The organism is Xanthomonas sp. 10-10, assembly GCF_040182365.1.
GTDB lineage: Bacteria > Pseudomonadota > Gammaproteobacteria > Xanthomonadales > Xanthomonadaceae > Xanthomonas > Xanthomonas arboricola_F.
Genome location: NZ_CP144460.1, coordinates 4,959,946 through 5,017,616, shown reverse-complemented (window position 1 = coordinate 5,017,616; position 57,671 = coordinate 4,959,946). Strand labels below are relative to the sequence as shown.

The window sequence follows — 57,671 nt, the reverse complement described above, 5'->3', positions numbered from 1 at the left end:
ACCTCGATGGGCCGCCCGGACCTGGCCGCGATGGGCATCGACCGCGAACCGGTGGACGTAGTGGTGGAGCGCGCGCTGGCCGCCCAGGCTGCCGGCATCGACGGGGTGATCGCCTCCGGCCAGGAAGCCGGCCCTATCCGCCGCGCCACCGGCCCGGGGTTTTCGATCGTCTGCCCCGGCATCCGCCCCGGCGGCCCGGTTGGCGACGACCAGCAACGCACCGTGGGCGTGGCGCAGGCGTTCACCGATGGCGCCAACGCGATTGTGGTCGGCCGGCCGATCCGCCTGGCTGCCGACCCGGCCGCCGCTGCCGCCGCCATCCAGGACGAGATCCGCGCGGTTGTGCCACAGCACCGAGACTGATGGGCCCTGGGCAACACATTGCTGCATCCGATTTCTTTTAAATCAATGAGTTAAGCTAAAATAATTAAAGTGTTGCTTTAACGTTAAAGTCTGGTTAGCATGCCGCGTCCGATGTCAGTCGGAAGCTGTGCCACTCATTGTCCACCGGGCTGGTCCCGGTTTTCGAAGGGATCGGGCCTTGTGCCCGATCCTTTTTTTTTGCCCGCCGATCAGTGCATGTGGCGATTGCGCCGGACGTGCCGTCGCTCAGCGCGGCGCAGCCGCCTTGCAGTAGCGATCGATGAACTGCTGATGGGTCGGCATGACATCCACGCAGTGGCCGATGGTCTGCGCCACGCTGGCCAGAAAGCCTTCGGCATCGCGGTCGGGTACCTGATCCACCAACGGGTGGTAACCCTGCGGCAGGATGCCCTGGCCCACCATCACCTGCACCCAGCTGATCTCGGCGAACATCTCTTCGGCATTGCGGTAGAAGCGCCCGCTGTCGCGGAACAGGTCCAGCGTTGCCTGCAGTTCGGGGGTGATCGGCATGGTGCGGCAGTGCCGCCAGAACGCGCTGTCGTCGCGTTCGGTGGCGTGGTAGTGCAGCAGCAGGAAATCGCGGATGCGGTCGAACTCGAACGCCAGCCGGTCGTTGTAGCGCTGCACCAGCACCGGGCTGATGCCTTCGCGCGGGAACAGCTCCAGCAACTTGGAAATGCCGGACTGGATCAGATGGATGCTGGTCGATTCCAGTGGCTCCAGAAAGCCGCTGGCGAGCCCCAGCGCAACCACGTTGCGGTTCCAGAACTGCTTGCGCCGGCCGGTGGTGAAGCGCAGCGGACGCGGGTCGCCCAAGGGCTTGCCATCCAGGTTGGCGAGCAGGCTGGCGGCGGCTTCGTCGTCGCTGATGTGCACGCTGGAATACACATAGCCGTTGCCGGTGCGGTGCTGCAGCGGGATGCGCCACTGCCAGCCGGCCGCGCACGCAGTGGAGCGCGTGTACGGCGTGGGCGGGCCGACGTTTTCGCTAGGCACCGCCAGGGCGCGGTCGCACGGCAGCCAGTGGGTGAAGTCGTGGTAGCCGGTGTGCAGCGCGTCTTCGATCAACAGGCCGCGAAAGCCCGAGCAATCGATAAACAGATCGCCAGCGATGAGCTGGCCGGACGCCAGCTGCAGCGACACCACATGGCCCGACTCGGGATGCAGGTGCACACGGTCCACCATGCCTTCGATGCGGCGCACGCCGCGCGCTTCGGCAAAGCCGCGCAAGAAGCGCGCGTACAGCGAGGCATCGAAGTGATACGCGTAGGCGATGTTGGCCAACGGTGAATTGGCCGGCACATCGCCGGCCGAGGTCATGAACTTGCCGCGCACCGCGGCTACGGTGTTGAGCGTATAGGCGCCCAACTGCTGCGCCTTGCCGCGCAAGTGTTGCTTGATCCAGTACTGATGGAACGGCAGCAGCCCGAGCGGGTGCCCGATCTGGGTGCCGAAGCCATGGATGTAGGAGGTGCCGGGGCGCTGCCAGTCGACGAACGCGATACCGAGCTTGAAGCTGCCCTGGGTCTGGCGCACGAACTCGGCTTCGTCGATGCCGAGCAGATTATTGAAGGCCTTGATGTGCGGCACGGTGGCTTCGCCCACACCGACGGTGCCCAGCTGTTCGGACTCGATCAGCTGCACATTGAAGGTGGGGCCAAGCACGCGCGCAAAGGCGGCGGCCGCCATCCAGCCAGCGGTACCGCCGCCGACGATGACGATGTTGCGAAGTGGAGCGGGGATCATGCCTGCACGTTCCTGATCAAGGGAAGACGGACAAACGAACGGGGCCAGCTGGCCCCGTTCGAACCACCAAACGCCCATGTCGGCGCGCGTGGCGATGGAGGCCAACTAGAACTTGGCGCCGATTTCCAGCACGACGCTGCGCGGCACGTAGTTGATCTCGCCGCTGGTGTTGATGGCGATGTCCGGATCGAACTGCCCGTTGCTGCCGAAGCCGTTATAGGCGTACGCGCTGTAGTTCTTGAAGTTGAACGCGTTGAGCAGGTTCACGCGCGCGTTGAGCTTGAAGTCCCCGACCACGGTGAACTCCTTGGTGGCCTGGAAGTCCACCGTGCGATAGCCCCAGATGTCGCCTCCGACCAGGAACTTGCCGCTGCCCGGCGGGGTAACGCCGACCTGCTGGCAGGTCGCACCATCGGGATCGGTGAAGCCGAAGCAGGCGATCGTGTTGATCGGCTCGGGCGTTGCCAGCACCAGCTTGGCACCGAAGGTCACGCCCCACGGGCCGTCGATCGAACCGGATGCGACAAAGCGATGTGCGGCCACGGCGTCGGATTTGACGAACGGATAGCCGCGGATGGTGGCTTTGTCGAAGCCGTAAGGCTCGTCGATGTTGCGGTTCTGGCGCGCGCTGGTATGGGTGTAGGACAAGGTCAGGCCCCACCCGGATTCCTTGGTGTACGGCTTGTCGGCCGACAGCAGCACCTGGCTGTTGCGCTGTTCCAGGCCGTTGCTGCCCAGGATGGTGTTCTGGTAGCCCGGCACCGGCTCGCCCCACGGCACGTTGCCGTTCTGGAAGTAGGAACCATCCGGGTAACGGTTGATCAGGCCCATTGCAAACCCGTCGTAGCTCAGGATGCGTTGGAAGGTCACATCGGTCAGCCAGTCGCCCACCTGATTGGTGATGCCGATGCTGTACTGATCGCTGTAAGGCGTCTTGAGCTTGTTGTTGAACATGAAAAGCTCGGCGCTGCCGGCCACACCGGGAATGGTGTTGAGCTGATCGATGCCGTTGAGATAACGCGGGTCGAACGCCACGCACGTACGGTCAGCGCGATAGCACTGTTGGGTTGCCGGATTTTCGAAATACACCGCCACTGGCGACAACGCCGCCTTGCTGGTTTCCAGAGCCAGCTGCTCGAACAGGTTGCGGTCGTACGAACGCGCCGCACCGCCATGCACGATGGCAGCTTCGTCGCCGAAGATGTCATACGAGAAGCCGAAGCGCGGCGCCCAGGCATCCTTGAAGTTCTTGCGGTTGTTGCCGGTGCTGATGTAGTTCGCCACGTTGATGCCGCTCGGCAGCAGGCGGTTGGCCCACGGTTGGCCGGGGTTTTCCGCGTCGTTGGCGTACAGCGCGTCGACGAAGGCTTGCGAGGTCACGAAGTCGGTGTAGGCCGGTGTGTCTTCGTAATCCCAGCGCACGCCGATGTTGATCATCAGCTTGTCGGTGGCGGCCCAGTCGTCCTGCAGGTAGATGCCGTACTGCTTGGACGGCGAGACCACCGTGGCGCGCTGGCCGGGCGTGGTGTAGGGCGCAATGAAGTCCACGCGATATGGCGTGGATTCCACGCTGCCGCCGTTGACGCGGTAGCTGAACTGCGGATTCAACGCCGCCGAATCCTGCGAGGTGAGTTCGATGTCCTTGTAGTTCACACCCATCTTGATGGTGTGTTCGCCATGCCACTGGAAGCTGGTGAAGGTCAGGTCGTTCTGCAGGAACCAGCCCTTCTGGCTCTTGCGCTGCGCATTCGCGCCACCGGCCGAGCCGGTGGTCAAAAATGTGCGCTCATCGATATCTGTGGAGCCGGCACGTGGCTGGAAATAGGTGTAGATGATGCCGTTGCCCAGCGTGCGCGGAGTCGGGTTGTTCTCCGAATTCTCGGTACCGACGATGACCTCGTTGAACCAGTTGTCGGCACTGTGCTGCCAGCGCAGGTTGGTGCGCTTGTCCTTGTTGATCTTGTCGGTGGCCTGCGCCAGCGTATTGGTGCCGCCGACGTTGGCGGTTTGCGTTTCGTCGCGGTAGATCGTGCTCAGCTCGATACGATCGCGATCGGTGGGTTCGAAATCGATCTTGCCGAAGAACAGGTCTTCCTCGAACGGCATGTTGGCCGGGCCGTACTGGCTGGCCAGATCCGCAGGCAGTTGGTTGACGAACGCGGCGGCCTCTGCGCTGGGTTGCACGCTCTTGGGCGCGACGTTCTCCTTGCCCTCGTAGGCAACGAAGAAATGCATGCGGTCCTGGATGATCGGCCCCCCCAAGGCAAAGCCATATTCCTTGGTCTGTGAATCGATCTTGCCGTTTTCTTCCTCGTCCGGCCGCTTGTCGCGCAGGTCCTGATCGGTATAACGGTAGAACGCTTCGCCGTGGAACTCGTTGGTGCCGGACTTGGTGGCCGCCGTGATCGCCGCGCCACTGATCTGGCCGTACTCGGCCTTGTAGTTGGAGGTGATCACCTTGTACTCGCCGATGGCGAGTTGCGGGAACGGATTGCCTTGCGTGTCGCTCTGGCCGGCGACCCCGCCGCTGCGCACGTAGCTCTTCTGGCCCACGCCATCGATGTACAGATTGCCGGCGCTGGCGTTGGATGCACCGCCGCGCAGCTTGGTGTTGCCGTTGCCGTCCACCTGAAACACCATGCCAGGCACGGTGTCTGCAAACTCCAGGAAGTTACGCGTGGCCTGCGGCAACTGCTGGATCTGCCGCGCGGAAATGGTGTTGCCCACCTCCGACGTCTTGACGTCGCGAATCATCGGCGCGCTGACCGTCACCGTGTCCAGCGTGGTCGCATCGCCAGCCGGGGCGGTTGCCGTCTCGGTGCCGAGATCGACGGTGGCGCTGGAGGCCACCGACAAGGTGACCGTGCGGCTGACGCCGTTGGACTCGACCTTGTAGGTGCCCGGCTGCAGACCGACGATGGTGTAGTTGCCGTTCGCATTGACCGGCGCGCGACGCACCGAGCCGGTGGCGAGGTTGGTGACGACGACTTCGCTGCCGCTCTGTGCGGAGGCGACCTGGCCGCGCAACGTGGCGTTGCTGGACTGGGCCATGGCCGGAGTGGTGGCGAACAACGAGGCGGCCAGGGCGCAGCACAACAGGCTGCGCGCCGGTAGGGTGGAGACGGTACGGTGGGTCTTCATGACTTTCCCCCTCCCAGGGGTAAAGCGCGAACCAGTGGAGTGACTGGCGCGTCGAGGTTGGTACTTTGATGTGAGTGATACGGGGACAGCAGGCAACGCAACAAACGACAGCAACTGCAAACAAGAACCACAAACCAGAAAGCGTTGCAGCACGCGCAGCGCGTCATTGCTCGCGCTGCACGGCATGCACCGCAACGGACCAGTAAGCGTTACCAGTCCAGCGCGGCGCGATCTTCGTGCGGGGGAAGAAGGAAGTGTGCGAAACCTGCGGTCTGCAACAGTCGTTGCAGACCGCAGGGCCGGCTTACCAGATGATGCGGGCGCTCAAAAACAGGGTGCGCGGCGGGGTGGAGATCGCGCCGTACTGGTTGATGCTCACGCGCGGGTTGTACACGCCGGCATCGCCCCAGTCGATGGAGTACTGATCGTAGTTGCGGAAGTTCAGCGCATTGATCAGATCGCCGCGCACCTGCACGGTGAGTGCGTCGGTGACATGCATGTCCTTGGACAAGGACAGATCCAGCTGGCGCGTGCCGAAGATGTCGCCACCGGCGATGAACTTGCCGCCCGGCGCATCCACCGAGACGATGCGGATGTTGTCCGATGGCGGGCCGCCATAGAGATCGTAGGACACCGCCTCGTTGCGCGGCGCCACCGTGGCCAGGGTCAGCTTGGCCGAGGCGCTGATGCCCCAGAACAGGTCGTAGATCCCGGTCAGCACCAGCCGGTGGCGCGGCACCGAGTTCAGATCCAGGAACGGGTAATTGGCGATGGTCGCGGCATCGAAGCCGTACTGATCGTCGTTGCCGCGATTGCCGCGTGCGCGCGAGAACGTGTACGCCGCGGTCAGGCCCCAGCCGCTTTCCTTGGTGTAGGCCTTGTCGGTGGACAACAGCAACTGCGCGGTCTTGGTTTCGACACCGTTGTTGCCGATGATCAGGTTGCCGAAGCCCGCCGGTGACTGGGTCCACGGCTGCGCACCGGCCTGGAAGAAATCGCCGTTGGGATAGCGATTACCCAGCGTGAGGATCAAACCATCCTTGCTGTGGATGTAGGACACCGTGGCCGAATTGCTCCACTCGCCCACACGGGTACGCAGGCCAAGCGAATACTGGTCCGAATACGGCGTCTTCAGATCGTTGTTGAGCAGGTCGATCTCGCCGTTGCGCACACGTGCATCGACCAGGCCGCCCAGGCTGTCCGGATTGCTGACAAAGGACGGGTTGAAGTTGGTGCAGGTGCCGGCCGCCGGGGTGCAACCGGAGGATTCGACAAAGCGGATGGTGTACTGCGACAGCGCAGACTTGACCTGCTCCAGGCCCATGATGTCGAACAGGTTGCGGTCGTAGCTGCGCCCGGCGCCACCGAACAGCACCAGCGATTCGTCGCCACGGAAGTCGTAGGAAAAGCCCAGGCGCGGCGCGAAGTTGTTGTTGTCCTGTTTGCGATTACGGCCGTTGCTGATGTAGTCGTTGACGTTCACTCCACCCTTGGCCAGTTGCTCGGCATAGGTGGCGCTGACCGCCGGGTCGGTGCCGGGGCCGTTCAATGCGGCGACCACTTCCGGCGGGGTCACGTTGTCCAGGTAGGACGGAATCTTCTCGCCATCCCAGCGTACGCCGATGTTCAACTGCAGCTTGTCGTTGACGTCCCAATCGTCCTGGATGTACAGGCCAAGCTGCTTGCTGGTGGTGGTGACCGACGGCGCGGCGCCGGCAAACGGCAGATTGAAGCGCACCTGGTAGGGGATGGGCGCGGTGCCTGCGCCATCGCCCACCGCGTAGTAGAACGACGGGTTGGCCGCCGAATTCTCGCTCTGGGTCAGCTCCACTTCCTTGTACTTCACGCCCATCTTGATGACGTGGCTGCCGTGCCACTCGATGTTGTTGAAGGTCAGATCGTTCTGGAAGCTCGGGCCTTTCTGCCCCTTGCGCTGGATCGCCAGGCCGCTGGTGGCGTCGTCGTTGATCAGCACATCGTCTTCGGCAATGCCGCGCGTGTACACGGTCTGGCTGCCGATGGTGTAGGCGGTGGGGTTGAACAGCACGTCTTCGTACGACACGCGCGCTTCGTTGACGTAGTTCTCGCCGAAATGCTGCCAGCGCAGGTCGTAGCGCTCTTCGGTATTGAGGTTGATCTTGGCGGCGATGGCGGTATTGCGATCGCCCACGCTGTCGCGGCTTTCTTCGTCGCGGTACTTGGCGGTGAGCTCCAGGCGGTCGTTGTCGCCGATGTCCCAATCGATCTTGCCGAAGTACAGGTCTTCGTTGAAGGGACGGGTGACCGAGCCCAGGCGGCTTTGCACGCCAGCCGGCAAATCGTCGCGCAGGCTGCTGAAGTTATCGGGCACCGACACCGGATTGGCCGACACCTCGAAGCCCTTGCCTTCGTAGCTGAGGAAGAAGTGCGCCTTGTCCTTGACGATCGGCCCGCTGAAGGCCATGCCGTACTCGTCCTGGTGGGTCTGGCGCTTGTTGCCATCGGCGTTGGGCGCACCGGCGCGCTCGTCGGCCTGGCGCGCACGGAAATCGGTATTGGTGGTGCGCCCGAAGATCTCGCCGTGGAACTCGTTACCGCCGGACTTGGTGGACGCCACGATCGCCGCCGACCCGACCTGGTCGAACTCGGCCTTGTAGTTGGAGGTGATGACCTTGTACTCGCCGATCGCCAGCTGCGGGAACGGGTTGCCCGCGCTCTGCTGCTGGCCGGACACGCCGCCGAACAGGTAGCTCTTCTGGCCCACGCCGTCGATATAGACGTTGACTGCCGAGCTGGCCTGCGCGCCGCCACGGATGCGGCTATTGCCATTGGCATCGGTCTCGAACTGCATGCCCGGCACGGTGTCGGCAAACTCCAGGAAGTTGCGCGTCAGCTGCGGCACCGTGTTGATCTGCTTCAACGAGATATTGGTGCCCACCTCGGAGGTCTTGACCTCCTGCAGCGTGGTGGCGGTGACCTGCACCGCATCCAGCGTGGTGGCGTCGCCGGCCGGAGCCGTCGCTTCGCCGCCGCCGCCGCCCAGATCCAGGCTGACCGACGAGGCCACCGACAGGGTCACGGTCTTCTCGGTGCCCGGGCCGGCTTCCACCTTGTAGGTGCCCGGCGGCAGGCCCACCAGCGCATAGGTACCGTCCGCACCGGTGGTCACCCGTCGCACTGCGCCGCTGGCGACGTTGGTCGCGGTCACGGTGGTGCCTGCCTGGGATGTGGCGACCTGTCCGCGCAAGGTGGCATTGCTGGACTGGGCCATCGCCGGAGCGGCGGACAACAACGAAGCGGCGAGGGCGCAGCACAACAGGCTGCGTGCCGGCAGGGTGGACACGGTGCGGTAGGTCTTCATGACTTTCCCCCTCCCAGGGGTCAGGCGCGTACCGGCAAAGTGGTCGGCGTGGCGCGGGTAGTGCGTTGTTTCAAGGACTGCAGGACGGCAACAGGCAAACGACAGGCGTTATAAAAAACATAAGAAACTGTAAAGAATTCGTGAAGATGCGACTTGGCGCATGGGTCTAGCCTCCAGCCGCGCCACGCGGGGCACTGGACGCGCGCACGATCAGCTCGGGCACCATTTCCGAAAACGCTGGCGGTGCGGCATCGGCGGGTGGCGCGGGTGCGTCCACCAGCTGCTGGCCCAGCAGCAGGCGCAGCGCACGCGCGCCCAGCCCGGCGATGTCCACGCGCATGGTGGTCAGCGCTGGCAGCACGTAACGCGCCATCGGCACATCGTCGAAGCCGGCCAGCGCGATGTCGTGCGGCACCTTCAGCCCGGCATGGCCGAGCGCGAACAGGCAGCCCAGCGCCATCATGTCGTTGGCGGCGAACACCGCGTCCGGGCGCGCATCCTGCGCCAGCACCTGGCCAGCACGGTAGCCGGATTCCTCGTCGAAGTTGCCAGGCAGCACCCACGGCTGCGCGTCGGCATCCAGCGCCAGCTCGTCGCGATAGCCGCGCAGGCGCTCGTGCGCGTCGAAGTTGTCGTCCGGGCCGGCGATGAAGGCGATGCGGCGGTGGCCGCTGTCGCGCAGATGGCGCGTCATCACCCGCGCGCCGCCGTAGTTGTCGACATTGAGCACCGGGCGTTGGCTGGCGCTACCGGCGCAGTTGAGCAGCACCGCCGGCAGGCCGCCGGGCAATGCGTCCTCATGCACGCCCGAATCGCCCAGCGACGGCGACATCACCACCACGCCATCCACGCGCCCGGGCAGGCGTTCGAGTGCGCGGCGCTGCGCCTGCGGGTCGCCGTGCGAACTGGACACCAGCAAGTGGTAACCCTGGTCGCGCGCCACCTGGTCGATGCCGCGGATCAATTCGGAAAAGAACTCGCCATGCAGGTCCGGCAACACCACGCCGATGGTGTGGGTGCGACGGCTGCTCAGGCTGCGCGCAGCGTGATGGGGGATGTAGTTCAGCGCCCGTGCCACCTGCAGCACGCGTTCGCGCACCGATTCGGCCACGTGCTGATGCCCGTTCATGGTGCGCGACACCGTGGCCACCGAGACCTGCGCCTCGCGCGCGACATCCTTGATGGTGACGCTGCCGCCTTCCGAACGTGGCCGACTCATGGCGCTTTCTCCAAGGCAAGGCGGTGGCGACCGCGCGCCAGTACAGGGCGCACGGTCTGCTGGCGCAGAACGTTCGTGTCGCACAGGCTCATGAATGTCATCGGCCCCATCCGATGGCGACCTCGAAGCGAGATGGCGCGCACGCTAGCAGGAACTGCAAGCGCTTACATGATGCGCCGCACCATTGCGTCAAACAGAGCTGGGACAAGGGTTGCGACCTGATTGGTGGACAAAGTTGTCCGAATAAGACAACAGCAGCCAATGTCGGACACCGGCTGACATCGCACGGGAACTACGAAAAAGTAACATCTTTGCACCATACCGTGACGCACGGTGGCGCCACGCCTTGCCGCCGGTGCATTCAGACAGCAAGATGCGCCGATCGATCAGGGGAACATCGTGCGCATGTCGCCATTTACCGTCCGCGCAGGCCGGTGTCAGTCCATCGCATGGGTGTTGCTTGCTGCGCTGTGCGTCGGCGGCTGCCAGCGCAACGACGCTGCCGCTCCCTTGCCCGGTGCCGACGCCGAACCGGCCGCCGCGATGCAGTCGATGACCCTGCCGCTGCGGCGCAACGACCTGGTCGCCTATGCGCGGATCCGGGTGACGCCGGCGCAATACACCCAGTTGGAAGCGGCCTGGCGCAGCGGTGCCAGCCGCTGGCCGCTGACCGAGCTGCCGCTGCCCAACGAGGTCGGTGCGCTGCTGGGGTCGTTGTCGGCGCCCGATGCCGAGCGTCGTCTGCAGCAGGCATTCGACGCGCAGCTGGCCGGGCAATCGCGCGGCATCGCCCAGGCGGCGCAGTCGCTGGGTCAGTTCGGCGTGCAGTACCTGCGCAGCCGCAACGATTACCAGCCCGAGCAGCGCGCCCATTACGTGCAGTTGGTCGACGCGCTGAGCGCCTGGGCGGCCACCGCGCCGTTGGCCGATCGCGCGCGCGCCAAGGCCAGCATCGCCGACCTGGTGGCTGCGGCCCGCACCACCGGCATCACCTCCGACGCCGACCTGCAACGGCTGGGCATGGAAGACAGCCTGCGCCGGCTCGGGCCGTTCTGGGCGGCGTGCAAAAAGGTACTGGAGCGCTACGACCTGTCGATCGACACCAGCCTGGACGCGCTGCGCACCGGGTTGATCAAGCAGGACGGCGATAGCGCCCAGGTGCGGCTGCGCTATCCGCTGGCCGCACACGCCATCGACCTGACCGTGGCGCTGATCAAGCGCGATGGGCACTGGTACCAGCAGCAGACCCAGAACGAGATACAGGCGCTGCTCGACGCCATGCCGGCCCCGCCCCTACCCGGTGCAGCGGCAGCTCCTGATACGGCACTGGCACCGCCTGCACCGGCCACGGACGCCGGGCAGCGCCCGGCTGGGCGATAATGACCGCGATGCCAGAACAGAATCCCCTGCCGTTCCCGGACGGCCAGCCCGCCCCGCCCAGCGCTGCCGCCGCCGATCTCGGCGCCACGGCCGCCGCCTTGCCGACCGCCACACCGGTTCCGCCGGAGGTTGCGCCGTCGATCGCGCCTGCCGTCGCTGCCGCCCGCAACGCCAAGCGCCCGTGGTGGGCGCGCCTGCTCGGCCGGCTGGCCGACCCCTGGCTGAGCCTGACCATCGAACCGGACCAACCGAGCCGCTACGACGACGGCACGCCGGTGGTCTATGTGCTGGAGGACTACGGCCTGTCCAGCGCGCTGATCCTGGACAAGGCCTGCCGTGAAGCGGGGCTGCCCTCGCCGCTGGTGCCACTGCCGGGCGACCCGCTGCAGCGCAAACGCGCCTACCTGGCGCTGTCGCGGCGCAGCAGCAGCAATTCGCTGATCCCCGAGCAGCGCGGCGGCAAGACCCATTCGGATTCGCTGGCCAAGTTGCTGCAGGCGCACCGCGTGCGCGCCGACCTGGACGTGCACCTGGTGCCGGTGTCGATCTTCGTCGGCCGCGCGCCGGACAAGCAGAGCGGCTGGTTCGCGGTGCTGTTCTCGGAAAACTGGGCGCTGGTCGGCCGCTTCCGTCGCCTGCTGGCGGTGCTGCTCAACGGCCGCACCACCATCGTGCGTTTCGCGCCGCCGATCTCGCTGCGCCAGACCATGGCCGAAGGCCTGCCGCCCGAGCGCACCCTGCGCAAATTGCAGCGCGTGCTGCGCACGCATTTCCGCCGTATCCGCGAGGCGGTGATCGGGCCGGACCTGTCCACCCGCCGCCTGCTGGTGGACCAGGTGCTGGCTGCCGATTCGGTACGCGAAGCCATCGCCACCCAGGCCAAGCGCGACAACTCCAAGCCGGTCGATGCCTGGCGCAAGGCGCATGCCTATGCGTGGGAAATCGCCGCCGACTATTCCAGCCCGGTGGTGCGCTCGGCCAGCTTCCTGCTCACCCACGTCTGGAACCGCATCTACGCCGGCGTGCTGGTGCATCACCTGGACAAGCTCAAGCAGGCCGCACCCGGGCACGAAGTGGTGTACGTGCCCAGCCACCGCAGCCACATGGATTACCTGCTGCTGAGCTACCTGCTGTACGAACGCGGCATCGTGCCGCCGCACATCGTGGCCGGTATCAACCTCAATCTGCCGGTGGTTGGCACGCTGCTGCGCAAGGGCGGCGCGTTCTTCATCCGCCGCTCGATCAAGGGCAATGCGCTGTATTCGGCGGTGCTGAGCGAATACGTCGCCCAGCTGGTGGCCGGCGGCTATTCGATCGAATACTTCGTCGAAGGCGGGCGCTCGCGCACCGGGCGCCTGCTGCAGCCCAAGGGCGGCATGATCGCGATGACGCTGCGTGCCTACCTGCGCCAGCCGCGCAAGCCGGTGCTGTTCCAGCCGGTCTACATCGGCTACGAGAAGCTGATGGAAGGCAACAGCTACCTGGACGAGCTCACCGGCCGGCCGAAGGAGAAGGAATCCATCTGGGGCCTGCTGTGGTCGATCCCCAAGGTGCTCAAGCAGAACTACGGCCAGGTGGTGGTGAACTTCGGCGAGCCGATCGCGCTCAACGATGTGCTGGCCAAGCACGCCCCGGATTGGGATGGCGAGCCGCTGCCGGAAGACGCCAAGCCCAGCTGGCTGGCACCGGCGGTGGATACCTTGTCCACACAGATCCAGACCCGCATCAACTGCGCTGCCGACGTCAATCCGATCAACCTGCTGGCGCTGGCGCTGCTGTCCACGCCCAAGCACGCGATGGGCGAGGCCGATCTGATCGCGCAGATCGAGTTGTGCAAGAAGCTGCTGGCGGAAATGCCGTACTCGGACCGCGTCACGGTGACTCCGCATACCCCGGCACGCATCATCACCCACGCCGAAGAGATCAACGTGCTCACGCGCGTGTCGCACCCGCTGGGCGATGTGCTGAGCGTCAGCGGCGACACCGCGGTGTTGCTGAGCTACTTCCGCAACAACGTGCTGCACTTGTTCACCGCCTCCTCGTGGGTGGCGTGCTGTTTCCAGAACAACCGCCGCATGAGCCGCGCCGGTCTGATCCGGCTGGGGCGCACGGTGTATCCGTTCCTGCAGGCCGAGCTGTTCCTGCCATGGAGCGAAGACCGTTTTGCCGAGCGCATCGAACAGACCATCGATATGTTCGTGCGCGAAGGCCTGCTGCTCAATGTCACCGACGACGACGGCGGCATCCTGACCCGCAATACCGGGCAGACCGATGAGGTGTTCCGTCTGCGCGCCATCGGCCACTCGCTGCAGCAGGCATTCGAGCGCTATTACATCGCCATCTCGGTGCTGGTGAAGAACGGCCCCGGCGTGCTCGGTGCCGGCGAACTGGAAAGCCTGTGCCAGCAGGCGGCGCAACGCCTGAGCCTGTTGTACGCCCCGGCCGCCCCCGAGTTCTTCGACAAGACCCTGTTCCGCAGCTTCATCCAGAAACTGCGCGAGCTGCGCCTGGTGTGGCCGGACGAGAACAGCAAGCTGCTGTTCGACGAGCGCCTGGACGCCTGGGCCAAGGACGCCAAGTTCATCCTCGGCCGCGAACTGCGCCACACCATCGAGCGGGTCAGCCCCGAAGCGGTCAAGCCGGGTGTTGTGCTGCCACCGGCCGAGTAAGGCGGCGGTGCGATAGCGGAGCCGTAGCAGGGCAGGAGCGGTGCCCTATGCGGACGCCGCTCCCTTCTCCCTCCGGGAGAAGGCGCCCGAAGGGCGGATGAGGGCCGGCCAGCAAGCAATGTGATGCTGCCACGGCTGAATAAAGTTGCGATGCAATGGTGGGGAGCAGCAAGGCAAAGCGGCGCTCCCCACGCCGACGACGACGTTTCCTTCTCCCTCCGGGAGAAGGTGCCCGAAGGGCGGATGAGGGCCGGCCAGCAAGCAATGTGATGCTGCCACCGGCTGAATAAAGTGGCGACGCAATGGTGGGGAGCAGCAAGGCAAAGCGGCGCTCCCCATGCCGACGACGATGTTTCCCTTCTCCCTCCGGGAGAAGGTGCCCGAAGGGCGGATGAGGGCCGGCCAGCAAGCAGTCACCGAGCGTTGCACAAAACCAACTCACCCCTGGCGTCGTCCGTTAACCCCAACGACTTCACACAACAGTTCCGTCCGTTTCATCCGCCTCTTGCAGCCCTGCCGATAGCATCGCGTCACCTTTCATCACGATCGGGGGCGTTGTACGACAGGCGCGCCCGGCAGGAGATTTCTCATGCGCGCAGCCATCCACACCCAATTCGGCGATCCCGCCAAGGTGCTCGAACTCGGCCAACGGCCCGTGCCGCAACCCGGCAAGGGACAGGTGCGCATCGCGATGCGCCGCTCGCCCATCCACAACCACGACCTGTGGACGGTGCGCGGCAATTACGGCTACAAGCCCGAGCTACCGGCGATCGGCGGCAGCGAAGCGGCTGGCGTGATCGACGCACTCGGCGAAGGCGTTGAAGGCCTGCAGACAGGCCAACGCGTCGTCGCCGCCGGCGTGCACGAAAGCTGGGCGGAGTACTTCCTGGCTGATGCCGCCGGCGTGGTGCCGCTGCCCGACGCGCTGGATGACGATCGTGGTTGCCAGCTGATCGCCATGCCGCTGAGCGCGCTGATGCTGATCGAATTCCTGCGCGTGGAAAAGGGCGACTGGATCGTGCAGAACACCGCCAACGGCGCGGTCGGCAAGACCGTGGCCATGCTCGCCGCCGCACGCGGCATCAACGTGATCAACCTGGTGCGCCGCGATGCCGGCGTGGAAGAGTTGCAGGCGCTGGGTATTGGCAACGCAGTCTCCACCGCGCAGGACGGCTGGCAGGACACCGCGCGCGCGCTGGCCGGCGACGCACCCATCGTGCGCGCGATCGATTCGGTCGCCGGCAGCGCGGCCGGCGACCTGATGGGGCTGCTGGCCGAAGGCGGCGAGCTGATTTCGTTCGGCTCGATGACCGGCGAGCCGCTGCAGATTTCCAGCGGCGATGTGATCTTCAAGCAGGCCAGCGTGCGCGGCTTCTGGGGCAGCAAGGTCATGGCCGCCACCAAGCCAGAAGACAAGCGCCGCATGATCGGCGAACTGCTCAAGGCCGCCGTCGATGGCAGCCTGGCCTTGCCGGTGGAGGCGGTGTTCGACCTGGAAGACGCCGCCAAGGCTGCTGCCGCGAGCGACGAACCCGGGCGCCGCGGCAAGATACTGCTGCGCGCAGGCTGAGCGCTGCACGCAGGAATCTGATTGTCTCGCCTTGGCGCTTGCTTCTCCCGCTTGCGGGGGGGGAGGTGCCCGAAGGGCGCATGCGGGCAACGCAGCGACAGTTGGTCAACGTCTGCGGACTGGCGGACTGGCGGTCAGGCGGTTACGTGCGCGCAACGCCACGTCAAGGCCAAGCTTGCTCACCAGCCATGACACGCCGCGTCCCCCATCGCGAATCACATGTCGCGCATTCGCACCCCGTCAGCCGATCTGCTACAGGCACCGTAGGAGCGCGCCTGAGCGCGACGGGCCTTCTGGGGTAGCGCCTCATCGCGCCCAGGTGCGCTCCTACACAGGGGAATTGGCCTCAAGAGCGGGCAGACGCAGCGATCAGCGCGCGGGTGTCGACAGGCGAACCCAACTGCAGGCATGGCCTCACGCCGGCTCGTCAGGCACCAGCTCCATCTCCAGCCGCGTGATGCAGTCCTTGAGATGCAACTTGCGCTTCTTCAAGCGCTTCATCTGCAGTTCGTCCTCCACGTTTGCGGGCACGCGCTGGATCTCCTCGTCCAACGCGCGATGGGCGCGTCGCAACTCGGCGATCTGCTCGGCGATCTCGGCGGGTGAGAGGGTTTCCACGCCCCGAGCATACACAACCCCGGGCGACACGCGTCACCTGCGCTTGCCAAGTGGCCGCCGGCTGCGACAATGTCCGGGCGCCGACGGGGACACGGCGGCGCACCCGATCCCATCATTGCCGCGCGGCTCCGGCCGTCGAGACAGGAGTCTTACGATGCGTCTGCGTTCTTCCCTGCTGGCCCTGAGCCTGCTCACCTCCGTCAACCTGGCCTCAGCCGCCGATGTGGCCAAGTACGACGGCTTTCTGTGCTGCAACCTGCGCACCGACGGCAGCTGGATCAGCGACAGCAACTACGCCGAAGACGGCAAGCGCGTGCTCCCGGTGGGCACCCCGGTCAGCGTCACCGGCTTCGGCCGCAACCGCGTCAACCTCAAGATCGCCGGCGAAAAGCAGTCCATCGGCAACGACTACAGCCGCGATCTGGACAACACCGCCTTCGCCGCCCGCTACGTGGTGACCGCCGACCCCAAGCTCAAGCTGGCCACCTTCCCGCCCAAGATTCGCCAGGCGATCAACGATGGCAAGCTCACCGGCGGCATGACCCGCGAGCAGGTGCTGATGGCAGTCGGCTACCCGATCAGCAGCGAGAACCCCAACCTGGAAGCGTCGCTGTGGCGCTACTGGCGCGACAGCTTTTCCGAGTACCAGGTGCAGTTCGGCCCCAGCGGCAAGCTGGTCAAGGTCACCGCCGATCCGCAGGTGCTGAATCTGGTCTGGGCGCCTTGAGATTTTGCTTGAAGTGGTCTCGGTCAGCGCGACCACTTCAGAACACACAGACAAATGTCACTCGCGTAGCGTCAATCACTTTAGAGTGACCAATACTGTCGACGATACAGACCCCTGTGGGTCCTCCGAGCGCGACGACCAGTCTTGTCGTTCATACATCTACGTTGCTGTGCTATTGGTCTGACCTTGTAGGAATCAGTTAGCGCTATGGAATCTTTTATCCCCATCGCCTTCGTAATCGCACTTCTTTGGGTGCATTTCTACTTCGAGTCCAGACGCCACAAAAAGCCGGACAGGCTGGAACGATTTTTTGCAGGGCTCTGGCTTTTAATAAGGCGTGTGCTCTGTTTCGGGATGGCGCTGGCCTTCTGGGGCGGCAGCGGTTATGTGGTCTATCAAGTCGCGTCCAGGTCTGTCCCGGTTTCATCGCTATTTTGGCTGGGGTTGTTGTTGCCTATCGGATATCTTTTTGTCCATTGGGGAATTTATGGAAGAGGATATCGTCAGTACGATTTTCTCGACGATAAACCTGTCCACGAAGAGCGAAAGAAACGGTACGGATGGCGTTGGTAGTAATGCAGCGTGTCGGATTCAGGTGGGCTAACTCCATGGATGACCTTGTAATCAGCGTGTGCCGGGTAAGGAGCCTGGTGTTTCCCGGCATGCCGTCCGCCGTGGTAGGTCGTTTCATGGAAAGCCCAGCAACTGCTGCGGTCGCGCTCTTGGCCACTGGCATCGGTTGGACGGTCATGGCCATTTACCCAGTTGTCGCACAGTCGCTGGCTCGGAGAGCCGGAAGACGTCAATGGTGCCGCCTGGGCATTCGCTGCAACGTCTAGGTGGCTGTTGCCAGTAACCGTGGTCACTTGCGCTTGGGCGATTGGCCGATATGGGCTTGCAAGCGTCGTTTCTGGCTTTCCCAAGCCCTCACCTTCGATCGTAAATCAGGCGCTCAAATGACAAATCCATACAACTCTTCGCCAATCCATTCGTCGATGACGTCCTTGAACGACTCGATGGTGACAACGGCGCTGGAACTTCCCGGCCATCGGATCATCCGCAACCTGGGGTTGGTGCGTGGCATCACGGTGAGATCTCGCTCGATCGTGGGCAACTTCTTCGGCAGTCTGCAGAGCTTGTTCGGCGGCAACATCACCATCTACACCGAACTCTGCGAACAGGCGCGTTCGGAGACCTATCGCGACATGGTGCAGCATGCCAGGCAACTTGGCGCCAACGCCATCATTGCGGTTCGCTACGATGCGACCGAGTTGATGGCCGGCCTGACCGAAGTCCTTTGCTATGGCACCGCAGTCGTCGTCGAGGTGCAGCATGTATAGCGCGTCAAGCATTCACGGAGGGTACTCCGTGAAACTATGGTGCGTGGCGGTCGTCGTCTTGGTCATGGCGACTTGGCTGCCGGCGGCGCAGGCAGCGAGCTCGTCCTTCATGTCCGAAGTCGGACAGGTGTCGTCTGTATACGAGCGTCTGGCCAACTCTGCCGAGTCAGAGCGCCTTATCGATGAAGGAAAAAAGAGCGAGGTCAATGCAAGGTTGAAGGCGCTGGTGCCGGAGACGCGCAAAAGCGCGTACGACGCCTTTGTTCTGTCCAATATCCTCTATCGGGCTGATGTCGCTGCCAGCGACGCCTACATGAAGCTCGCCGACGAGAAATTGCCCGGCAATCCATTCGTCATGTTTGAGCGCGGCATGCGCGAACACCGCGCAGGGCGCTGTGACGTCGCGTTGCCTCTGTACGAAAAGGCCGCCAAATTGCTGCCAAGGTCGCAAGCGCCGGATCGCGTGTGGGCCTACATCACGCACTGCCGCCTAGTGCTTGAGGACGCACGCGGAGCGGTCGCCGCCTGGAAACATGTCGATTTCAAGCAGAAACACACGGCGATCGAGAAATCGATGTATGACATCTTCTCGACGACGGATCCGGACGTGGAAAGAGAGCGCTTGATCACGTCCATCCATGCAGGGGCAGCAGGCGACGTTTGCCCGCTGATCAAACTCGACAAGAACTGGGAAATCGACTGGTGGAATGCGAAGGAGCAGCCTGAGTACCTTGCACATGACATCCCACTTGTCAGGTCACTGGCCAGGAACGACAGGAAGATTCGGCAAGTTGCGGAGCTATGTGTCGACGCAGTGGACTTCGATGACGATCAATTCAAACGCTTTATCGCGTCGGCGGGTTACTGGGGAGAGGGTGGCCGCCTGCCTGAAGATGCGGTAGCGAGCTATACGTTGATCAGTCAGCTGCAGAAAAGAAAGATCGCGACGGCGGACGAGATCTTCCATCGCTACGGCGCGGAGCTGGAGCAGCGATACAAGCGGATGCCTGGCAATCGTTCGACGCTGGATCTATTGGCGTTCCTCTACAGCGCGACCGGGCGAAGTGAGCAACTCAGGCCGATCGACCTGTATGGCTGGAAGACACTGAAGATCGAGGCATACGCGCTAAGCTATCTGAAAGGCCTGGCCGAGACAGACGCCGGATACTCCGCTGCGGTTGCGCAGGCTGCACGCGACTTCCCCAATAGCGCCGAAATTCAGCGGATCAACCTCGTGCTACATGCCGAGTCCGACGATAAGGTGGCGTATCTGATGCGCTATGTGGCTGCTCAGTTCCCGAGTGTGCGAGAGCATCTGAGCGGGCGCTATCGGCTCGATGATTTCATGGCTGCATTGAAGAACGAGCTGGATGCCCCGGTTCCAAAACAGTAGCGCACCCGGACGCCTCATCGCCTGGGTCGGTGAGCACTCGGGCACCACCGGCGCCAGGTATGAGCCGCCTCGGATGGTTATTGGTGATCCCTGGTGGCATGGCTGGGACGTGTACGCGTTGCAGCAAAGCGAAGGTGATCGCTCCTGTTCAGAAAGCGATGCTGTGCGTGTTCCAGCTGCAGGCACTACCAGACAAAGACTGCCTCCCGCTCAACTCTCAGGGCATGCTTGATCGCACGACCTGACGGGGACGGCCCGTCAGAAGACACAGAGATAGCCCACGGCCAAGGCGTTAAGCTTCTTCATCTGCCAACAGGCGTTACAGAGCGAATCAACCATGCAGCGAAATCCGGACCTGTATCCCAAAGACGATAACGGCGATACCCTCTGGCACATTGCGCAACAGGGCGTGGATCTTTCCAGGCCACGCGAGATTGCGTTTTCGGTAGTGTTCCCAAGCAAGGAGTCGGCACTGGAGTTCTCGGTGACGCTGCTGCGCTTCGAGCAGAAGGTGCGTTGCTGCCATTACCCGGACAACACGGCGTTTCCGATGGATGTGACGGTGTATCCGACCATGGTGCCGACGTACCAGGCGATCTGCGCGTTCGAGGAAGAGCTGGCGACGGAGGCCAAGCCCTTGGGCGGTCTGAACGATGGATGGGAGTTTTCCGTGGACAGCAACGACGCCTGAGGTGCCCGGCAGGTTCGTTGCGGCGCACGACGTGCAGGCTCTCCAACATGTCGGGCTGCATCAGCGCGTCGATTGCGGGACGCGTCGCAGCTGTGACACGTCGTAGCCCATCGCTGCAATGCGGGCGACGGCCTGCTGATAGTCCGCATCGGAGACCTGCGGGGTCCGTGCCATATACCAGACGTAATCGCGCTTGCTGCGCGCCACGATGGTCTGCGTGTACTCCGCATCTCGCCAGGCGATGACATATTCGGCTTTGAACGGCCAGATGAATTGCATGCTCCACAGCGCGCCGTTGCCATTCTCTGCGACCTGGCCGATCGGGTGCATGGACTTGAGCGGCGCCTGGAAGCTGCCTTTGCGGAAGGTAAAAGTGGTCTGGATACGGCCATCGGGCCGCAACGCATAACGTTCCACCGCGTCGTAGGCCTTGCGTTCCGGGCGGGTCGGAATATGCGCGATGACATACCAGTCGCCCATGAAACGCGGCACATCCACGCTGTCTGCGCGAGGCAGTGCGGAGCGCGCTTCGCTGCCGCGTGCACTGCCGTAGACCGCAAGTGTGAGTAACAACAGCATCGACGCCTGGCGCATGGCAACCTCTTTCAAGAGACTCAGTGCATGGGCATACGTTGCGACGATGCGTGTGGATGCAGCGTGCAATGCGCGATCTGTCGAAAAGTACGATGGCGTCTCGGCTGTTGACGGGCGCTACCGTCGCGACTCTTCCCGGATGCCTTGGAGAATGCGATTGCTGCGGTGGTCACGGGCCGGAGCAGGCGCGTTCGCACTATCCCACCTATCGGCGCGACAGCCGGCGTGCCAAGGTGACGGCCACGCGTGCCGACGCGGGATCGGGAGCAGTCTTGAAGCGACCTGGTGGGCTGTGGGCGCCTGGTGGAGGCCGGATTACTTCTTCACCGTACAACCTGGCAAGAACGGCAGCGACAAGCCGCAGATCAGGATTCTGAGCAAGTACACACGCCGCGCTGAGAACACATGGCGAGCGCTGATCCGATCGGCGTGGATGGCCGACTCAGCGCCGGGGTGCACAGGTGTCCATGCCACGCCGAGCGTCGGCCGCGTTCGATTGGCGGCGAGCATAGTCGCTGTCAGCCGCTCCCATGCACATGCGGCCGGAGACCCCATCAGGGGAAAACAGCAGCGGACGTGTGCGTCGCCGTCATGTCACCACGGCGAGACGGCATCCTCCCCATACGGATGGATCGTCGCAATCGTCCCGTCGGCCAGATGCTCCAGCGGTGCCATCTTGATGTTGCGCAGATGGGTCTGGCCGCCCGACACCACCGCGTCGTGATAGAACAGATACCACTGGCCGTCGAAGGCGCAGATGGAATGGTGGGTGGTCCAGCCGATCACCGGCTGCATCAACACGCCCTGGTAGCGGAATGGGCCATATGGCGAGTCGCTGGTGGCGTAGCAGATCAGGTGCGTATCGCCGGTGGAATACGACAGGTAGTAACGACCGGCGTAGCGGTGCAGCCAGGGGCCTTCGAAGAAGCGACGGTCGACGTCGTCGGCGCGTAGCGGGCTGCCGTGTTCGTCGAGGATGACGATCTCGCGTGTGGGTTCGGCCAGTGCGGTCATGCTCTCGTGCAGGCGCGCCACACGCGGACCCAGTGCGGGCGCATTGCCCACCGGTTCCTGATGCGTCTGCGCGTAGGCATTGTCGCGGTAATGCTGCAGCTGGCCGCCCCAGATGCCGCCGAAATACAGGTAGTGCGTGCCATCGTCGTCGGCGAAGGCAGCCGGGTCGATCGAGTAGGTGCCCGCAATCGGCTCGGCTTCGGCCACGAACGGGCCTTCGGGGCGCTCGCCCACCGCCACGCCGATCTGGAAGATGCCGTCGGCGCGCTTTGCCGGGAAATACAGGTAGGTCTTGCCATTGCGTTGCGCAGCATCCGGTGCCCACATCTGGCGCTGCGCCCATTGCACGTCGCGCACGTGCAGCACCTCGCCCAGGTCGTCGACCGGTGCGTTGGGGTGTGCCATACGAAAGACGTGATAATCCTCCATGCCGAAATGCGAGCCATCGTCGCTGAAGGCGACGCCGGCATCGATGTCGTGCGAGGGATAGATGTACAACGCTCCATCGAACACATGCGCGGACGGGTCGGCCGTGTAGATGTGAGTCACCAGCGGCGCGGAAATGGCGGTGCGCGCCAGGGCCTGCAGTGTGGCGGCGTGCAGTTCATCGGACATGCGCGTACCTGTGCATGAAGTGGGAGGGGGGAATCAGGGCGAAGCGAGCGGTGCAGCCTGACGGCGCACGCCCAGATCGCGTTCGATGCGGGTTTCCAGCGGTTTATCGATCTCGTACAGCACCAGCAATGCGGTGCCGAGCAGAAACGGGATGGAGGCATACACGCTGATGGCCAACCGAATGCCGTCGGTGACTGCGTCGCTTTGCTGCGGCAGCGCGGCGTCGTAGCCATAGACGGCGAGGATGCCGGCGACCAGTGCGCCACCGACGCTCAGGCCGATCTTCAGGCCGCACAACATCGCCGAAAAGATGATGGCGGTAGCGCGGCGGTGATTCTTCCACTCCGAGTAATCGGCCACGTCGGCAATCATCGCCCACAGCAGCGGGATGGTGATGCCGTAGAAAAAGCCGTGCAGCACATACGAGGCGAATACCCAGCCGATGGCGGTTGCCGGATACACGTAGAACGCCAGCAGGAACAGCGTGGAGATCAGCAGCGCGCCGCCAAACACATTGCGCTTGCCGTAGCGGTCGGCCAGGCGTTTGGAAAACCCGATGCCCACGATCATGGCCAGGATGCCGCCGGCACTAAAGACACTGAACGCCGAAGTCGGCGCGTCCTGCGGCCATTGCAAGGCGCTCATGCCGGCACCGGTCAGCATGCTGTTGATCGCCGCGATGAAGCGGTTGAATCCGGCCGCGTCGAGAAAGTGGGCCAACGCGCCAGCGTCGAGGTAGTACTTGAAGTAGTAGATGTACATCCCGCCCTTCATGGCGAGATTGATGAAGACCAGGATCGTCAGCGCCAGCATCACCAGCCACGGCTTGTTACGCACCAGGTCGGTGAGGTCCTGTCGCACGCTGCTGCGCTGTTCGGCGATCGGCAGCACCCGCTCGCGGGTGGTGAAAAAGGTGATCAGAAAGCACAGCGTGCCGACCGCAGCGAACAACGCCATGGTGTTGCGAAAGCCCTGCGCCTTGTCGCCATTGCCCAGGATCAGCACCAAGGGCAGCAGCAGTACCTGGATGATGAACTGCGCAAAGGTCACCGCCAGGAAGCGATACGCCGACAGGCTGTTGCGCTGCTCCATGCTGCCGGTGAGCACGCCGCTGAGCGCCGAATACGGCAGGTTGTTGGCCACGTACACCAGCATCAGCAAGGTGTAGGTGGCAAAGGCGTAGGTGATCTTGCCGTGCTCGCCCAGCGTGGGGGTATTGAAGGCCGCCAGCGACAGTGCGCCGAACGGCAGCGCGGTCCACAGGATCCACGGGCGAAACTTGCCCCAGCGCGTGCGGGTGCGATCGGCCAGGATGCCGATGATGGGCGTAAACACGAACGCGCCGAGCAAGCCGACTACAAAGATCAACGTGGCCGCCGCGCTGGCGGGAATCCGGAACACGTCGGTGTAAAAGAACGCCAGAAAAGTGACCAACGTCTGGAAGATCAGGTTGGCAGCCAGGTCGCCCAGGCTGTAGCCGATCTTTTCGCGCACGGAGAGCTGCTGTGACCGATCGTTCATGAGGTGAGGCGGGCTCGAAAAGTGCTGCGGAAAACGCCGCGGCGCGCGCTACGCGGCTGGCCGCGACCCCTCTGGATCGCGATCGCAGGCACAGCAGTTGCAGTGTCCGGCAAAACGTCGCGCGCCGTCGCCCACGGGCGGAGTACGGCACGCGGGAGACGGGATGCACGCGCCGTGTGCGTACATCCCGCACACCGGCCGCGCCCGGCTGCCAACGGCGAGATCATGGCGATGGCCACAATCAGAACGTGCCGCGAATGCCGAGCATGACCGTGCGCCCGGGCTCGTACAGGTCGTAGGTGGCGTTGGGCCACGCATAGGTGGTGCGCAGCGGCTCGTCGGTGATGTTGGTGACGTTGAGGGTGAGTTGCGGTTTGGACGGCAGCCAGTCCAGTGCGTAGCTGGCCGACAGATCCAGCTGGCCACGCGCATCGGCGTTGAGGCGTGCATACGGGATGCCGTTCTGGTTGGCGCCGGAGATCACCATGTCGTCGTTCCAGGTGTAGGACAGGCGCACCGATGCAGCGTTCTTTTCCCAGTACACGGTGCCGTTCCACAGGTTGGGTGCGACGCCGACGGCCACCGCCGGCACGCCTTCGCCTTCGGACGACTGATTGACATGCGTGTAGTTGACGCTGAAGCCCATGCCGTCGATGAGCTTGTCCAGCGGCTGCACCCAGATCGCCTCGGTGCCGCGGATGTTGAGCACGCCATCGGCGTTGACCTGGGTCTGCACGTCCACGGTGGCCGCATTCGGGCCGCCGCGCTGATCCAGGCCGGCCTGCTGGATCGGCAGCAGGCTTTCGTACGGCACGCCCAGGTCGTTGAAGGGAATGCGCCGCACGCCATTGACGGTGAAGCCGCTGATGCGCTTGTTGAACAGCGTCAGGCCCACATAGCCTTCGCCGCCGGTGTACCACTCGCCGCCGAAATCCACGTTGGTGGACAGATACGGCGCCAGGTTCGGATTGCCCTGGGTTGCGGTCTGCGCGGAGGGGTCGCTGAAGTTGGTGTTGGGCAGCATTGCGCTGGGATCGGGGCGGGTGAGCGTGCGCGAACTGGACAGGCGCAGCACCACGTTGTCGGCCACGTCCCAGGCGGCGTTGAACGAGGGCAGGGTTTCCTTGTAGTCCGAATCCAGCACCTGGATGCGGCGGATGCCGTTGATGGTGACCGGGCCGGTGATGGTCTGGTCGGTGGTCACGTAGCGCACGCCTGCGTTGAAGCGCAGCATACGGTTCCACACTTCGGTTTCGGCGTTGGTTTCGATGTAGAAACCCAGGTTCTTTTCGCGGATGCCGCCGGCCGAGGCGCCGGTGTTGGCGGAGTTGGTTTCCGGGGCGGAATCGCGTAAGGCGTAGTAGTTGGTATCGCCCAGGAAGCGGTTGAAATCGGCGGTGATGAAGCCATCCGGGCCGGGGCGCAGATAGCCGGCCAGGGCTGCATTGGGAATTGCCGAGCCGGGGCCGCCGTTGCAGATGGTGCCGCCGCCGCCGCGGCAGACCACCTGCTCCCAGGCGATGCTGTTGTCGAAGCCGCGGATGGTGCGCTCGGCCTGGTCGTAGGCGGCGCCGATCTTGATGTTGCGCTTGTCTTCGCCGAACTGCAGGTCGGCGCGTCCGCCACGTGTTTCGGTCACGCGTTTTTCGTTCTGGATATTGACCCGGCCGCCGCTCCAGCCCCAGCCCAGATTGGGGTCGTTGAGATCCAGCGGGCTGGTGATGCTGGGGCGGTCGCCACCTTGGTTGCGATAGTCCACGGTGGTGAACGGCGAGGTGACCAGGATGCTGGGCGACTCGCGATCCAGCCAGCTGCGCGTGGCATTGGCCTGCACGTTGAGCTTGATGTCCTGGTCCGCGCCAAATAGCAGTTCCGCACCCGGATTGACGCTCCAGAACTTGACCTCTTCGCGGTACGGGCGCGCTTCCAGGAAGTACTGCGCATTGGCGAAGGTGGCGCTGGTGACCACATTGTTCTGGTCCAGCTGCATGCCCAGCGGAATCATGTTGCCGTTGCGGCCGATCAGATTCATGCTGATCCGCTCGGTGGTGCGCTTGGCCTCCGAATACAGCGTATCCAGGTAGAAATGCATGCTGTCGGAGGGGCGCCATTCCAGCGACATCACCGATGCATCGCGGTCGCGATCGCCATTCATGTAGACGCTACGGCCCAGCCGCGGAATCAACGCGTCGCTGATCTGGTCGATGCTCAGCCCCGGGTTGCGCGCCAGCAGCCAGGCCGCATCGATGGTCTCGCCGGTGGTCAGGCCGCTGCCGGCGGTGGCCGGCACGCGGTCGGGAATGCGCCAGTTGCCGCCGCCGTTGACGTTGCAGGCCGCCGGTTGATTGGTGGCCGGGGTGCCCGCAGGCGGGGTGAGGCCGCACTGGGTGTAGGTCAGGCCCGGGTTGGTCCAGCCCACGCTTTCGAAGCCGCGCACGCCCAGCTTGCTGCGCACCGAGGCCACGCCGAACAGTGCGCCGAAGGTGCCTTCCTCGTTGGTCCAGCTACCCATGAAGGCGCCACGCGGAGTGGTGTTTTCGCTGGTGCTGTTCCAGTCGGCCTGCGCCTGATAGGTGAAGTGCACGCCGGGGCGGTCGAACGGCCGCGCGCTACGCATGTCCACCACACCGGAGACGCCGCCTTCGAGCATGCTGGCGGTAGGTGTCTTGCTCACGGTGAGCTGGGTGAAGAACTCGGTGGGAAACAGGTTCAGGTCGACTTCGCGGTTCTGGTTCTGCGCGTTCAGGCCGATCGAGGCGGTGGCGATGCTGGCGCCGTTGAGCGTGGTCTTGGTGAAGCTGGTGCCCAGGCCGCGAATGGCGATGTTGAGGCCCTCGCCGTTGACGTCGCGCGACAGCTGCACGCCGGGGATGCGGTTGAGCGACTCGGCGATGTTCATGTCCGGAAACTTGCCGATGTCTTCGGCAAACACGGTGTCGGCAAAGCCGACCGAGTCGCGCTTGGCGTCGGTGGAAAACTGGATGCTGCGTCGGTAGCCAGAGACGGTGACGGTATCGAGCTGGGTGACGGCATCGTTGTTGCCGGCCGTGGCCGGCGGCGTTTGCGTGGCGCTGTCGGCGTCGGTGGACTGTGCCCAGGCGGCAGTACTGGCCATGCCCAGCAGGATGGACCCCAACGCGCAGGACAACGCGGTTTGTGCGTAGCTGTTCTTCACCGTATTCCCTTCCCTAACAGGTGAGCAGATGTCCCACGCATCGCCCCTGCGCAGGGAGTGCCGCTGCCCGGAATCGGCGCGACGATGATGCGGTGGGGAGACGGGCGATCAGTGGCGCTGGATGTTAGCGCTACCAAATTCGGAACAGCACGCTGCAGGGCAGCATAGTTGCCGGGGCGTGGCGCATTGGCGTTGTCGTGCGGCCTGACATGCTGACGAACGGTTGCGGCGTGCTGCAGTGCGCGATGGATTTATGCCGACGGCATGGTAATGGTAGCGCTATCACCCGTGGCGCAAGGCCACCTTCGTGCAGGTGCAGTGGTCGATGATCCGAACCGGACAACGTGCAAGCGGGATGCTGCATGCGCCCGCCGATGTTGCGAGCTGCAGCACGTGCCAGCGCGCATGCGTGGCGGTTGCGCGCTGGCAGGGGCTGCGCCCATGAGCGATGTGCCTGCGGCCGACGCTGCCGGCCCGCGCGCGCGCCTGGGGCGGGTGCGTTGGCGTGTCTGCGCGCTGCTGCTGGCTGCGACCACCATCAACTATGTCGATCGCCAGGTGCTTGGCGTGCTGGCGCCGTTTCTGCAGACGCAGATCGGCTGGAACGAAATCCAGTACGGCTACATCGTCACCGCCTTCCAGGCCGCCTACGCGCTGGGGTTGTTGTGCAGCGGTGCGGTGATCGACCGCTTCGGCACGCGCGTCGGCTACGCGTTGGCGATCGGCATCTGGAGCCTGGCGGCGATGGGGCATGCGTTGGCCACCAGCGTGGTGGGCTTTGCGATTGCGCGGTTCTTCCTGGGGCTGGGCGAGTCCGGCAACTTCCCCGCCGCGCTCAAGACGGTGGCGGAGTGGTTCCCGCGTCGCGAGCGCGCACTGGCCACCGGCATCTTCAATTCCGGCTCCAACATCGGTGCCATCGTCGCGCCGCTGCTGGTGCCGGTGATCGCCACCGCCTGGGGCTGGCAGGCAGCGTTCCTGTTCACCGGTGTATTGAGCGCCACCTGGCTGCTGGTGTGGTGGTGCAGTTATCACCCGCCGGAGCAGCAGCCCGGCCTGTCGGCGGCAGAGCTTGCGCATATCCGCAGCGATGCGCACGAACCGGTGCAAACGCGGCTGTCATGGTTGCAGGTGCTGCGGCACCGCCAGGCCTGGGCCTTCGTGCTGGGCAAGTTCATCACCGACCCGATCTGGTGGTTCTTCCTGTTCTGGCTGCCCAAGTTCCTGCACGCCGAGTACGGCTTGAGCCTGCTGCAGCTGGGTGCGCCACTGATCGTGATCTTCGTGCTGGCCGATATCGGCAGCATCGCCGGTGGCTGGATGGCGGGGCGGTTCATCGCGCGCGGCTGGAGCGTCAACCGCGCGCGCAAGACCGCGATGCTGCTCTGCGCCGTGTCGGTGGTACCGATCGTGTTCGCCGCACGCGCCGATAATCTTTGGCTGGCGGTGGGCCTGATCGGCTTGGCCACCGCCGCGCACCAGGGCTGGTCGGCCAATCTGTTTACGCTGCCGTCGGACATGTTTCCACGCCATGCGGTGGCCACCGTGGTGGGTATCGGCGGATTTGCCGGCGCGGTGGGCGGCATGTTGATTGCCACCTTCATCGGGTTTTTACTGCAGGCGACCGGCAGCTACGTGCCGGTGTTTCTGATGGCCGGCTCGGCCTATCTGCTGGCATTGGCCGTCGTGCATGCGCTGGTGCCGCAGCTGCAGCCGGCGCAGCTGCCTGCGGCCACCGTAACGCCTCCATCTTCCTGAGGAATCACCATGTACCTGCACATCGCGAGAATCGGACTGTTGCTGGCGGCAAGCATGGCATCGGTTGCGCAGGCCGCGCCCTTGGCCGCGGGCGCGGCCAAGTTTCTGGGCAGCGCCTACAGCCCGCAACAGGCGCAGGGTTTTGCGCAGTACTGGAACAAGCTCACCCCGGAAAATGGCGGCAAGTGGGGCACGGTGGAAGCGGTGCGGGACCAGATGGACTGGCGCACGCTGGATACCGCCTACCGGTTCGCCAAGGCCAACGGCATGCCGTTCCAGATGCATGTGATGGTGTGGGGCAACCAGCAGCCGGAATGGATCAAGTCGCTGCGGCCGGCCGAGCAGCGCCGCGAGATCGAGCAGTGGTTTGCTGCGGTGGCGCAGCGTTACCCGGACATCGACCTGCTGGAAGTGGTCAACGAACCGCTCAACGACCCGCCCAGCAAGGACGACACCGGTGGCGGCAATTATCTGCAGGCGCTCGGCGGCGACGGCGCCAGCGGCTGGGAGTGGGTACTGCAGTCGTTTCGGCTGGCGCGCCAGCACTTTCCGCATACCAGGCTGATGATCAACGACTACAGCATCACCAACAACGCGCAGGCCACGCAGAAGTATCTGCAGATCGTGCGGTTGCTGCAGCGCGAGCGGCTGATCGATGCGATCGGGATCCAGGAGCATGCGTTCGAGACCACATCGAATGTGGCGATGTCGGTGCATCGCACCAATCTGGATGCGCTGGCCGCCACCGGCTTGCCGATCTACATCACCGAATTCGACCTCGATGGTCCAAGCGATGCGCAGCAGCTGGCCGATTACCAGCGCGTGTTCCCGATTTTCTGGGAGCACCCCGCGGTGCGCGGCATCACGCTGTGGGGATTCCGCCCCGGCCTGTGGCGCGACAAGGAAGCGGCCTATCTGGTGCGTGGCGACGGCAGCGAGCGCCCGGCGCTGACCTGGTTGCGTGATTACGTTGCCGCCCATCCCGGCACGCCTGCGCCCTGACGCAGGCGCTGCACGACCCACCCCGTTTTGTCTGGTACCCCGACCCCATGTCTACCTCCTTGCCGTTGACCTTGCACGACGACCGCCTGTTGCCGGCCGACCCCGGCACGCGGGCGATCGCGCGCCGGGTGTATGCGCAGATCGCCACGCTGCCCATCATCAGCCCGCACGGCCACACCGACCCGGCCTGGTTTGCGACCGATGCCGCGTTCGCCAATGCCACCGAGCTGTTGCTGGTGCCCGATCACTACGTGTTCCGCATGCTTTACAGCCAGGGGATCGACCTGGATGCGCTGGGCATTCCGCGTGCCGACGGCACGCGCGCACCGGTGGACCCGCGCGCGGCGTGGCGCGTGTTTGCCGCGCACTTCACCTTGCTACGGGGCACGCCTTCGGCGGTGTGGCTCAATCATGTCTTCCACACCGTCTTCGATCTACGCATCCGCCTGGATGCCGGCACCGCCGATCACTACTACGACCACATCACGGCAGCGCTGCAGACGCCTGGCTTTCGCCCGCGCGCGCTGTTCGAGCGTTTCAATATCGAGGTGATCGCCACCACCGAATCGCCGCTGGACACGCTGCAGCATCACGCGGCCATTCGCGACAGCGGCTGGGCCGGCCGCGTGGTGACTGCCTACCGCCCGGACCCGGTGGTGGATCCGGAGCATGAGCAGTTTGCAGGTGCGCTGCAGCAGTTTGGCGCGCTCACCGGAGAAGACGTGTTGAGCTGGCAAGGCTATCTACGCGCGCATCGACAACGCCGCGCATTCTTTGCCGCGCACGGCGCAACCTCTACCGATCACGGGCATCCCAGCGCCGCCACCGCCGACCTGTCGCCGGGTCAGGCGCAGCGCCTGTTCGAGACTGTGGTGCGTGGTACTGCAACGCCGGAACAGGCCGAGCTGTTCCGCGCGCAGGTGCTGACCGAAATGGCGGCGATGAGCCTGGACGATGGCCTGGTGATGCAGCTGCATCCGGGTTGCTTTCGCAACCACAACCGGTCGCTATTCGCACGCTACGGGCGCGACAAGGGAGCCGATATTCCGATGCGCACCGACTACGTGCATGCGCTCAAACCCTTGCTGGATCGCCACGGCAACGACCCGCGCCTGCGCCTGATCGTCTTCACCCTGGACGAAACCAGCTACAGCCGCGAACTGGCGCCATTGGCCGGCCATTACCCATCGCTGCTGCTGGGCCCGGCGTGGTGGTTCCATGACGCACCGGAGGGCATGTGGCGGTTCCGCGAGCAGACCCTTGCCAGTGCCGGCTTCTACAACACGGTGGGCTTCAACGACGATACGCGTGCCTTCCTGTCGATCCCGGCCCGCCACGATGTGGCGCGGCGCGTGGACAGCGCGTTCCTGGCCAAGCTGGTCGCCGAGCACCGGCTGGAGGAAGACGAAGCGGTGGAGGTGGCGATGGACCTTGCGTATCGGCTGCCCAAGCAGGCCTACAAGCTGTGATGCAGTGGTTGCGCTGCGTGTGCGATGCCGGTACGACGCCGCATCGGCGTGCAAGGTCACCCCGTACGCAAGCGCAGAGGCCCAGCGTATGACCCAGGCACGCTTCCCACGCGCTGAGGTGTGGCGCAACGCCTTACGCCTGATCTGCGCCGGCATGACCTGCGCCGGCGTTGCACTGGCTCCGCTGCACGCCACCGCACAAACCGATGCGCCACGCGAGCGTGTGTCGCTCGACGCGCAATGGCGCTTTCAGCGTGGCGACCCACCGGGAAATACGGTGATGCTCGATTACGATGCGCGTCCGCAGGTGCTGCGCAGTGAAGACGGCAAGGTGGCTGATGCACGCCCGGAGCAGGCGCAGCAGCTGCATCCATCGGCCAAGGACGTGCTCAAGCCGTGGATTCTGCCAACCGCCAATGCGTTCATTGCCGACCCGGCGCAACGGCATCGACGCCCGCCCGGCAATCCGGGCCATACCGTGGCATATGTGCAGCCGCACTTCGACGACAGCCGCTGGCAACCGGTGGACCTGCCGCACGACTGGGCCATCGCCGGGCCGTTCCTGGCCGATGGTCCTTACGGCGGCATGGGGCGCCTGCCCAGCTGGGGCATCGGCTGGTATCGCAAGACGCTGGACATTCCGGCCAGCGATCGCGGCCGCTCGCTGTTTCTCGATCTCGATGGCGCCATGTCCTATGCCACGGTCTGGCTCAACGGCCAGCTGGTCGGCGGCTGGCCTTACGGCTACAGCTCCTGGCGTGTGGATCTGACGCCGTATGCGCTTGTCGGTGCCCGCAACCAGCTTGCGATCCGTCTGGACAATCCACCGGACTCGGCGCGCTGGTATCCCGGTGGCGGGCTGTATCGCCATGTGTGGCTCACCAAGACCGCGCCGCTGCATGTCGCGCAGTGGGGCACGCAGCTCACCACGCCCCAGGTATCGGCGGCATCTGCACAGATCCACCTGGCTGTCACATTGGACAACGCCGCGCGCACTGCCGCGCAGGCGCAGGTCAGCACTGCCATCTACGTGCTCGACGCGGCAAGCGGCAACCCCAGCGGCGCGGCGGTCGCGCAGATTCCCGCAACGCAGATTGCCGTACCTGCCGGTGGCAGCGCCCGCGTGCAGGGGCGCGTGCAGATCGACGCACCACGCCTGTGGGGCCCACCGCCCACCCAGCAGCCGCATCGCTATGTCGCGGTGACCGAGGTGCGCCAGCAGGGGCAGGTGGTGGATCGCTATCGGACCCCGTTCGGTATCCGCAGCATCGTGTTCGATGCCGGCAAGGGTCTGCTGGTCAACGGCGAGCATGTGCCGATTCGTGGGGTGAACAACCATCACGACCTCGGCGCGCTCGGTGCTGCGTTCAATGTGCGCGCCGCCGAGCGCCAGCTGCAGTTGCTGCAGCAGATGGGCGCCAATGCCATCCGCATGAGCCATAACCCGCCCACGCCGGAGCTGCTGGAACTCACCGACCGCATGGGCCTGCTGGTGGTGGACGAGGTGTTCGACAGTTGGGAGATGAAGAAGACCCCGCTGGATTTCCATCTGGTGTTTGGGCAATGGCACGAGCCGGACCTGCGCGCGATGTTGCGGCGCGACCGCAACCATCCCTCGGTGATGCTGTGGAGTGTCGGCAACGAAGTCGGCGAGCAATACACCGGCGAGCAGGGCGCGGCGATCGCACGCACCCTGCATGCGATCGTGCATGACGAAGATCCATCGCGGCCGGCCACGGTGGCGATGAACTACGCCTCCCCGGACATGCCGCTACCGGCTGCGCTGGATGTCATCAGCCTCAACTACCAGGGCGAAGGCATCCGCGATACGCCGGAGTTCGAAGGCACCGAGCGCATCCGCAAGCAACCGCAATACCCGGCATTCCATACGAAGTTTCCGCACAAGGCCATCCTCAGCAGCGAGACCGCTTCGGCGTTGAGCAGCCGCGGCGTGTACCTGTTTCCGGTGACGCCGGACACCAGCGCGCCGGTGCGCGATGGGCGCGGCGGCGACTCGGTTGCGCATCAGGTCAGCGCCTACGAACTGCATGCGGTGGACTTCGGCTCCAGCGCCGACAAGGTGTTCGCCGCGCTGGACCGGCATCGGTATGTTGCCGGCGAATTCGTCTGGACCGGCTTCGATTATCTGGGCGAGCCCACGCCGTACTACAGCTCGCGCAGTTCGTATTCGGGCATCTTCGATCTGGCCGGTTTTCCCAAGGACCGCTACTGGCTGTACCAGTCGCGTTGGCGCCCTGATCTACCGATGGCGCATCTGCTGCCGCACTGGAGCTGGCCCGGTCGCGAGGGCCAGGTGACACCGGTGCATGTGTTCACCTCCGGCGATGAGGCCGAGCTGTTCGTCAATGGCGTCTCGCAGGGGCGCAAGCGCAAGGGCCCGCTGCAATACCGGTTGCGCTGGGACGAGGTGGTCTACCAGCCCGGCGAGCTGCGCGTGCAGGCGTACAAGGACGGCAAGCCATGGGCCAGCGGCCAGGTGCAGACCGCCGGCACCGCCGCGCGCATGCAGGTCACGCCCGACCGCAGCAGCATCCGTGGCGACGGCCGTGATCTGAGCTTCGTCACCGTGCGGCTGTTGGATCGCGATGGACGTCCTGCGCCCACTGCCGGCGACCGCCTGCGGTTCCGGATCGACGGCCCGGGCGAGCTGGTCGCAACCGACAACGGCGACCCCACCAACCTGGAGTCGTTCGGCTCGCCGCAACGCAATGCCTTCAACGGGCTGTGCCTGGCGATCGTGAGGGCGAAGGCGGGCGCACGCGGCACCATCACGCTGCATATCGAATCGGACAGCCTGGATGCCGCGCAGGCGCAGATCGTGGCGCAGTGATGGAGTGCGCATGACCTGTCGCTGCAGTCACTTACCCTGCAGCCAGCGTTAGAGACAAGGCCTGCCCAGACAGCAGGCGTGCTCGGGTGCGGACAAACTAGTCGGCCACGCCGTGACAAACCTCCCAGGAAAGCCGCCTGCCACGATGCTTGCGTGATGGAGGCGGCTTGAGCACGTGCGCCGCATGGCGCCGTCGAGGCACGCAGTTCGGTCCGGCCATGTCAAGGCAATGGTTGGGGGGCTCGCGCGCGCAACGAAAGCCCGCATTGCGAAATGCCGTAACGCAGCATCGACGTCACGGCTATGCCCGGTTAACACAAGAGCGTGACAGAGCCCAAAGTTGGCGCATTTACCGAATTGTTGACTTCGCTTTCCAGGACATCACTTCCTGGCGCCGCATGGGGGGCTCGGCGGTGCGAGGAAGATCGGTTGCTCCACCTCCATAAGGAACGGAAATGAAGAAGATCGGTTCAAGGTCAGTGCTTGTTGCCTGCATCATCGGAAGTGTGGCCAGCGCAGGGGCCGCGACCCAGAGCGCGGCCATCAACGCCGCCGGTCGCGCCGAGGCCCTGTCGTCCTGGGAAGCGACGATCCATCAGCAAGCGCCGTCGATGGAGGGTTGCTTCCGCTCGGCGTTCCCGAACAATGGCTGGCAGGCGACACGTTGTGCGGCGCCACCCAAGCTCGTGTCGGTGCCGCCGGCCGTCACCAATGGCAATGGCCGCACCACTACCGCGCGCAACGGTGGTTCCTTCACGGTCGGTAACGGCACCGACTACGCTGCACGCACCGGCAGGTCCACGCGCTCTGCCGTGGGCTCGTTCCCGAGCGTGAGCGGCGTGACCACCGGCGTGGCCGATTATTCGTTGCAGATCAATACCGACATCGCCAGTAATCCCAGCACCTGCTCGCAGTTCGGTTACTCCACGTGCCAGACCTGGGCGCAGTTCATCTACTCCACCGATGGTGACGGCGACGCCGGCAATGGCCGCACTCCGATCGCCTTCATCCAGGACTGGTTCTTTGCCGGTAGCGCCTCGCAGTACAACGCGGTCGGCTGCCCGTCCGGCTGGTATGCCTATCCCGACCAGAACGCCTGTTATCGCAATAGCGACGCAGTGGACGCACCGCTGGTGGCGGTGAAGAACATCGGTAGCATCAAGCTGACCGGCTCGGCGACCGCTGGTGGTGTGGACACCGTCTCGTTCTCGGTCAACGGCCAGGCCTATAGCGTGAACCAGCCCGCCTCGACGTTGAACATCAACAAGATCTGGCGGCAGTCCGAGTTCAATATCTTCGGCAATGGCAGCGTCAATCCGGTGGTGTCGTTCAATCGCGGCTCGAGCGTTACCGTGAACGTGGCCGTCAACGACGGCACGACCAATGCCCCGACGTGTCTGGGCAACGCCGGCACCACGTTCGAGCAGAACAACCTGACCCTCGGCAGCTGCACTGCCTCGGGCGGTTCGTCGCCGCGCATCAGCTTCACCCAAAGCAACTAACGCGTGCTCAACGCCCGGGAAGGCCCTGGCCTTCCCGGGCGTTTGTCGTTGTAGGACTTGCCAGCGGCCGCGTTGATCCCGCTCCGGCGCGCGACATCTATCATCTTCTGGCAACGCAGCCTGTCGCGGCCAGTGCCGCTGTGCATTGCGCAGTGCCGTGCCTGCATCTGTCATCGCGCGCGGGCACAGGCTGGGGCAGTAGGCCCCGCACAACGCAGGCGCGTTGATCGATGCTACTGCCAACGGTGCATCGATCTTCGCGCAATGATCGACGCGACTGCTGAGGCTTCGTGTCGCAGAGTCGCCGACGCGCCATGTCGCTCCGCAGCGGTTGGACTTGGAAGCAACGCCAACAGTGGTGCGCCCACTGGTACTCGCAACTGCCCGACGCCGTTGGGCACGGCTGTTGGCCGGCATGCATGTACCGATGCAGGTCGGCGCTGCCCGCGGAGACGCAAGCGGCTATGCTGCATCACCGCCGTCGTGGGCCGTAGGCAGACTGTGCCATGGCCTTGCGCATCCTTTGCGACACACGCTGCACTGCAGTGTCGTCCCTGCGCCCCGGTCAGTCGCCCGCGCCTTCCTCAACGAGCTGCCGCCATGTTTGCACGTCACCGGTTTTCCTTCTTGTTGCTGGTCGGCATGCTGGCTGGCAGCGCAACCGCCAGCGCTGCGCCGTCGGCGGTTGCCGCCTCTCCCTGTCCGGCACAGACGCTCAAGCAGGTCTATGCCGATGCCTTCCTGATCGGCACCGCCGTCAATGCCGAGATCGTGTCAGGCCACGACGCCGCGTCGGCGGCCTTGGTCGCCTGCCATTTCAATGCGCTCACGCCCGAGAACGTGATGAAGGCCGAAGTGGTGTCGCCGCGTCGCGGCGTCAACGATTTCACCGCCGCCGATGCCTTCGTCGATGAAGCGCGTGCGCAGCATATGTTCGTGGTCGGTCACACCCTGGTGTGGCACAACCAGACGCCGGACTGGTTCTTCACCACCGCCGATGGCCGGCCCAATACGCCAGCGCAGCAACTGGAGCGCATGCGCGAGCATATCGCGCTGGTGGCGGGCCGCTACGCCGGCAAGGTGCAGGGTTGGGACGTGGTCAATGAAATCATCGACGAAGACGGGCGCTACCGCGATACCAACTGGGTGCAGCGGGTCGGCGACGGCGACACCGTGGTGCGGAATGCCTTCACCTTTGCGCAGCGGTATGCACCGGATGCAGAGCTCTACTACAACGACTTCAATGCATGGCGGCCGAGCAAGCGCGACGGCATCGTGCGGATGGTCAAGATGCTGCAGCAGTCCGGCATCCGTATCGACGGCGTCGGCATGCAAGGGCACTGGGGCCTGGACTACCCCAGCCTGCGCGATATCGAGGACGCCATCGACGCATACGCCGCACTTGGCATCAAGGTCATGATCACCGAGCTCGACGTGGATGTGCTGCCGCTCACCAAGCAAGGCCAGATCATCGGCACCGGGCTTGCGCACAAGCAGTTCCAGCTGCCGGAATTCAAGCGCTTTCTCGATCCTTACCGCGATGGATTGCCGCCTGCCGTACAGGCGCAACTGCGCGATCGCTATGCGGAGCTGTTCGCGCTGTTCTGGCGCAAGCGCGACAAGCTTGCGCGCGTGAGCATCTGGGGTGTCAGCGACGGCATGTCGTGGAAGAACGATTACCCGGTGCCCGGCCGCACCAATTACCCGCTGCTGTTCGATCGCAATCACCGGCCCAAACCGGCCTTGGATGCGGTGCTGGCGGTGCCTGCGGCGGCTGGCGGGCGCTAGCGCGGTCGCCAGCGTGCGCAGCAGACCTGCACACGCATGATGGCATCATGGCTCGACTTCGTTACTGGACTGACCGATGCGCTTGCCGCCCTATCTGTTGTTGGCCGTTCCGCTGCTGGCGATCCTCGTCGCCTGCGCCAGGAAGGAGGTGCCCCCGCCGCGCTTTTCTGCGATCGGGCATCTGACAACTTTCGATCGCAGCTTCGGCGACGTGGTCGCCAGCGACGCGCGCATCGAGAAGCTCACCGAAGGCTTCACCTGGTCCGAAGGCCCGGCATGGGTGCGCAACGGTGGCTACCTGCTGTTTACCGATGTGCCAGAAAACAAGCTGTATCGCTGGTCCGAAGAGGCAGGGTTGTCGGTTTTGCTGTCGCCCTCCGGCTATACCGGTCCGGAACAGGCCACGCTGCGCGAGGCCGGTGCCAACGGGCTGTATGCCGAGCCCAATGGCACCGTATTGCTTGCCGATTCCGGTACCCGCATCGTTGCCAGGCTCGATCCGGCCACCCGCAAGAAGACGCCGCTGGCCACCAGCTTCGGCGGCAAGCGCTTCAATAGCCCCAACGACGTGGTGCGTCGTCGCGACGGCGTGGTGTTCTTCACCGACCCACCGTACGGCTTAAAGGATCTCAACGACTCGCCGGTCAAGCAATTGCGCTTCAATGGTGTGTACCGGCTGGATGTCGACGGCAGCGTGCATCTGCTGGACGACAGCCTGAGCTTCCCCAACGGTATCGCGCTGTCGCCCGATGAGCGCACCTTGTACGTGTCCAATTCCGATCCGGAACGACCGATCTGGATGGCCTACGCGCTGGATGCGCAAGGCGCCGTCACCGGCAAGCGCGTGTTCGCAGATGCGTCGGATCTGGTGGCAAAGGATGCGCCCGGCCTGCCCGACGGCATGGCGGTGTCCGCCGACGGCTACCTGTTCGCCACCGGCCCCGGTGGCGTTATCGTCTTCGATCCGGCCGGGCAGCGCCTGGGCCGTATCGAAACCGGTGAAGCCGTCTCCAACTGCGCGTTCGGCAACGACGGTCATACCCTCTACATGACCTCGCACGCGATGCTGACACGCGTGCGTGTCAAGTCGCTGGGATTGCAGTTTGCCCAGTAGCGTCTGTCGGGACCTCAGCTGATCCAGTCGCCGCTCCTGTAGGAGCGGCCCTGGCCGCGATGGAGCGTTACCGAGAGACCTGCATGACAGGTTGCTTTCCCTTCGGGCCAGGACTGCGATCGGGCTTGGATGCAGCCCACCTTGCCTAGCGTGTGGCTTCCGCCTCAGCCAACATCAACACATCATCCAGCTCAGGCCCGCCGCCGCGGTTACCGCTGCCCGCAGCGATGTACAGAGTGTCGCCGACGGCGGCAACTTGGGTGCCATGCCGCCCTTGCGGTAGTGCGTCCAGCGTTGCCCAGCTGGAACTGGTCGGATCGTAGGCTTCCACTTCGTCGTGCGCCTTGACCTGCCGCATGCTCTCGCCACCGATGATCAGCAGGCGGCCATTGTGTGCGATGGCGGCAGTGCCTGCGCGCTGCGTCGGCAGCGCGGCCGGTGCCACCGACCAGGTGCCGCGCGTGATGTCATACACATCGACTTCGGAAATCGTTTGCGCCAGGGTGTTGCCGCTTTCGTGTGCCGACCTGCGGCCACCGGCGGCATAGAGTTTTCCGTCAATCACCGCCGCATGGAAATGGTCGCGCGCATGCGGCGCATCGGCCAGCTGCGTCCATTGCTGCGTTCTGGTGTCGAACGCATCCAGCCATGGCACATAACCGCTCATATGGCCGCGCGTGTTGCCGCCGACCAGGTACAGCACGCCGTCGTGTTCCACCGCGCCGGCCGCGCCGCGGCGGCGATGCTTGGGAATCTCCGGCCCGACCTGCCAGTGGTCGGTGCGGGGATCGTAGATCAGCAGATTGCTCAGCGACGCTTCCTCGGGATAGTCGCCGGTAAAGCCGCCCACGAAATACAACTTGCCGGACGACACCACCGCCTGTGCGTGGCTCACCATCAGCGGCGGCGCACTGCCTTGCGACCAGCGGCGCGTGCGGGTGTCGAAGATCTCCAGCGGGCGCTGATCGCGTCCGCCGATCAGATACAGGCGGTCGCCGATGGCCACCAGGCTGTTTTCATGGCGCGCATGCGGTTGGTTGCGCGTGCTCAGGGCCTGCCACCGGGCAGACTGTTTCGACGGCGCCGATTTGGACAACGGCGCCTTGTCGGCGGCCTGCGCAAGCGCGGGGACAATGCCGATCGCGGCAGCGAGCAGGCCCGCGTGGAACGAGGTCTTCAACAGGCGCATGCAGCACTCTTGCGATAGCCGTGGCAGGCCAGTGTAGCGACACATGCACGGCGATTCAGCGTCCCAAGCAGGCTGATCTGCAGCTGCGTCCGGTGCGGTGGACGTCGCCGCCGACGCGCCCTTCGCGACAGCGCCGCCGCGCGCCGCGTGGCGTGCCTGCATGTCGCCGAGTCACATTCATCGCCGTGTGGTGTGCACGGCCAGTTGCCAGCCTCTTCACATGCAGCAGCACGGCGCATGCGAACACTACGGCAACTCGATGCAACCGGAGAAATTCGTGGCACGCACACCAGCAAAGCGGGCGATGTCTACAGTGCCGCCCAGGAATGTTGCCAACGCAGCGGCGCGCGGACTGCGCTTGCGTGAGCTGCACGGGCGCGGCGGTACCGCGATCGGCGTCGCGCGTGCACGCGATCTGTCGGCGCAGAAAACGCTTTCCACCCAGACCATTCGACGCATGCACGCCTATTTCGCGCGTCACAGCGTGGACAAGAACGGCAAGGGCTGGGCCGATCGTAGCGCGCCATCGGCTGGCTATATCGCCTGGCTGCTCTGGGGCGGCGATGCAGGTCAGCGCTGGGCGGCGCGGCTGTATCAGCGGCTGGAGGATGCAGCCAACGCGAAGACCGCGACAGGGAAGAGCAGCAGGGCCAGCAGCACGGCCGCTGCCGACGCCAGTGGTACGAAGACACGCACCGCCGGAAAGACCGCAGCAAAACGCACCGCACAGAAGACCGCCGCAAAGAAGGCCGCAAGAAAAACAACCGGAATGCCCTCCGCGAAGAAACCTGCGGCGAAAAAAAGCGCAGCCAGGAAAGCAGGGGCCGGTAGCGCGGCGACACCCACGTCCAGGTCTTCGACCGTTGCCCGCAAGACGACCGCCACGACGGCAGCGAAGAAGACCGCAGCAAAGAAGACCGCAGCAAAGAAGACCGCAGTCGGGAAAGCGACGGCGAAGAAAAGGGCGGTAGAAAAGACCGCGACAAAAAAGACAGCCGCTCGCCGGCCTTCGGCCAACAAGAGCGCCTCTGCACGCAGCACTGCGAAGAAGCGCGAGGGCAAGGCCTCGGCGCCATGGAAAAAACCGAACCCGAAGCGTGCCTCGCGCTCAAGTTCGCTTTCCCCAGCGCAGAAGACACAGGCCAGACAGCGTGCCAAGGCAGCAGGCCGGCCCTATCCCAACCTGGTCGACAACATGGCCGTGGCACGTAAGGGCAGCGCTGCCAAGCGGGCAAGCGGAGCGGGCGCTACGAAAAAAGCCGCCAAGCATTAGCCGCAACCGGGTGTGGGGAAGGCCGCCCCCCGGGTTGGCACAGGCGCTACGAGGCATGCCAACCCGGGCGGGCGTGACAGCAGACGACTGGGCCGGGCGATGCCGCCCGCCGTCACCGCGGCAGCGATCCGGACGATACGTCACCGCGTTCCCCACCATTTTCCGCTCCGTGGGCCGGTGCAGCGCTCGCCCGCAGCGGACGCTGCACCGGCGCCGACACGCGCTGCTACCGTGGGCCGTCATGGTGGCGCCGGGTCCCGGAGTCATGCGCTGGTGCTTCAAGCATGTCATGGCGACGCTTGAAGCAACGTCCCTGCTGCGTCGCCCGTCCACGCCAACGCGCCGGCAGGCTGCGCAAGGCGTCGGTGAAAGCTGTGCACGCATTGTCTATAGTAAGCAAGCTCGCCCGTGCAGCTGCGATCCGGAGTTCCGCAAGCGAACACGCGCACTCGCCTCATCCTGGACAAGGACGCCCGTGAAGCTTTTTCTACTCGTGTTATCGGCCCTGCTGTACGGGGTTGCGCTGTGCCTTCCTGCATTGCACGGCGGCAATGATCACCTGGGTGGGTTCGTCATCCTGCTGCTTGGCTGGATGCAGGTGGTCGATGGCCAGTGCGTGGCATGGATGAGCAATCCGTTGTTCTTCCTGGCGTGGCTGTGTTACTTCGTCAAGGTGGACAAGTTGGCGGCGGCGCTGTTGGTAGCGGCGTGCCTGATCGGGCTTGATACCCTCCGCGCAACCCGGTTCGACAAAAACGAGGCCGGCCATCAGGTCATGATCGACCACGTGGGTGCCGCGTTCTATGTGTGGGAGCTGAGCTTTGTGGTGCTGCTGGTGCTGGTGCTGATGCGCATTTTCAGCACATCCGGTGCCAGGCAGGGCGTCCGGGCATCGTGATCGAGCAGCAGACCAGGGTCGGCTGGACGGTGCTGCTATCTTTGACATCGAGACGGTATGCGGGTTCATCCCTATGTGGCGAATCATCGTGAATCGCAGGGCAGCCGTTGCAGTCACCGCGTTGGTGATCGCCTGCATTGCATCGAATCCGGAACTTGCAGCGGCTGTGCCATTGCTGGATATGCTGGGCATCGACGTATTCGCCTACCTGCTGGTCAGCCAGCTGGGCACCGTGCTGCTGCAGGGCCTGGCCCCGGCACTACGAGACACCTATACGCGATGGGGCCACAAGCTGGTGCGGCCATTGGGGTATGCAGTCAGCTCCTGCATCGGTGGATACTTGCGCCAGCTGAGCTGGTACACCCGGCAGCTGGGGCTAGCTGTGGTTACTGGTTGCGCGCGCATCTGAACGCTTCGTGTGGCCAGCAATGGCCGTCCCGGTTTGAATCCGATTACCACTTCAGACGAGTTGACGATGAACGCCAAGGCCAACACCGCTGACCAGACCATCCCGATCCTGCCCAGCCGCGCCATTGCGCAGACGCTGGCTTTCTACCGCCGGCTTGGCTTCGAGGGCGATGCGCATCCGCATGATGCCGGGTATGCGATTGTGCGGCGCGGCGATGTAGAGCTGCACTTCTTCGCGCACCCGGATCTGGATCCGGCGAGCTGCTACGCGGGTTGCTATCTGCGGGTGGGCGATGTCGATGCCATCCATGCAGCGATGCAGGCAGCGGCGCTCCCGGCCCGGGGAATTCCAAGGATCGACCCGGTGGGCGACAAGCCCTGGGGCATGCGCGAATTTGCGATCGTGGACGAGAGCGGCAATCTGCTGCGGATCGGGCAGGTCATCGCCAATCGCTGACACAGCCTGGAGCAGGCCAGTGCAAGCAACCTGCTACGGCAGCCAGTTGACACGCCGCCACCGGCATCATTGCAGCAGCATCGACAACAGCCACGTGCAAAGACAGACATAAACCAGCAATCCAAGACTTGCCGCCAGCGTGGTCCGCATGATCGCCGACTCCTGCCCCACCAACTTGACCGCAGCGGCGGCGATGGCAATCGATTGCGGCGAGACCAGCTTGGCCATCACGCCACCGGCGGTATTGGCCGCCACCAGCAACGGCGCAGACACGCCGATCTGTGCCGCCGTCACCGCCTGCAGATGGGCAAACAAGGTGTTGCTGTTGACCACCGAGCCGGTGATGAACACCCCCATCCAGCCGATCACCGGCGACAGCAGCGGAAACACGCCACCGGCCTGCGCCAGCGCCAGGCCGATGCTCGACGACGCGCCGGAATAGTTGGTGACATAGGCCACCGCCATTACCAGCGACACGGTGGCCAGCGGTCTCCACATCTCGCGCGCGGACTGGACCAACTCGCCAGTTGCCGAGCGCAGGTTCAAGCGCGGCGACAGCAGCACCGTGAGCACCGCAGCGATCAGGATTGCGGTTCCGGAAGCGTTGAGCCAACCGACATTCCACACCGCAGGCAGCGTACGCACGCTGGCCACCAATGGCGGCACTTCCTGCACGCGTTGATCGAGCAGGCCGATGGGCAGCTGCAATACCGTGGCGGCAAGCGCGCCGTCCGCGGCAAACAGCGCCTTGAACGCAGGCAGGCTCCATACCAGGATCGCGCCGGTGAGGATGTAGAACGGCGACCACGCACGCAGCACCTGGGCAAGCGCCCAGCGCTGGGCGGAGCACGGCGGTGCCTGCGCTTCGCGGTAGATGCGCCTGGGCCGCCAGAACCGCATGAACAGGGCCAGCCCGCCCATGCCGGCCAGCGGCCCGAGGATGTCCACCAGTTCCGGCCCAAGGAAGTACAAGGTCAGCGTCTGCACGCCACTGAACACCACGCCGACAAACAGCAGCACCGGCCAGGTCTCGCGCACGCCCCGCCAGCCATCGAGCATCGCCACCAGCCCTGCCGGCACCAGCAGTGCGCAGACCTGCACCAGCGCGATCAGCATCAGCGACATCTCGTCCAGGCGCACGCCGCCCTGCTGCGCGCCGACCAGCACCGGGATGCCGATCGCCCCATAAGCGCCCGCCGCGCCGTTGGCCAGCAGGCACAACATCGCCGCCTTGAGCGGACGGAAGCCCAGCTCCACCAGCAACGCCGCGCAGATCGCGATCGGCACGCCAAAACCGGCAGCGCCTTCCAGAAATCCGCCGAAGCAGAACGCGATCAGCAACACCTGGATGCGCTGGTCTTCGGACACCGTGGCGATGCTGCCGCGGATCACCTCGAACTTGCCGCTGCGGATCGCCAGCTTGTACAGCCATACCGCCATCAGCACGATGAAGCCGATCGGGAAGAGGCCGTTGGCAATGCCCAACAACGCGGCGCCCACGATGCTGGCCAGCGGCATGCCAAACACCAGCGACGACACCGCCACCGAGACCAGCACCGCCAGCGACGCGGCGGTGAGCCCCTTGAGCCGCAGCAGCGTCAGCGCCAGCAGGAAGAACAGCACCGGCAGCGCGGCGAGCAATGCCGAGAGGTTGGCGTTACCGAGCGGGTCGTAGAGTTGTTGCCACATGGTCGGACCTGCGCGGGAGTGAAAGGGAAACGCGGAGTCAGGCGCTGGGAACCAGGTTCGGGCAGGCCGTGCCTGCGGCGAAATGCGCCAGATTCTGCAGCGTGATCCCGGAGATCTCCTCAAGTGCTTCGGCAGTGAAAAAGCCCTGATGCCCGGTGACCAGCACATTGGGGAAGGTCATCAGACGCTGGAACACCTCGTCGTCGATGATCTCGCCGGAGCGGTCCTGAAAGAACAAGGCGCTTTCCTGTTCGTAGACATCGATGGCCAGATGACCGAGCTGGCGGGACTTGAGTGCACGGATCACCGCATCGGTATCCACCAGCCCACCGCGTGAGGTGTTGACCAGCATCGCGCCGGGCTTCATCGCTGTCAGCGCGGCATCGTCGATGAGGTGCTGGGTGACCGGCGTCAGCGGGCAGTGCAGCGATACGATATCGGCCTGTGCGAACAGCGCATCCAGTGCGACCCGCTCACCGAGCCCATCGAATCCCGGCGAGGGACAGGGATCGTAGCCGAGCATGCGGCAGCCCATGCCACGAAAGATCCGTGCGGTCGCAAGGCCGATCTTGCCCAGGCCCACAAGGCCGACCGTCTTGCCGTGCAAGGTGCGCCCAAGCAGGCCGTTGAGCATGAAGTTGCCCTCACGCACGCGGTTGTAGGCGCGGTGTGTCTGGCGGTTGAGCGTCATCACCAGTGCCAGGGTGTGCTCGGCCACCGCCTCGGGTGAGTAGGCCGGTACGCGTGCCACGAACAACTCCAGGGCCTTGGCTGCGGCGAGGTCGATGTTGTTGAAGCCGGCGCAGCGCAGCAGCACTGCGCGCACACCGATCGCGTGCAATGCCTGCAACACGGCCGCATCGAGCCGGTCGTTGACGAACACGCACACCACCTCGCAACCCTGTGCCAATGCTACGGTCTGCAGATCCAGCGATGCTTCGAAGTAAACGAACTCGGCTATGGAGTGCTCCCTCAAGCGCAGTTTCGCTTCGTCGAGAAATCGCTTGTCGTAAGGGCGCGTGCTGAAGACAGCCATTTTCATGCAGAGAACTCCATCGATACGGAAGTACAGTGACCCATCAGATGCCATGTGTCTGCCACTGACATTCGCCAATCAGTGCGGATGTGGCTAGCTCAAGCGGCGGCATGGACGTCAGCCTGACGGATAGAGTCTAAGCATGTCGCGCAACACTACGCGCATGCGCCGGTGTGCGCCGGTTTGGCGATGGAGTTGCACCTGTTGTCGATCGGCGATCAACACACCGCGCAGGTCACGGAGTCGGACGCGTCCGCTTGCTTTCGCCACGGCAACGGTCGGAGCAGTATTTCACCTCGTCCCACACGCGCTCCCATTTCTTGCGCCAACGGAACGGCCGCCCGCACTGCATGCAGGGTTTCTCAGGCAACTCGTGTTTCTTGCGCATGGCCATGCGGCGCGTGAGCCTAAGCGGAGGTGGGTGGGGGCGTAGATGAGGCCAAGCATGTCATGTCGCGCGGTGCAGTGCAGATGCCAGTGCAGGCAACAAGCTCTGTGTTACTGACGACACACGCGCAACGCGGCTTTGCTTCGTAGCTCCGCATCGAAACTCGCATCAAAACAGACACCTGTCCTCTCGCGTGCAGACGGCACAGGCAGCCTCCCTTCTCCAATCCGGACAAGCGCAAAAAGCGTTCCCTCTCCCGTGCAGGGAGAAGCAACGCAGGCGCCGTATCAGCGCACTCGACCCACGCGCGTCACTTTCGGCGCGATCTCACCGTAGGTACCGCAGGCGCCACGCGGCTGATCAACACCACGCCGCGTCCCACCGTGACCCGCAACGCATCGCCAACCGCGAAACCGCAGTGTTCCAGCCAACGGCCCGACAGCCGCAGCTTGGGTACTGCGCAGCCGACGACATCCTCGGCCCGCCGCACGTCGTAGTGCTGGCAGCTCATGGTGACCCGCTCGGGAATACGGAAGCCGGGCTTGCGCAAGGGCGGCGTGGGTGCTGGTGATGGATCTGCCGCCGACTCCGTGTCGGTCACGGCGCACACCGAGCTCTGCCTTGATCCGGTACGCGCGACAACAGAGCGCTTGGATCGCGATGCAGAGCGTGCATGGGCAGTCGCTTTGGGGCGGGTCATATCGAACTCCTTGTGCGATAGGAAGTCCGCCACCTCGCTGCTAAACAAGGGTGGCGAACGATGCGCGGTTAGCAGACCGGTCACAAGGAACCGGCAGACCTTGCGGTCTCCGCGCACCGCCCGCCGTAAAGCGAGCACGCCTGCCCACGCGACACGTCGGGCAAAAGAAAAGCGCCGACATCGTGCAATGGGCGCTGGTGCGCCTTGTGATTACGGGCTGCTAAACCCGGCTGCGGAATATGCCGCAGCAAGGAGATCTTGCTGCTCGCCACTGGAGCGAGTCAAGACAGGACGGCACAACGCTCAACCGATCTGTCGGATGTGGCGTATCGTTGCGCCCAGCGACGACTTCGTTCTCCCACTGCGAGAAAGCGATGACTTCCAGTGCCCAAATGCCAGACCGTACGATTCCGCTGCTACCGGCCCGCTCCATCGAGCGCACGCTCGCCTTCTACCGGCGGCTGGGCTTTGTCGGCGACGCGCATCCGCACGATGCGGGCTACGCGATCCTGACACGTGGGGAGGTGGAGCTGCATTTCTTCGTGCATCCGGACCTGGATCCTGCTGCCTGCTATGCGGGGTGCTACATCCGGGTTGGCGATGTCGATGCGGTCTACGCCGCCATGCATGCGGCGGACCTTCCGGTGCACGGCATCCCCCGGCTCGATCCTGTCGGCGACAAGCCCTGGGGAATGCGGGAATTTGCGCTTGTCGACGAGAACGGCAACCTGCTCAGGATTGGGCAGGTAATCGGTAAATAGGCACCCAATCGCCCGCTGGATCTGCGTGCCTGCATATCCGCAACAGGCCCTGGATCGGGTAGCTCAATGGGCGTGTTCTGCGCACTGCTGTCCGCCAATCGCCCGCTGCAGACGCCGGAGCTTGTTGTATGCGACGCCACAGGGCGATGCATCACCTCAAATCAATGGCCCGATGTATCTCTGCTGGTGTTGCATTGCCCAGCGCAGCGTAGGCAGCGTGCAGCGCCTGCACAAAACGCGCATTGCCAGAGAGCGACGCGAACACTGCATCCACGGCGAAAAATGCCGCTATGTCATGGCCGGCATCGCCGGTGGTCGAGCGGCCGATGTCGCTGAGGACATCGCTCAACGGATCGATCAAGGCGATGCCATTACGTGACTGCCTGCGCACGAACTGCAACCAGGCCGCTACCGGGATGCACAGCCGGTCGATCCGTCGCCCGGCATCCAATGCGTCGCCAATGACGCTGAGCAGGCGCACCGGAATCTTCTGCGAGCCATCCCAGGCGATCTGCGCGAGCAGGTGGCGGATGGCGGGGTTGCGGAAGCGGGCCAGGATAGCGTCGATGTATTGCTGCGGGTCGAAGCCTTGCATCGGTTGCAGGGTGGGGGCGATGTCCTCGCGCATCAGGGTTTCGACAAAGCTGGCCAGTGGCGGGTGACGCATGGCGTCGGCGACCGTTTCCAGACCGAGCAGGCTGCCGAGATAGGCGAGTGCGGAGTGCGGGCCGTTGAGCAGGCGCAGCTTGGTGCGTGCATAGCCGGCGATGTCGTCGCTGAGGATCACGCCGGCACGCTCGAAGGCGGGGCGGCCGTTGCAGAAGCGGTCTTCGATGACCCACTGGCTGTAGCGCTCGCGCTGGATCGGCCAGGCGTCGTGCAGGCTGGTTTGTGCTTGCACGCTTGCGCGTAGCGCGTCGTCGGTGGCGGGGGTGATGCTGTCGACCATCGAGCGTGGGAAGGTGGTGTGCCGGTCGATCCAATCCGCAAGCGCGGGATCGTTCTGCTGTGTGAGCAGCAACACTGCGCGGCGCAGCAGGCTGCCGTTGTCGGGCAGGTTGTCGCAGCTGAGCACGGTGAACGGCGCAAGACCTTGCTGCCTGCGCTGGTGCAGGCCGGCGACGAGATAGCCGATGGCGCTGCGCGGTGTGCCGGGGTGGGCGATGTCGTGCGCGATGTCCGGATGAGTGAGGTCGAGCGTGTCGCCAGCCAGGCAGTAGCCTTTTTCGGTGACGGTGAGGGTGACCAGGCGCACGGCGGGATCGGCCAGGCGTGCGAGCACGGCGGCTTGTTCGTCGGCGGCGCACAGCACCTCGCGGAGGGCGCCGATGATGCGCAGCTGCGGGTGCTCGTCGAGCAGGGCGAGGGTGTACAGGCCGTCCTGTGGGCGCAGCGCGTCGCGCACGCTCGGGCTGTGCAGGGAGACGGCACAGATGGCCCAGCGGGGATCGTCTGCGAGCAGGTCATCGATGTAGACGGTCTGGTGGGCGCGATGAAAGGCGCCTGCGCCTAGATGGACGATGCCGAGGGTGGTTGTCGCTGGATCGTAAGCGGGCGTTAAAAAAACCGCTGGCGTCAGGGTGGCAAGGGTATCGAGCGAAAGACGTGGGGCTTGCATCGTGGTGTCCGCGGACTAGGGATTTGGTGGAGTCGCCTGCGCCGTACCCTCACCCCAACCCCCGCTCCGCGCCCCGGCCCACGTCTTGCGACGCGGGCGCTCCAGGGCACGCGCGCCAGCGGCGCGCAAGCGGTGCCTCTTCGTCCCGGCGGGAGAGGGGCTTAGGGCAATCGCGGCCGGAGGGTCTGTTGGCAACGTCTGCAGAGCGAGGGGCCTTGAAGGGCGCTAGTTGCCGGTGACGTTGAAGCGTTGCCTGCTGCGGATGTCTGCGCTGGAAGCGCCGATCTGCACCTCGTAGGCGCCTGGATCTACCGCGTAGGCCTTGCGCTGCTCGTCGTAGATGCGCAGTGCGTCCTGCGCCTTGATGGTGAAGCGCACCTGGCGTTGTTCGCCAGGTTGCAGCGCGATGCGTTGGAAGCCGCGTAGCTCCTTGCCGGCGCGTTCGCGTTGCGGCTTGAGCGGATGCAGATACAGCTGCACCACTTCATCGCCGGCGCGTTGGCCGGTGTTCTTCAGCATGACCGTGGCCGTGAGCGTGCCGTCGGCGGCCACGGTGTTGCGGTCCAGCTGCAGATCCGAGTAGGCGAACTGCGTGTACGACAGCCCATGGCCGAACGGATACAGCGGCTTGCCGCCGAAGTAGCGATAGGTGCGCCCGCGCATGGCGTAGTCGTCGAAGGCGGGCAGGCGCTCGTCTTCCTTGTAGAACGTGATCGGCAAACGGCCGCCGGGACTGGCCTGGCCGAACAGCACATCGCCCACCGCGCTGCCGCCGCGTTGGCCTGGATACCACGCCAGCAGGATGGCGGGCACGTGTTGCTGCGCCCAGTCGACAGCCAGCGCCGAGCCGGTGGTCAGCACCGCCACCACCGGCGTGCCGGTGGCCTGCAGCGCCTGCAGCAATTCGCGTTGCGGTTTGGGCAGGCGGGTGTCGGTGCGGTCGCCCCCGGCAAAGCCGGGATAGTTGACGTCCATCTCTTCGCCTTCGACATCGCCGGTGAGGCCGCCGACGAACACCACCACTTCGGCGTTGCGTGCGGCGTCCACGGCCTCCTGCAGCGGCGGTTTGGCGCCGGGCATGCGCCAGGCCAGACGCACGCCGGCATCGCGGGTGGCCTCGTAATACTCCACACGCAGGTCGTAGGCCTTGCCGGCTTCCAGCGCCACGCTGGCATTGCCGCCGCGCATGCGTGGAGCGTCGCTCCAGTGATCGATCAGCAGCTTGCCGTCCAGATACAGGCGCACGCCATCGTCGGCGGCAATCTGCAGCTCGTAGCTGCCCGACACCGGCGGCAGCAACTGGCCATGCCAGCGCACGCTGAAGTCGTCCTTGGCCAGCGCACGGTCTGCCTGCAGTTCACCACGGCCCACCGCATCGTCGGTGGGTGCGTTGCGGTCCCAGCGGAAGGCGATGCGTGGGTCGATGCGGGTCAACACCGGCGTGCCGGCCAATGCGCGGCCTTTGAAGTATTCACCAGTGAGGCCGTTCTGCTTGGCATCTGCCGCGGGGCGCAGATAGCGCGTGTCGATCGGTGCGGCGGCGTTGGGGTCTTCGCGTCCCTCCACCAGGTCGCTGCCGCGCGCGTAGACCACCTGCGCCTGCGGTGCGGCATCGCGAATGCCTTGCAGGATGGTGACCGGCGCAGCCGGGGTGCCGTAGTAATTGCCCAGCAGCGACATCGGGTCGTCGGCGGTGGGGCCGATCACGGCAATGCGCTTGAGCGTGGATTTGAGCGGCAGCAGGCCGTCGTTCTTCAGCAGCACCAGCGATTCGCGTGCGGTGCGGCGCGCCAGTGCATCGTGCTGCGGCGATTGATTGATTGATGCGGGAATCTGCGCCCACGGCACCTTGGCCGGCGGGTCGAACATGCCCAGGCGCATGCGCGTGGTCATCAGGCGCTTGAGTGCGGTGTCGATGCTGGCTTCGTCGATCAAGCCGGCACGCACCGCCTTGGGCAACGCGGCATAGGTGTCGCCGCAATCCAGGTCGGTGCCGTGCTTGACGCCGAGTGCGGCGGCGGCCTCGGGCGTGGGCACGATCTTGTGGTTCTGCCAGATGTCGCGGATGGCGGCGCAGTCGCTGACGATGTAGCCATCGAAGCCCCACTCGCGGCGCAGGATGCCTTCCAGCCGCGTGCTGGCCGAGGCGGATTCGCCGTTGACACGATTGTAGGCGCCCATCACCGCGGCGACCTTGCCTTCCTGCACCAGGGCCTGGAAAGCAGGCAGATAGGTTTCGTGCAGATCGCGCTCGCTCGGGTGCACATCGAAGTGATGACGGTCGGCCTCCGGCCCGCTGTGCACCGCGAAGTGCTTGGCGGTGGCATCGAGCTTGCGATACGGCCCCTGCTGGGCCTGCAGGCCCTGCACGAAGGTCACCCCCATGCGCGCGGTCAGGAACGGGTCTTCGCCATAGGTTTCCTGCCCGCGGCCCCAGCGCGGGTCGCGGAAGATGTTGATGTTGGGCGACCAGAAGGTGAGCCCCTGATAGCGCTTGTGCTCGCCGCGCGCCAGGAACGCGTGGTGCTTGGCGCGCGCTTCGTCGCCGATGGCGGTGGCCACCTCGGCCATCAGCGGGGTGTCGAAGGTCGCTGCCAGCCCGATCGCCTGCGGAAACACGGTGGCGCCGCCAGCACGCGCCACGCCGTGCAGCGCTTCGTTCCACCAATCGTATTCGGGCACCTGCAGGCGCGGGATCGCCGGGGCGGCGTTCTGCATCTGCGCGGCCTTTTCGTCCAATGTCATGCGCGACACCAAGTCGGCGGCGCGCGTTTCGAACGGCAGTTGGGTGTCCAGATACGGCGGCGGTGGCGGTGCCGCCGCCTGCGATGAGCCGGCGGCAAGGGCAGTGGCCAGCAGGCCGGCAGCCAGGATGCGGCGCGGGCCGGGAGCGAAACGGGCAGGGTGCGAAAGCATGGTCAGTCCTCCTTGGTGCGGTCTGGTTGCAACCGGGCGAAGGGCCCGATCATGCTGCCGACGAAGCCGCCGGCCTGTGCGGTGCTGAGCAAGCCGGCGTCGTCGTCGCGGCGTAGCGATTGCCAGCCGGCACCGGTAGCGTCGTAGTCGAAGCTGTAGGCGCCGCCATCGCCGCTGATCTGCAGGCGCAACTGCGTTGTAGTGGCCGGGATGCGGGTGCGCGCCAGCGTGGTGGTGGTGGCGCCGTCGCGCTTGTCGACAAACACCTCCAGTGCGGCGCCGTCGCGGCGCACGCCCAGCGCATACCACGCGTTGGCGTTCTGGAACGCGGCCAGCCCGGCCTGCACGCCGGCCTGGGTGGGTACCGCCAGCGCGGTGCTGGCGTGAAAGCGCGTGTGTTGCTGGCGACGCGCAAGAAAGGCCGGCGTGCCGTTACCTTCCAGCCCCAGCGTTGTCGCATGCAAGGTCAACCAGCCGGCACGTGCTTGCGTGTCAGCTACCGCGCGTTCGGGCACGCGCAGGGTGAGCCATTCGCGTTGCAAGGTGGTGGCAGTGAAATCGTCGTGCCAGCTGAAGTTCCCTGACAGCGGCGCCTGATCGACAAGCGTCTTGGCCCGGGCAGGTGCGCTGACGATGTACGGAATCGGTTTGCCCGCAGGCAGGATCGACGGCCAGCCATCGCGCCACTGCACCGGCAACAGGAAGGTTTCGCGCCCGGTGTTGTAGCGATCGCCGGAATACGGCCGGCTGGCCAGAAACACTGCCCACCATTGTCCGTCCGGTGCTTCGACAAAATCCGCGTGACCGGCATTGCTGACCGGATGTGCGCGCTCGGCCGGCAGATCGCGCTGGGTGAGGATGGGATTGTGCGGCGAAGGCGCGTACGGCCCCCACAGGTTGCGGCTGCGTAACACCACCTGCGAGTGTTGCGGCCCGGTGCCGCCTTCGGCGCACGACAGGTAGTACCAGCCGTCGCGTTGATACAGGTGCGGGCCCTCGATCCAGATCGGCTTGCTGGCCAGATCCACACCGCCGTTGAGCAGCACCTTGCGCGGGCCGGTCGGTTGGTTGGTGGCGATGTCGAAGCGCTGCATCCAGATCGCGCGGTGGCCTTCGTACAACGGCGTGCCTTCCGGCGGACCGTTGTTGAGCAGATACGCGCTGCCATCGGTATCGAAGAACAGCGAGGGGTCGATGCCGTCGATGCTGGGCAGCCACGTCAACGCCGACCACGGCCCGGACGCACGCTCGGCGCTGGCGATGAAGTTGCCACCGCTGTCCACCGAGGTGCCGACCACGTAGAAGCGCCCGTCGTGATGCCGAATGCTGGCGGCGAACATGCCGCGCGACACGCCCAGGCCGTCGTAGTTCAGCTGCTCGCGCCGTTCGACCACATTGCCGACCTGCGTCCAGTGCACCAGGTCGGTACTTTCGAACACCGGCAGTGCCGGGAAATAGGCGAACGTGGAATTGACCAGGTAATAGCGCTCGCCGACGCGGGTGATGCTGGGGTCCGGATAGAAGCCGGCCAGGATCGGGTTGCGGTATTGACCGGGCGCCAGCGGCGTGGCGAACACCGCATCGTCGCCGCGATAGTCGAACCAGTCGAAGGCGACCTCGGCCTGCGCTTGCGCTTGCGCCGTCGCGGGTGCGAGCACTGCGATGACGGTGGCCACGACCATGTAGCGAGCCAGCAGCACAGAAACGCATGTGACACGCAAAAGCAAGCGCTTCGGCGCCGCGTGCGCAGACTGGCCAAGCCAGCATGATCGCCGCACGGCAGTTGTCTGGGGCGCGTTTGCGCCTGGCGTGCCGCCGGTCGTCGCGTGCCGCATCACCAGTCCCACATCGCGCCGTCTTCCAGCCGCGCCACCGGCAATTGTTTGGGCACGTACGGATACTTCGCCGCCAGCGCTTCGTCGATCTCCACACCATGCCCGGGCGTCTCGCCGCAATGCAGGCGGCCATCGCGGAAGACGTAGTCGTGCGGAAACACCGCATTGGCCTCGTCGGAGTGGAACATGTATTCCTGGATGCCGAAGTTGGGCACCCAGGTGTCGAAGTGCAATGCCGCGCCCATGCACACCGGCGACAGATCGGTGGCGCCGTGGAAGCCGGTGCGCACCTGGTGCAGGGCGGCAAAATCCGCCAATCGCCGCACGTGGGTGATGCCGCCGGCGTGGACAATCGTGGTGCGGATGTAGTCGATCAGTTGCTGCTCGATCAGGTGCTTGCAGTCCCAGATCGAATTGAACACCTCGCCTACCGCCAGCGGCGTCACCGTGTGCTGGCGAATGATCTCGAAGGCGCGCTGGTTTTCCGCGGGCGTGGCGTCTTCCAGCCAGAACAGCCGGTAGGGCTCCAGATCGCGGCCCAGGCGCGCGGCTTCGATCGGGGTGAGCCGGTGGTGCGCGTCGTGCAGCAGTTCGATCTCGTCGCCGTGGTCCTTGCGCAGTTGCTCGAACAGCTTGGGCACCACGCCGAGATAGCGCGGCGTGGACCAGACTGTTTCGGTCGGCAGTTCGCTTTCGGCCGGCTCGTACGGCTTTCCGCCACTGGAAATGCCATAGGTCTTCTTGATGCCGGGCACGCCGCATTGCGCGCGGATTGCGATGAAACCCATCTCGCGGAAGCGGCCCACTTCATCGCTGGTTTCGGCGATGTCGCGGCCGTTGGCATGGCCGTACACCAGCGCGCCCTCGCGCGAGCGCCCGCCGAGCAGCTGGTACAAGGGCAGCCCGGCCATCTTGCCCAGGATGTCCCACAGCGCTACGTCCACTGCGGCAATGGCGCTCATCGTCACCGGGCCACGGCGCCAGTACGCGCCGCGATAGAAGAACTGCCAGATGTCTTCGATACGCCCGGCATCGCGGCCGATCAGGTTCGGCACCAGGTGCTCCTGCAGATACGCCGCCACCGCCAGTTCGCGGCCATTGAGCGTGGCATCGCCCAGCCCGGTGATGCCCGAGCGGGTGCGGATCTTCAGGGTGACGAAGTTGCGGCCAGGGCAGCTGACGATGACGCGCGCCTCGACGATCTCGCGATCGCGGGCCGAGCCTTGCAGCGGAGCAGGGAAGTCGGGGGTCTGTGACATCGTGGTCTCGCTCATGGGGAAGAGGCGGCAGTGACGGGGAGTTCGAACGGGCCGGCCGGCAGGCCGCTGCGGTCGTACAGCGTGCACACCGGGCTGTCGGCCCAGCAGTAGCGCACGCGGGTGGCGGCGATGCCCGAAGGAAGGCGCAGGCTGACATCGCGGCCCTGCAGCGTGGCGCTGGTGTAGCGGCAACTGTCGGCTGCCGCAGCGCAGACTTCAAAGCCGATCGGTGCGTCGTTGCCATAGCTCAGCAAAGCCGCATCCACGTCGTCGAAGGCGACGCGGATGGCATCGCCCTCGCGACGCGCGCTACGCGGCACCGGGCCGGAGGGCGCAATCGCCTCGCCATGCACCACATGCCGCGCCGCGCGTGCCAGGCGTCGCCCAAGTTCCTGCTTGTTGGCCGGATGGATGTCGTAGCGGTCGCCGATGTCGATGGCCACCGCCAGGCCGGCATGCGCGTCGTCGGCAACGAAGCGGCGCTGCGCCTCGCGTAGCTGCGCCCACCCGCTTTCCACCGGTTGCGTGGGTGGCGCGCCGTAGTTGGCCAGCTGCACCACCAGCAGCGGGAGCTGCGCACCAAAGCGTGCGCGCCAGTCGCGCTGCCACGCCTGCAGCAGCGCCGGGTAATGCACCGCATCGCCCGCATTGGATTCGCCCTGGTACCACAGCACGCCGCGCAGCCCGAGCTGGCCGAGCGGGGCGATCATGCCGTTGTACAAAGTGGTCAGCCCGGCCGCCGACGACCATGGCGCGCGCGGCGGTGTGCCCAGGCGCGGCGAGACGATCTGGTACTGCCAGGGCGCATCCAGCGGCACGCGGCTGCCATCGGCCAACTGCAGCGCACGCGACGATGCATCGCCCAGCAATCCACCGCGGCGATAGGTATTGAGCACGTTGAGCACGATGCTGTTGCGCCCGGCATGCAGGTGGCCGCGTGGCAGCGTGTAGCGACGCGGCTGATCGGCGCCATAACTGCTGCCCACGCCGCGTCCATTGACCCAGGTCTGGTCCAGTTCGTCCACCGGCCCCAGCAACAGGCTGGCCCCCTGCGCGGCTTGCGCGGCGGTCAGCTCCACGCTGGTGCGGTACCAGACCATGCCATTGAAGCCGACCAGCTGCGGCACGCCCCAGTCGTCCCATGCGCCCAGCGCCGCAGGTGCGGGTTGCCACGCTCCCGGCGCATCCGGCAGCCATGGCGTGCCGTCGCCATGCGCACGCCACCAGGTTTCCCACAGCGTGCCCCAGCGTGGCGCAGCATCGGTCGGGCTGGTGGCATAACGCGCCAGCACGTCCAGCGCCGGACCATCGTCGCCTGCCGCACGCAATGCCTTGTCGCCGATCCAGGCCTGCAGCTGCGAGCCGCCCCACGAAGCGTTGATCAAACCCATCGGCACATCGACGGTCTTCTGCAATTCGCGTGCGAAGTAGTAACACGCTGCAGAAAACTCCTTCACCGTGTCCGGCGTAGTGAGCTGCCACGTCGCCTGCCCACCGAAGCGTGTCTGCGGCGTGGGGCTGGACTGCGCCGGCACCTTGAACATGCGGATGGTGGGATGGTCGGCATCGGCAATCTCGCTGCGCGCATCCAGCGTGCGATGCACCTGCAATTCCATGTTCGACTGGCCCGAACACAGCCACACATCGCCGATCAATACATCGCTCACCTGCTGCGTGGTGCCATCGGGCGTGCTGGCCTGCAAGCGGTACGGGCCGCCGGCCGCGTGTGCAGGCAGGCGTACCTGCCAATGCCCGTCACGGTCTGCGCGCGCCTGCACCTGCTGCGTATGGAGCTGCACGGTGACGCGCGTGCCCGGCGCCGCATCGCCCCAGACCTTGATCGGTGCATCGCGCTGCAGCACCACATGGTCCTGGAAGAGTGCGTGCAGCAAGGGCGCATCGGCGGCCTGCGCAGCATTGGATACCACTGTCGCGGACAGCAGCACCGCCAGGGTTGTCGTCACGCGTGCGCTCATTTCGGATTTCCTGGTGCATAAGGAAACTTCAAGGCCTGGTAGTACGCCAGCGGATGCGCGGGCGGTGCCACGCCGGCCGGCAGGCCGCGCCCGGACACGCTTTGAAAATAGGCGATGCTGGCATCGCGCCACCACTGCGCTTCATCCTGCTGGATGGCCAAAAACTCGCTCACCTGCTGGTAGCGTGGCGCATCGATCTTGCCCGCCAGGCCCTGCCAGGTTGCGCGCATCGCACGCACCTCGTCCACGCCATGGTCGTAGTGCCAGACCAGCTCTTCCCAGAGTGGCCGTCCGGAGGCCATGCGTCGGTCCCACGGCACATGGTGGAACCACAGCAGATACTGCTCGGGCACGCGCTGCACATCGCCGAATACCCGCGCCACCGGTGCTGCGTATTGCGCCACCGCATTGCTGCCGCTGGCACTGCGATCGAAGCCAATGCCATTGCGATCGGCACGGTGGTAGTACACCGGGTCCCAGTCCGGCCGTTCGCTGCCGGCATCCCACGGCGCCGGCCCGTAGTGATGGCCGCGTCCCATCAGGTGATGCAGCCCGAGCGGGGTCATGTAATCCACGACCGCCTCGCGCGAGCGCAGCATCATGCCGACCACCGGCGTCACCACGGCGTCGTCGTTGGACAAGGTCAT

41 protein-coding genes and 1 pseudogene (2 of these 42 only partly in view) are annotated in these 57,671 nt (G+C 65.0%); 22 read left to right on the top strand and 20 right to left on the bottom strand.

The annotated features are described in order from the left end of the window. Nucleotides 1–363, top strand: partial view of an orotidine-5'-phosphate decarboxylase gene (pyrF, locus tag VZ068_RS21145; protein WP_349656411.1) — the final stretch only. 369 nt of this gene lie to the left of the window's left edge; 363 of the gene's 732 nt are visible here — the last part of the coding sequence; the start codon falls outside the window, past its left edge; its stop codon occupies nucleotides 361–363. A gap of 246 nt (nucleotides 364–609) precedes the next feature. Here the strand turns inward: pyrF and VZ068_RS21140 are convergent, their stop codons facing one another. From VZ068_RS21140 to VZ068_RS21125, 4 genes are all read right to left on the bottom strand, one after another. Continuing rightward, nucleotides 610–2,208: a tryptophan halogenase family protein gene (locus tag VZ068_RS21140; protein ID WP_349657779.1), complete on the bottom strand. Its 1,599-nt coding sequence runs from the start codon at nucleotides 2,206–2,208 to the stop codon at nucleotides 610–612. Nucleotides 2,209–2,235: 27 nt separating this feature from the next. Further along, the gene (locus VZ068_RS21135; RefSeq protein ID WP_349656410.1) at nucleotides 2,236–5,271 is read right to left on the bottom strand and encodes a TonB-dependent receptor; all 3,036 of its coding nucleotides are present in this window, start codon (nucleotides 5,269–5,271) and stop codon (nucleotides 2,236–2,238) included. A gap of 304 nt (nucleotides 5,272–5,575) precedes the next feature. Next, nucleotides 5,576–8,611 (bottom strand): TonB-dependent receptor, encoded by a 3,036-nt coding sequence (locus VZ068_RS21130; protein WP_349656409.1) that lies wholly within the window; start codon nucleotides 8,609–8,611, stop codon nucleotides 5,576–5,578. Nucleotides 8,612–8,777: 166 nt separating this feature from the next. Beyond that, a complete protein-coding gene (locus tag VZ068_RS21125) occupies nucleotides 8,778–9,830 on the bottom strand; it encodes a LacI family DNA-binding transcriptional regulator (protein WP_349656408.1) in 1,053 nt (350 codons plus the stop codon). Between the two features lie 405 nt (nucleotides 9,831–10,235). Between VZ068_RS21125 and VZ068_RS21120 the strand changes: the two genes are divergently transcribed. The 3 genes from VZ068_RS21120 to VZ068_RS21110 all read left to right on the top strand — a co-directional run bounded on the left by VZ068_RS21120 (nucleotide 10,236) and on the right by VZ068_RS21110 (nucleotide 15,449). Further along, on the top strand, nucleotides 10,236–11,210 hold the full coding sequence (locus VZ068_RS21120) for a hypothetical protein (protein WP_349656407.1): 975 nt from the start codon (nucleotides 10,236–10,238) through the stop codon (nucleotides 11,208–11,210). Further along, nucleotides 11,210–13,879, top strand: coding sequence for a glycerol-3-phosphate 1-O-acyltransferase PlsB (plsB, locus tag VZ068_RS21115; RefSeq protein ID WP_259159976.1), 2,670 nt, complete (start codon nucleotides 11,210–11,212; stop codon nucleotides 13,877–13,879). The genes VZ068_RS21120 and plsB overlap by 1 nt, the downstream gene beginning before the upstream one ends. Nucleotides 13,880–14,468: 589 nt before the next feature. Next, nucleotides 14,469–15,449: a zinc-binding dehydrogenase gene (locus tag VZ068_RS21110; protein WP_349656406.1), complete on the top strand. Its 981-nt coding sequence runs from the start codon at nucleotides 14,469–14,471 to the stop codon at nucleotides 15,447–15,449. A 414-nt stretch (nucleotides 15,450–15,863) separates the two neighbouring features. Here VZ068_RS21110 and VZ068_RS21105 read toward each other — a convergent pair whose 3' ends face one another. Beyond that, nucleotides 15,864–16,067, bottom strand: coding sequence for a YdcH family protein (locus VZ068_RS21105; protein WP_167393935.1), 204 nt, complete (start codon nucleotides 16,065–16,067; stop codon nucleotides 15,864–15,866). A 154-nt stretch (nucleotides 16,068–16,221) separates the two neighbouring features. On the opposite strand from VZ068_RS21105, the gene VZ068_RS21100 reads away from it, so the two are divergent. From VZ068_RS21100 to VZ068_RS21080, 5 genes are all read left to right on the top strand, one after another. Beyond that, nucleotides 16,222–16,794 (top strand): hypothetical protein, encoded by a 573-nt coding sequence (locus VZ068_RS21100; protein WP_259167314.1) that lies wholly within the window; start codon nucleotides 16,222–16,224, stop codon nucleotides 16,792–16,794. A 207-nt stretch (nucleotides 16,795–17,001) separates the two neighbouring features. Next, the gene (locus tag VZ068_RS21095; protein ID WP_349656405.1) at nucleotides 17,002–17,367 is read left to right on the top strand and encodes a hypothetical protein; all 366 of its coding nucleotides are present in this window, start codon (nucleotides 17,002–17,004) and stop codon (nucleotides 17,365–17,367) included. Nucleotides 17,368–17,750: 383 nt separating this feature from the next. Continuing rightward, nucleotides 17,751–18,134 carry a YbjQ family protein gene (locus VZ068_RS21090; RefSeq protein WP_259167312.1) on the top strand — a complete coding sequence of 128 codons (384 nt, stop codon included), beginning with the start codon at nucleotides 17,751–17,753 and terminating at the stop codon, nucleotides 18,132–18,134. A gap of 43 nt (nucleotides 18,135–18,177) precedes the next feature. Further along, nucleotides 18,178–19,527, top strand: coding sequence for a hypothetical protein (locus VZ068_RS21085; RefSeq protein ID WP_349656404.1), 1,350 nt, complete (start codon nucleotides 18,178–18,180; stop codon nucleotides 19,525–19,527). A 337-nt stretch (nucleotides 19,528–19,864) separates the two neighbouring features. Next, nucleotides 19,865–20,218, top strand: a complete 354-nt coding sequence (locus VZ068_RS21080; protein WP_349656403.1) for a ribonuclease E inhibitor RraB — start codon at nucleotides 19,865–19,867, stop codon at nucleotides 20,216–20,218. A 60-nt stretch (nucleotides 20,219–20,278) separates the two neighbouring features. Here VZ068_RS21080 and VZ068_RS21075 read toward each other — a convergent pair whose 3' ends face one another. Beyond that, entirely contained in the window at nucleotides 20,279–20,812 is a 534-nt protein-coding gene (locus VZ068_RS21075) for a lipocalin family protein (RefSeq protein WP_349656402.1), read from the bottom strand. A 280-nt stretch (nucleotides 20,813–21,092) separates the two neighbouring features. Here VZ068_RS21075 and VZ068_RS21070 point away from each other — a divergent pair. Then, a pseudogene (locus VZ068_RS21070) lies at nucleotides 21,093–21,209 on the top strand (glycoside hydrolase family 5 protein); the annotation flags it as partial. A 197-nt stretch (nucleotides 21,210–21,406) separates the two neighbouring features. Here the strand turns inward: VZ068_RS21070 and VZ068_RS21065 are convergent. From VZ068_RS21065 to VZ068_RS21055, 3 genes are all read right to left on the bottom strand, one after another. Continuing rightward, nucleotides 21,407–22,441, bottom strand: coding sequence for a glycoside hydrolase family 43 protein (locus VZ068_RS21065; protein ID WP_259167308.1), 1,035 nt, complete (start codon nucleotides 22,439–22,441; stop codon nucleotides 21,407–21,409). A 33-nt stretch (nucleotides 22,442–22,474) separates the two neighbouring features. Then, complete coding sequence (locus tag VZ068_RS21060) at nucleotides 22,475–23,962, bottom strand: MFS transporter (protein ID WP_349656401.1); 1,488 nt, start codon at nucleotides 23,960–23,962, stop codon at nucleotides 22,475–22,477. A gap of 241 nt (nucleotides 23,963–24,203) precedes the next feature. Beyond that, complete coding sequence (locus VZ068_RS21055; RefSeq protein ID WP_349656400.1) at nucleotides 24,204–27,137, bottom strand: TonB-dependent receptor; 2,934 nt, start codon at nucleotides 27,135–27,137, stop codon at nucleotides 24,204–24,206. A 441-nt stretch (nucleotides 27,138–27,578) separates the two neighbouring features. On the opposite strand from VZ068_RS21055, the gene VZ068_RS21050 reads away from it, so the two are divergent. The 7 genes from VZ068_RS21050 (at nucleotide 27,579) to VZ068_RS21020 (ending at nucleotide 38,621) form a co-directional block, all read left to right on the top strand. Further along, entirely contained in the window at nucleotides 27,579–28,895 is a 1,317-nt protein-coding gene (locus VZ068_RS21050; protein ID WP_349656399.1) for an MFS transporter, read from the top strand. A 9-nt stretch (nucleotides 28,896–28,904) separates the two neighbouring features. Then, a complete protein-coding gene (locus VZ068_RS21045) occupies nucleotides 28,905–29,897 on the top strand; it encodes an endo-1,4-beta-xylanase (RefSeq protein ID WP_259159954.1) in 993 nt (330 codons plus the stop codon). 47 nt (nucleotides 29,898–29,944) lie between these two features. Continuing rightward, nucleotides 29,945–31,366 (top strand): glucuronate isomerase, encoded by a 1,422-nt coding sequence (gene uxaC / locus VZ068_RS21040; protein WP_349656398.1) that lies wholly within the window; start codon nucleotides 29,945–29,947, stop codon nucleotides 31,364–31,366. Between the two features lie 154 nt (nucleotides 31,367–31,520). Next, nucleotides 31,521–34,217 carry a beta-galactosidase GalB gene (gene galB / locus VZ068_RS21035; RefSeq protein WP_349657778.1) on the top strand — a complete coding sequence of 899 codons (2,697 nt, stop codon included), beginning with the start codon at nucleotides 31,521–31,523 and terminating at the stop codon, nucleotides 34,215–34,217. A 455-nt stretch (nucleotides 34,218–34,672) separates the two neighbouring features. Then, nucleotides 34,673–35,719: a hypothetical protein gene (locus tag VZ068_RS21030; RefSeq protein WP_349656397.1), complete on the top strand. Its 1,047-nt coding sequence runs from the start codon at nucleotides 34,673–34,675 to the stop codon at nucleotides 35,717–35,719. A 642-nt stretch (nucleotides 35,720–36,361) separates the two neighbouring features. Next, complete coding sequence (locus VZ068_RS21025; protein WP_349657777.1) at nucleotides 36,362–37,507, top strand: endo-1,4-beta-xylanase; 1,146 nt, start codon at nucleotides 36,362–36,364, stop codon at nucleotides 37,505–37,507. Nucleotides 37,508–37,583: 76 nt separating this feature from the next. Beyond that, complete coding sequence (locus tag VZ068_RS21020; RefSeq protein ID WP_349656396.1) at nucleotides 37,584–38,621, top strand: SMP-30/gluconolactonase/LRE family protein; 1,038 nt, start codon at nucleotides 37,584–37,586, stop codon at nucleotides 38,619–38,621. Nucleotides 38,622–38,766: 145 nt separating this feature from the next. Here VZ068_RS21020 and VZ068_RS21015 read toward each other — a convergent pair whose 3' ends face one another. Continuing rightward, nucleotides 38,767–39,810 (bottom strand): kelch repeat-containing protein, encoded by a 1,044-nt coding sequence (locus tag VZ068_RS21015; protein ID WP_349656395.1) that lies wholly within the window; start codon nucleotides 39,808–39,810, stop codon nucleotides 38,767–38,769. A gap of 220 nt (nucleotides 39,811–40,030) precedes the next feature. On the opposite strand from VZ068_RS21015, the gene VZ068_RS21010 reads away from it, so the two are divergent. The 4 genes from VZ068_RS21010 (at nucleotide 40,031) to VZ068_RS20995 (ending at nucleotide 42,846) form a co-directional block, all read left to right on the top strand. Further along, nucleotides 40,031–41,083 (top strand): DNA-binding protein, encoded by a 1,053-nt coding sequence (locus tag VZ068_RS21010; RefSeq protein WP_349656394.1) that lies wholly within the window; start codon nucleotides 40,031–40,033, stop codon nucleotides 41,081–41,083. A gap of 475 nt (nucleotides 41,084–41,558) precedes the next feature. Then, nucleotides 41,559–41,981 (top strand): hypothetical protein, encoded by a 423-nt coding sequence (locus VZ068_RS21005; RefSeq protein ID WP_349657776.1) that lies wholly within the window; start codon nucleotides 41,559–41,561, stop codon nucleotides 41,979–41,981. A gap of 88 nt (nucleotides 41,982–42,069) precedes the next feature. After that, nucleotides 42,070–42,390 (top strand): hypothetical protein, encoded by a 321-nt coding sequence (locus tag VZ068_RS21000; RefSeq protein ID WP_349656393.1) that lies wholly within the window; start codon nucleotides 42,070–42,072, stop codon nucleotides 42,388–42,390. A gap of 66 nt (nucleotides 42,391–42,456) precedes the next feature. After that, a complete protein-coding gene (locus tag VZ068_RS20995) occupies nucleotides 42,457–42,846 on the top strand; it encodes a VOC family protein (RefSeq protein WP_259159938.1) in 390 nt (129 codons plus the stop codon). A 66-nt stretch (nucleotides 42,847–42,912) separates the two neighbouring features. On the opposite strand, the gene VZ068_RS20990 is transcribed toward VZ068_RS20995, so the two are convergent. The 4 genes from VZ068_RS20990 to VZ068_RS20975 form a co-directional block, all read right to left on the bottom strand. Next, nucleotides 42,913–44,535, bottom strand: a complete 1,623-nt coding sequence (locus VZ068_RS20990) for a lactate permease LctP family transporter (RefSeq protein WP_349656392.1) — start codon at nucleotides 44,533–44,535, stop codon at nucleotides 42,913–42,915. A gap of 37 nt (nucleotides 44,536–44,572) precedes the next feature. Then, nucleotides 44,573–45,577 (bottom strand): 2-hydroxyacid dehydrogenase, encoded by a 1,005-nt coding sequence (locus VZ068_RS20985; protein ID WP_349656391.1) that lies wholly within the window; start codon nucleotides 45,575–45,577, stop codon nucleotides 44,573–44,575. Nucleotides 45,578–45,806: 229 nt separating this feature from the next. Beyond that, nucleotides 45,807–45,965 (bottom strand): DUF2256 domain-containing protein, encoded by a 159-nt coding sequence (locus VZ068_RS20980; RefSeq protein WP_172454289.1) that lies wholly within the window; start codon nucleotides 45,963–45,965, stop codon nucleotides 45,807–45,809. Between the two features lie 304 nt (nucleotides 45,966–46,269). Next, entirely contained in the window at nucleotides 46,270–46,560 is a 291-nt protein-coding gene (locus tag VZ068_RS20975; RefSeq protein ID WP_259167293.1) for a SymE family type I addiction module toxin, read from the bottom strand. A 473-nt stretch (nucleotides 46,561–47,033) separates the two neighbouring features. Between VZ068_RS20975 and VZ068_RS20970 the strand changes: the two genes are divergently transcribed. Continuing rightward, the gene (locus VZ068_RS20970; RefSeq protein ID WP_349656390.1) at nucleotides 47,034–47,420 is read left to right on the top strand and encodes a VOC family protein; all 387 of its coding nucleotides are present in this window, start codon (nucleotides 47,034–47,036) and stop codon (nucleotides 47,418–47,420) included. Nucleotides 47,421–47,571: 151 nt separating this feature from the next. Here VZ068_RS20970 and VZ068_RS20965 read toward each other — a convergent pair whose 3' ends face one another. From VZ068_RS20965 to VZ068_RS20940, 6 genes are all read right to left on the bottom strand, one after another. Next, the gene (locus tag VZ068_RS20965; protein WP_349656389.1) at nucleotides 47,572–49,038 is read right to left on the bottom strand and encodes a mannitol dehydrogenase family protein; all 1,467 of its coding nucleotides are present in this window, start codon (nucleotides 49,036–49,038) and stop codon (nucleotides 47,572–47,574) included. 225 nt (nucleotides 49,039–49,263) lie between these two features. Then, on the bottom strand, nucleotides 49,264–51,954 hold the full coding sequence (locus VZ068_RS20960) for a glycoside hydrolase family 3 C-terminal domain-containing protein (protein WP_349656388.1): 2,691 nt from the start codon (nucleotides 51,952–51,954) through the stop codon (nucleotides 49,264–49,266). Nucleotides 51,955–51,956: 2 nt separating this feature from the next. Continuing rightward, nucleotides 51,957–53,630: a glycoside hydrolase family 43 protein gene (locus tag VZ068_RS20955; protein ID WP_349657775.1), complete on the bottom strand. Its 1,674-nt coding sequence runs from the start codon at nucleotides 53,628–53,630 to the stop codon at nucleotides 51,957–51,959. Between the two features lie 158 nt (nucleotides 53,631–53,788). Next, entirely contained in the window at nucleotides 53,789–55,048 is a 1,260-nt protein-coding gene (gene manD, locus VZ068_RS20950; protein WP_349656387.1) for a D-mannonate dehydratase ManD, read from the bottom strand. Between the two features lie 11 nt (nucleotides 55,049–55,059). Beyond that, nucleotides 55,060–57,024 (bottom strand): sialate O-acetylesterase, encoded by a 1,965-nt coding sequence (locus VZ068_RS20945; protein ID WP_349656386.1) that lies wholly within the window; start codon nucleotides 57,022–57,024, stop codon nucleotides 55,060–55,062. Next, nucleotides 57,021–57,671 carry the final stretch of an alpha-glucuronidase family glycosyl hydrolase gene (locus VZ068_RS20940; protein WP_349657774.1) on the bottom strand. It continues 1,536 nt past the right edge of the window, so the window shows 651 of its 2,187 coding nt (coding positions 1,537–2,187); the start codon falls outside the window, past its right edge; its stop codon occupies nucleotides 57,021–57,023. The genes VZ068_RS20945 and VZ068_RS20940 overlap by 4 nt, the downstream gene beginning before the upstream one ends.

Coding starts and splice junctions, on each gene's coding strand:
- VZ068_RS21075 (WP_349656402.1), bottom strand. CDS start 20,812: ATGCGCCAGGCGTCGATGCTGTTGTTACTCACACTTGCGGTCTACGGC.
- plsB (WP_259159976.1), top strand. CDS start 11,210: ATGACCGCGATGCCAGAACAGAATCCCCTGCCGTTCCCGGACGGCCAG.
- VZ068_RS20995 (WP_259159938.1), top strand. CDS start 42,457: ATGAACGCCAAGGCCAACACCGCTGACCAGACCATCCCGATCCTGCCC.
- VZ068_RS21110 (WP_349656406.1), top strand. CDS start 14,469: ATGCGCGCAGCCATCCACACCCAATTCGGCGATCCCGCCAAGGTGCTC.
- VZ068_RS21100 (WP_259167314.1), top strand. CDS start 16,222: ATGCGTCTGCGTTCTTCCCTGCTGGCCCTGAGCCTGCTCACCTCCGTC.
- VZ068_RS21130 (WP_349656409.1), bottom strand. CDS start 8,611: ATGAAGACCTACCGCACCGTGTCCACCCTGCCGGCACGCAGCCTGTTG.
- VZ068_RS21025 (WP_349657777.1), top strand. CDS start 36,362: ATGCTGGCTGGCAGCGCAACCGCCAGCGCTGCGCCGTCGGCGGTTGCC.
- VZ068_RS20985 (WP_349656391.1), bottom strand. CDS start 45,577: ATGAAAATGGCTGTCTTCAGCACGCGCCCTTACGACAAGCGATTTCTC.
- VZ068_RS21095 (WP_349656405.1), top strand. CDS start 17,002: ATGGAATCTTTTATCCCCATCGCCTTCGTAATCGCACTTCTTTGGGTG.
- manD (WP_349656387.1), bottom strand. CDS start 55,048: ATGTCACAGACCCCCGACTTCCCTGCTCCGCTGCAAGGCTCGGCCCGC.
- uxaC (WP_349656398.1), top strand. CDS start 29,945: ATGTCTACCTCCTTGCCGTTGACCTTGCACGACGACCGCCTGTTGCCG.
- VZ068_RS21135 (WP_349656410.1), bottom strand. CDS start 5,271: ATGAAGACCCACCGTACCGTCTCCACCCTACCGGCGCGCAGCCTGTTG.
- VZ068_RS20980 (WP_172454289.1), bottom strand. CDS start 45,965: ATGGCCATGCGCAAGAAACACGAGTTGCCTGAGAAACCCTGCATGCAG.
- VZ068_RS21045 (WP_259159954.1), top strand. CDS start 28,905: ATGTACCTGCACATCGCGAGAATCGGACTGTTGCTGGCGGCAAGCATG.
- VZ068_RS21020 (WP_349656396.1), top strand. CDS start 37,584: ATGCGCTTGCCGCCCTATCTGTTGTTGGCCGTTCCGCTGCTGGCGATC.
- VZ068_RS20990 (WP_349656392.1), bottom strand. CDS start 44,535: ATGTGGCAACAACTCTACGACCCGCTCGGTAACGCCAACCTCTCGGCA.
- VZ068_RS20970 (WP_349656390.1), top strand. CDS start 47,034: ATGACTTCCAGTGCCCAAATGCCAGACCGTACGATTCCGCTGCTACCG.
- VZ068_RS21090 (WP_259167312.1), top strand. CDS start 17,751: ATGACAAATCCATACAACTCTTCGCCAATCCATTCGTCGATGACGTCC.
- VZ068_RS21065 (WP_259167308.1), bottom strand. CDS start 22,441: ATGTCCGATGAACTGCACGCCGCCACACTGCAGGCCCTGGCGCGCACC.
- VZ068_RS21015 (WP_349656395.1), bottom strand. CDS start 39,810: ATGCGCCTGTTGAAGACCTCGTTCCACGCGGGCCTGCTCGCTGCCGCG.
- VZ068_RS20965 (WP_349656389.1), bottom strand. CDS start 49,038: ATGCAAGCCCCACGTCTTTCGCTCGATACCCTTGCCACCCTGACGCCA.
- VZ068_RS21140 (WP_349657779.1), bottom strand. CDS start 2,208: ATGGGCGTTTGGTGGTTCGAACGGGGCCAGCTGGCCCCGTTCGTTTGT.
- VZ068_RS21010 (WP_349656394.1), top strand. CDS start 40,031: ATGCAGCAGCACGGCGCATGCGAACACTACGGCAACTCGATGCAACCG.
- VZ068_RS21120 (WP_349656407.1), top strand. CDS start 10,236: ATGTCGCCATTTACCGTCCGCGCAGGCCGGTGTCAGTCCATCGCATGG.
- VZ068_RS21060 (WP_349656401.1), bottom strand. CDS start 23,962: ATGAACGATCGGTCACAGCAGCTCTCCGTGCGCGAAAAGATCGGCTAC.
- VZ068_RS21080 (WP_349656403.1), top strand. CDS start 19,865: ATGCAGCGAAATCCGGACCTGTATCCCAAAGACGATAACGGCGATACC.
- galB (WP_349657778.1), top strand. CDS start 31,521: ATGACCTGCGCCGGCGTTGCACTGGCTCCGCTGCACGCCACCGCACAA.
- VZ068_RS21125 (WP_349656408.1), bottom strand. CDS start 9,830: ATGAGTCGGCCACGTTCGGAAGGCGGCAGCGTCACCATCAAGGATGTC.
- VZ068_RS21050 (WP_349656399.1), top strand. CDS start 27,579: ATGAGCGATGTGCCTGCGGCCGACGCTGCCGGCCCGCGCGCGCGCCTG.
- VZ068_RS20960 (WP_349656388.1), bottom strand. CDS start 51,954: ATGCTTTCGCACCCTGCCCGTTTCGCTCCCGGCCCGCGCCGCATCCTG.
- VZ068_RS20945 (WP_349656386.1), bottom strand. CDS start 57,024: ATGAGCGCACGCGTGACGACAACCCTGGCGGTGCTGCTGTCCGCGACA.
- VZ068_RS21030 (WP_349656397.1), top strand. CDS start 34,673: ATGAAGAAGATCGGTTCAAGGTCAGTGCTTGTTGCCTGCATCATCGGA.